The sequence below is a fragment of the Glycomyces paridis genome (genome assembly GCF_004912155.1).
GTDB lineage: Bacteria > Actinomycetota > Actinomycetes > Mycobacteriales > Micromonosporaceae > Glycomyces > Glycomyces paridis.
Genome location: NZ_STGX01000005.1, coordinates 90,009 through 145,134 on the forward strand (window position 1 = coordinate 90,009; position 55,126 = coordinate 145,134).

Here is a 55,126-nt window from a genome sequence, read left to right on the forward strand (position 1 = left end):
GGGGCGGGAGCTCGGGTGTGCGATCCTGGGTGACGGTGCGGACCTCGTTGCGGGGGAAGTGGACCGGATCGCCCTGTCGCACGGGTTCTTCCGCATCCACCAGGAGGAGCGGCCCGAGACGGGCTCGGACAACTCGGTGGCGATCGTCCCCGCCGACGTCCCGGCCGAGGACCGCGAACGCGTCCGGGAGGCCGCGAAGGCGGTGTACCGGGCACTGGGCTGCAAGGGACTGTCACGGGTGGACATGTTCTTGACGAACGACGGAGAGGTCGTCCTCAACGAGGTGAACACGCTGCCGGGCATGACCTCCTACAGCCGCTATCCGAGGATGATGGCGGCCACCGGGCTGCCGCTCGGCGAGGTGCTCGACCGGCTCATCGCGATGGCGCTCAGGGGGAACGGCCGTTGAGGGACGACTTCGTCTTCCTGGACGAGGCGCTGGAGGGCGTGCGCTGCGACGCGGTGTACGCCGGGCCGGAGAACTTCACCGGCGCGCCGGTGGACGGCTACCGCTCGGCCAGGATCGTGGGCTCGGCGGCGCTGTGCGCGGCGCTGGAACGCGTGCAGGGCAAGGCCGGGGCGCTCGGCCTCGGTCTGCTCCTGTGGGACGCCTACCGGCCGCAGCGCGCCGTCGACCGCTTCCTGCGCTGGGCCGCAGAGCCCGAGGACGGGCGCACGAAGGCGCGGCACTACCCGAACATCGAGCGGTCCGAGATGGTCGCGCTCGGCTACGTGGCGCCCCGCTCGGGCCACAGCCGCGGCGCCACCGTCGACCTCACGCTCGTCGCCCTCGACACGGGCGAGCCCTTGGCGATGGGCGGGCGCCACGACCTCATGGACCCGGTCTCGCACCACGGCGCGGCGGGCCTGGGCGAGGAGGCCGAGGCGAACCGGCTCGCGCTGCGTTCCATCATGGAGTCCTGCGGTTTCGCGGGCTACCCGTGGGAGTGGTGGCACTACACGCTCCGGGACGAGCCGCATCCGGACACGTACTTCGACTTCCCGATCGAGGACGGCTGATCGGCCTAAGGGCGTTCAGCCGGTAGGCGGACCGTCGCGTGCAGGCCGCCGCCCTCCAGCGGCGCGAGCGTGAGGGTGCCGTCGTGGGCGCGGGCGATGGAGTCGACGATCGCCAGGCCGAGGCCGACGCCCGCGTGGTCGCCGCGGGCCCGGCCGGTGCCGCGCTGGAACCGCTCGGTGAGCGTCGCGACCAGGTGCGGCGACAGCTGCGGGCCGGTGTTCTCGACGGTGAGGAACGCGCCGTCGGCGTCGAGGCCGGTGGCGACGCGAACCGTCCCGCCTTCCGGCAGGTTGTGCACGATCGCGTTGTGCAGCAGGTTGACCGCGAGCTGGAGCAGCAGCGGGTAGGAGCCGCTCACGGGCGCGGCGTCCCCGGCGGTCGCGACGGCCGCGCCGCGCCCCTCCGCGAGCGGCAGCAGCGACTCGGCGGCCTCCTCGGCGGCGAGCGAGAGGTCCACGCTCTCGCGAGTGAAGGAGCGCTGGTCGGAGCGGCTGAGCAGGAGCAGCGCCTCGGTGAGGTCGATCGCGCGGGCGTTCATGAGGTGCAGGCGCTCGATGAGCTCGCCGGGGTCGCGGGAGGGGTCGGCGCGGGCCACTTCGAGCATCGCCTGCGTGATCGCGAGCGGGGTCCGCAGCTCGTGGGAGGCGTTGGCCGCGAACCGCTGCTGTTCGGCGACATGGGCTTCGAGCCGCGACAGCATCGCGTCGAAGGAGTCGGCGAGCTCGCGGAACTCGTCGGCCCGACCGGGCAGGCGGATGCGGTGGCCCAGCGAGCCGTCGGCCGCCTCGCGGGTCGCGGCCGTGATCCGCGTGAGCGGGGCGAGCATCCGCCCGGCCAGGAACCAGCCGCCCGCGAGGCCGAGCAGCAGCAGGAACACCATGAGCGCGGCGGCCTTCGGCGCGAACGCCCGCCACAGGTCGTAGCGGCCGGGGATGAACAGGCCCGGTCCGATCCGTCCGTCCGGGCCCTCGTCGCCGCGCAGGGAGATCGAGTCGTACGGGACGTAGCGCAGCAGGAACATCCACACGATCGCCAGCAGCAGCGCGCCCGCGACCATGAGGAACGCCGCGTAGCTGAAGGTGAGCTTCAGGCGCGCGCTCGGCCCGGGCGGCCTAGTCACGGCCCGCCTCCTCGATCCGGTAGCCGACACCGGCCACGGTGGCGATGACCCACGGCTCGCCCAGGCGCTTGCGCAGCGCCGAGACGGTGATGCGCACGGCGTTCGTGAACGGGTCGGCGTGCTCGTCCCAGGCCCGCTCCAGCAGCTCCTCGGCGCTCACCACGCCGCCCTCGGCGGCGACGAGGACTTCGAGGACGGCGAACTGCTTGCGGGTCAAGGCGACGTAGCGTCCGTCGCGGAAGACCTCGCGGCGGAACGGGTCCACCCGCAGGCCCGCGAGTTCGCGCACCGGCGGGCGCCGGTGGTCGCGCCTGCGGTCGAGCGCCCGCAGCCGCAGCACCAGCTCCCGGAACTCGAACGGCTTCGTCAGGTAGTCGTCGGAGCCGAGCTCGAACCCGGACGCCTTGTCGTCCAAGCGGTCCGCGGCCGTGAGCATGAGGATGCCCATCCCGCTCCCGCCCGCCACGATCGCGCGGGCCACCTCGTCGCCGGAGGGCCCGGGGATGTCGCGGTCCAGGACCGCGATGTCGTAGGCGTTGACGCTCAACAGCTCCAGCGCCGCGTCGCCGTCCCCGGCGACGTCGGCAGCAATGGCCTCCAGGCGGAGGCCGTCGCGGAGGGCCTCGGCCAGCAGGGGTTCGTCCTCGACGATCAGTACGCGCATAACGAACAGGATGCTACGGGCCCGCGCCTATCGTCCGCGTATCGAAAACCGCATACGGGGCCACAACCGCCCCTCGCCTGCACTGGGGCCATGACCGAATCGAACGCGCACCTGCTGCTAGGCGCCCCGCACGGCGCCGTCCCCGCCGGGACCACCGTCTTCGACGCGCTCCCGGCCCTCGCCAACCTCGACCCGGCCCTCCTCGCCGCGCTCCGCCGCGCCGCCGCCGACGCCGCGCGGGACGGCGTCGCCATCCGCGTCAACGGCGCCTGGCGCTCCCCCGCGTACCAGGCCGAACTGCTTCGCGAGGCCGTCGCCGAGCACGGCTCCCCCGAGGCGGCGGCCCGCTGGGTCTCCACGCCCGAGACGTCGGCGCACGTCGCGGGCCGGGCCGTGGACCTCGGCCCCGCCGAGGCCCGGACCTGGCTCGCGGCCAACGGCGCGGCCTACGGCCTGTGCCAGGTCTACCGCAACGAGCCGTGGCACTACGAACTGCGGCCCGAGGCCGCGGTGCACGGGCCGCCGCCGATGTACGCCGACCCGTCCCTCGACCCGCGGACGCGGCTCACGCGCGCCGGTTGAGGAGCGCGAACCCGAAGGCGGCGAGCGCGGCCAGCGCCCCGCAGATCCACAGTGCGCCGTCGATCCCGGCGGCGTCGACCAGGGCGGCGACGATCGGGATGCCCGCGGCGGTCCCGATGTAGCGCATGGTGTTGTTCACGCCCGAGCCCATGCCGCCGCGGTCGGCCGGGACCGAGTCGATGCTCAGGCGTGTCAGCGCCGGGTTGGCCGCGCCGTAGCCGGCCCCGGCGACCAGGAGCGCGGGGACGGCGTGCCACCACGACCAGTCGTCGGCCATGCCGGTCAGGAGGGCGGACCCGGCTCCGGCGACGAGGAGGGCGAGGACCAGGAGCCCGCCCGGCGTCAGGTTGAAGCGCTTGACCTGCAAGGAGACCGCGAACGCGGCGGTGGACCAGACGGCGACCACGGCGGCCGTCTCGGCGGGGCCGAGGATCGCGTCCGACTGGTACACGGTCGGCAGGTAGCTCATCATGCTGATGACCGAGACGCCGGTGACCAGGGCGCCGAGGGTGGCGACGAGGAAGGCGGGGCGGGTGAACAGGGCCGGGTCGAGCATCGGTTCGCGCCCGCGCAGTTGGACGGCGACGAAGAGGGCGAAGCAGAGCGCGGCGGCGGCGAGGAGCGCGAGGACGGCCGGGTCCGACCAGCCCTGGCGGCCGAGGGTCAGGCCCGACATGAGCGCGGCGACGCCGAGGCCGAGGGTGAGCGTCCCGGCGAGGGCGGCGCGGCGGGGGCGCTCGGTGCGGGACTCGGGCAGGACGGCGGGGGCGGCGAGGGCGAGCGCCGCCGCGGCGGCGGCGTAGAGCCAGTAGGGGCCGTTCCAGCCCAGGGCCGCGTCGAGGAGGGCGGCGATGACGGCTCCGGCGCCCACGCCGAGGCCCATCATGGCGCCGTAGGCGGCGGTGGCGCGGCGGCGGTCCTCGGGTGCGGTGAAGACGGCGCCGATGATGCCGAGGCTGGAGGTCAGGAGGGCGGCGCTGGCGGCGCCTTGGACGACGCGGGCGGCGGCGAAGACGGCGGTGTTGGGGGCGAGCGCGGCGAGGAGGACGGCGGCGGCGAAGGTCCACGCCCCGGCGGTGAGGACCTTGCGTCGGCCGTGGTTGTCGGCGAGGTTGCCGGAGGTGAGGAGCGGGACGGCGAGGCCGAGGGAGATCGCGTTGATGATCCAGGTCTGGCCGGTGGGGCCCGCGTGGAGGTGCGCGGTGGTCTGCGGGGCGAGGATGAGCGGTGTGGAGTAGTTGAGGATGACCAGCAGCGGGGCCGCGCAGAGGAGGGCGAGGACCGCGCCCGTCCTGACGGGCGCCTTGGCAGCGGCGAGTGTCGCCATGGGGAGTGCTCCTTGGTTCGGTCAATGAACTCACTGGAGCGTAGCAGTGTCGGTTCGTTCATTGAACCCGGGTAGGATGCCCTCATGGCACTCGGCAAGGACTACAACGGGCAGGACTGCACGCTCTCGCGCGCGCTCGAACTGCTCGGCGAGCGCTGGACCCTCCTGGTGGTGCAGAACGCGATCTACGGCGTCCGCCGCTTCAGCGACTTCCAGAAGCGCCTCGACATCCCCAAGGCCGTGCTCGCCGACCGGCTGGCGAACCTGACCGAGGGCGGGGTCCTGGAGCGGCGGCCCTACCAGGCCTCGCCGCCGCGCTACGAGTACGTGCCCACCGAGGCGGGCGTGGAGCTGTGGCCGGTGATCTACCAGCTCGGCGTGTGGGGCAAGCGCCACATCGGCGGCGAGCCGCCCCGCCTGTTCCGCCACGCCGAGTGCGGCGGCGACCTGCTGCCGTCCACCGACTGCGTGCGGTGCGGCCCGCTCCACCCGGGCGACATCGAGATGTACCCCGGCCCCGGGCCCAAGCGCGACGACCCGGTCAGCCGGGCCATGAACCGTCCGCGCCGCCTCCTCGAACCGCTCGTGCCCGAGGCCTCCTGAGGCGGGGAAAGACCGGGCGGGGACGGCGCGGGTCGCGGATACTGGACGCGGCCAAGGCAACCGAGGGAGAGGAACGCGGCATGGGCGTCATCGCCGTCACCGGGGCGACCGGGCAGTTGGGGTCGCGCGTGGCCCGGATGCTCGCCGAGCAGGGCGCGGCGCAGCGGCTGGTCGTGCGCGACCGCTCGCGGGCGCCCGAGCTGGAGGGCGCGGAGGTCGCCGTCGCCTCGTTCCAGGACGAGGACGCGCTGCGGGAGGCGCTGTCGGGAGTGGACACGCTGTTCCTGGTCTCGGCGCACGAGAGCGCCGACCGGATGCCCGAGCACCGGAGCGCGGTGCGCGCCGCCGCGGCGGCCGGGGTCGACCGGGTCGTCTACACCTCGTTCATGGGCGCCTCGCCGCAGGCCACGTTCACCTTCGCGCGGGAGCACTCGCTCACCGAACGGCTCATCGTCGAGTCCGGTCTGCGGCTCACCGCACTGCGCAACTCGCTGTACGCCGACATGCTGCCGCTCTTCGCGCAGGACGGCGTGATCCGCGGCCCGGCCGGGCGCGGCAGGGTCGCCTGGGTGGCCCGGCACGACGTGGCCAGGCTCGCCGCGGCGACCCTGCTCGACCCGGCCCACGCCGACCGCGTCTACGACGTGTCCGGCCCCGAGCCGCTCGACCTGCACGAGTCGGCCCGCGTCCTCGCCGGGGTCACCGGGCGCGACTTCGTCTACGTCCCCGAGACCGACGAGCAGGCCGCGGCCTCCCGCGCCGGCGCCGAGGACTGGCAGATCGCCGGATGGGCCGGGTCCTACAAGGCCGTCGCCACCGGCGAGACCTCGGTGACCAGCCACACCGTCGAGTTCGTCACCGGGCGCAGGCCCTGGACGCTCGAAGAGTTCCTGCGGGCCGAACCCGCGTCATGGCGGCACCTCGTCGACTGAGACTTCACGCGCGGGCGATGGCGATGTTCGTGTTCGAACGCGCCCCCGCCTCGTAGAACATGTACATGCGGCCGTCCTCCTCGGCGAAGCTCGGCGCGGCCGCACGGGTCGCGACCGGGTCGGTGTACAGGACGCCGAGGTGCTCTTCGCGGTCGAAGCCCGTGCCCACGTGCGCGACGCGGATGCGGCCGTCGCCGGCGTGGTAGACGACGTGGCCGCCGCCGTTCTGGGACCAGTAGTGCGCGCCCGAGAGCTGGCCGCCCTCGCCCGCGGCGGGCGAGATGAGCGGCTGGGGCTTGAACCGCCAGCCCGAGGCGAGCGCGTGCGACCAGCCGATGAAGATCTTCCGCGTCCCGGCCTGGTTGCCCATGAACAGCATGATGTTGACGCCGGACTGGACCGGGTGCGGGAAGACCCTCGCGTAGGACGCCTCGGTCACGTTCGAGGGGAGCATCGAGGTGTGGAGCACCGTGGCGCCGTAGGTGAACGAGCGCCCGTCGGTCGAGGTGGCGACGCGCGTGGTGCGGTTGTCGCCGTGGAAGTACAGGTAGATCTTCGCGTCCGCCGCGTTCCACACCGCGTGCGGACTGGAGACGTGCGGCACCGAGTAGTGCGGCGACCAGGTGTTGGCGATGATCGGGTTGGCCGGGTACTCCTTCCAGGGCCCGGCGAGGGAGTCGGCGTAGGCGAGGCAGATCCCGCCCTGGCCGTCGTGCGGCGCGTAGTACATGTACCAGGCGCCCAAGGGGTTGCGGACCCTCCCGGCCACGTAGCGGACCGAGGGGAAGATGAACTCGTTGGTCGGGTTGTAGGCGAGGGCCGACTTGTCCAGGGCCGCACCGAGACGCGTGAAGACCGGGAAGCCCGGAGGGGCGGCGGACGCGGGGGCGGCCCCGAGGGCCGCGGTCGCGCCGAGGGCGGCGGCCCCCAGCAGCAGGCCGCGGCGGCCGAAGGCGGATGCGGAATCCATGACTCGCTCCTGTCCGGCCCGGCGGTCGCCGCGCTCCGATGCGCGGCGCCGCTGCGGGCCTTAGGAGGTCGAGTCTCGGGGCGGGCGCGGGCCGGGGTCAAGATGATAATACGAATTATCATCTTGACCGGCCGCGGAACGGGGTGCAACATGATCACACGCACCAGTGGTTATACGCATTATCCCGAGGAAGGCCCCTCCGTGACCGGACCCCGCCGCCGCGTGACGCAGCGCGACATCGCCCGCCTCTCCGGCGTCAGCCAGGCGACCGTCTCCCTGGTCCTCAACAACCGCCTCGACGCGGGCGTCAGGATCGCCCCCGAGACGCGCGACCGCGTCCTGGACGCGATCCGCGAGACCGGCTACGTCGCCGACCCCGTCGCCCGCAGACTCGCCGACAGGAACAACCGCATCATCGGCGTCTTCACGTACGAGCCGGTGTTCCCTTCGGGTGCAAGGGACTTCTTCCACCCGTTCCTCCTCGGCCTCGAAGAGCAGGCCGAACGGCTCGGCTGCGACCTCCTCCTGCTCACCAGCGCCCCCGTCGAAGGCGGCAGGCGCCGCATGTTCGCCGAGGGCAGCCGCATCCGCCTCGCCGACGGGTGCGTCCTCCTCGGACAGGAGGTCGACCGCGGCGACCTCGAACGCCTCGTCGGCGAAGGCATCCCGTTCGTCTCGGTCGGCCGGCGCGACGACGCGGGCGGGCCCGTGCCGTGCGTCGGCGCCGACTACCCCGCCGCCACGGCGGCGCTCGTCGCGCGGGCGGCCGAGTTGGGGCACCGGCGGATCGCGTACGTCGGCCGCGGCGAAGGGCCCGAATCCTACGCGGATCGCCTGCGCGGCTTCCGCGCCGCCGCGGCGAAGGCGGGCGTCGAGTACGGCCGCGTGCACGCCGCCGCGGCCGAACCGCTCGACGCGGCCGTCGCCGGGGGCGTGACCGCGCTGTTCCTCGAAGAGCCGGCCGACATCCCCGCCGTCACCGACTGGGCCGCCGCGCGCGGCCTCGGCGTCCCCGCCGACCTCTCCCTCGTCGCCCTCGGCGACCCGACCCGGCCGGTGTCGATCGACCTCGACGTCGCCGGCTTCACCATCCCCCGCCGCGAGATGGGCCGCCAGGCCCTCGACGTGTTCTTCGCGCTCATCGAGGGCGCCGAGACCGACGTGCAGCGGCTGCTCCCGTGCGAGCTGCACGACGGAGCGACCTTGGGCCCCACCGGAAGGAACCGATCTTGAAGCAGGAACTGCGAACCGACATCCTCGTCGTGGGCGGCGGGCTCGGCGGCGTCGCCGCCGCGCTGGCGGCCCTGCGCGCCGGGCGGCGCGTCGTCCTCACCGAGGAGCACGACTGGATCGGCGGCCAGCTCACCAGCCAGGCCGTCCCGCCCGACGAGTCCTCGTGGGTGGAGCAGTTCGGCGTCACCGCCTCCTACCGGGAACTGCGCGAAGGGATCAGGGCGTACTACCGGCGCCACTACCCGCTCACCGCCGCCGCCCGCGCCAGGCGCGACCTCAACCCCGGCGGCGGGCACGTCAGCCGCCTGTGCCACGAGCCGCGCGTGGCCGTCGCGGTCCTCGAAGCGATGCTCGCGCCCCACATCGGCTCCGGGAACCTGCGGCTCCTCCAGCCGTACCGGCCGGTGGAGGCCGACGTGGACGGCGACCGGGTCCGGGCGGTGACCTTGGCGCACCGCGGGAGCGGGGACCGGATCACCGTCGAGGCGCCCTACGTGCTCGACGCGACCGAGACCGGGGAGCTGCTGCCGCTCACCGGGACCGAGTACACCACCGGCTTCGAGTCCGGCAGGGACACCGGCGAGCCGAGCGCGCCCGACGAGGCGCAGCCGGACAACGTGCAGGCCGTCTCGGTGTGCTTCGCGATCGACCACGTCGACGGGGACCACACCATCGACAGGCCCGCCGACTACGACTTCTGGCGGGACTTCAGCACCGACTTCTGGGGCGGGAACCTGCTGGGCTTCCGGGCCCCGAACCCGCGCACGCTGGAGCCCGCCGAGCGGATGTTCGAGCCCAACCCCGAGGACGACCCGCTCGCCGTCGTCGGCGACCAGCGCCTCGGCGGCGGCGACATGAACCTGTGGACCTTCCGCCGCATCGCCGCCCGCCGCAACTTCACGCCGGGCGCGTACGCCAGCGACATCACCCTCGTCAACTGGCCGATGATCGACTACTTCCTGGCGCCGGTCATCGACAACCCCGACGCCGCAGCGCATCTGGAGAAGGCGCGGGGACTCTCCCGCAGCGTCATGTACTGGCTCCAGACCGAGGCGCCGCGCGCCGACGGCGGCACCGGCTGGCCGGGGCTCCGGCTGCGGGGGGACGTCACCGGATCGGCGGACGGCCTCGCCCAGGCGCCGTACCACCGCGAGTCGCGGCGCATCAAGGCCGAGTACACGATCGTCGAGCAGGACCTCTCGGCGGCCGTGCGCGGCGACAAGGGCGCGGTGTCCTATCACGACAGCGTCGGGATCGGCATGTACCGCATCGACCTCCACCCCTCCACCGGCGGGGACAACTACATCGACGTCCCCTCCTGCCCCTTCGAGATCCCGCTCGGCGCGCTCCTGCCCGTCCGGGTCGACAACCTGCTGCCCGCCGGGAAGAACCTCGGCACCACGCACATCACCAACGGCTGCTACCGGCTCCACCCCGTCGAATGGAACATCGGCGAGGCCGCCGGGGCCCTCGCGGCCTTCAGCTTCGAGCGCGGCGAGCCGCCGCGCGCCGTCGGCGCCGACCCCGCGCTCCTCGCCGAGTTCCAGGACCGGCTGGCCGCGCAGGGCGTCGAAATGCGCTGGCCAGACGTGACCTCTTACTGACAATGCCGTCAACCGAAAGGACGAACCCCTTATGAAGCACGCACGGATACTGCTGGCCGCCGCGGCGGCCGCGCCCCTCGCGCTCGCCGCCTGCGGCGGCGGCGGGGACGAAGGGCCGGTGACGCTGCGCATGACCACGTGGTCGGCCAGCGAGGACCACCTCGCGATGCTGAACGAGATCGCGGACGCCTACCTCGCCGAGCATGACGAGGTCGAGGCGATCGAGTTCGACCCGCTCCCGTTCGAGGGCTACACGAGCACGCTCACCACCCAGATCGCCGGGGACAACGCGCCGGACCTGGCGTGGATCCTGGAGAGCGCCGCGCCCGACTTCGTCACCAGCGGCGCCCTCGTGCCGCTGGGCGAGACGCTCGCCGGGACCGAGGGCTACGAGTACGACGACCTCGTCCCGGCCGCCACCGAGCTGTGGCGCGAGGGCGACGAGCTGTACGCGTACCCGTTCTCGACCTCGCCGTTCGGGGTGTTCGTCAACGAGGACCTGCTCGCCGAGGCCGGGCAGCCGACCTCGGCCGAGCTCATCGCCTCCGGCGAGTGGACCTGGGAGCGCGTGGTCGAGGCGGGTGCCGCCGTGCACGCGGCCACGGGCACCGACGGCATGGTCATCCGCGACTTCGACTACTCCGGCTGGGACAACCTCTCCACGCTGTGGACCGGCTGGGGCGCGCAGGCCTGGAGCGAGGACGGGAAGGAGTGCGGCTTCGACGACACCGAGATGGCCGAGGCGCTCGCGTTCATGCACGACGCCGTGTTCGAGCAGGAGGCCATGCCCGGACCGGGCACCACCGCGGACTTCTTCGCGGGCGAGGCGGCCTTCACGGTCACGCAGATCTCCCGCGCCGGGCTCCTCGCCGAAGCGGACTTCGGGTGGGACCTCGTGCCGCTCCCGGCCGGTCCGGCGGGCGAGTACTCCGTGATCGGCCAGGCCGGGCTCGGCGTCCTCACCGTCGCCCCGCACCCCGTGGAGGCCGCGGACTTCCTGGCGTACATGACGAACCCGGAGAACTCCGCGAAGCTCGCCCAGTACTTCCCGCCGCCGCGCGAGTCGCAGCTGACCGCCGAGGTGCTCGGCCAGGCCAACCCGCTCCTGACGCCCGAGCAGCTCCAGACCGTCGTCATCGACCGTATCGACGCGGGCGTCGTCAAGCCCGGCCACACCGGCCAGGCCCAGCTCGACCAGGCCGTGCGCGCCGCGCTCGACCCGCTGTGGACCCCGGACGCCGACGTCGCGGGCGTCCTCGCCGACCTGTGCACCGCCGTCGACCCGCTGCTGGCGCAATGACGCAGGTGCGGAGCACCCCGCCCGGCCGGGAGCAGTCCCGGCCGGGCGGGCCCCGGTGGTGGACGGCGCGGCGCCGCGACCACCTCGCCGGGTTCCTGTTCGCGGCCCCGCAGCTGGCGGGCACGGCCCTGTTCGTGCTGCTGCCGCTGGGCCTGATGTTCTGGTACAGCCTCCACGACTGGAACGTCCTCGCCGGGGGCTTCACGTGGACCGGCGGCGAGAACTACGAGCGCCTCGCCCAGGACCCGGCCCTGCCGGGGGTCCTGCGGGCGACCGCCGCGTTCTCGATCGGCCTCGTCGCGCTCAACCTGAGCCTCGCGCTCGTGCTCGCGATCCTGCTCGACCAGAAGCTGCGCGGCACCGTCGTGTTCCGCACGATCTTCTTCTCCCCCGTCGCGGTCACCCTGGTGGCCTGGACGATCGTGTGGCGCTTCCTGCTCCAGGACGACGGCGGCGTCAACGGCCTGCTCTCGGTCGTCGGCGCCGAGGGCCCCAACTGGCTGCGCGGCGAGGCCACCGCGATGGCGAGCGTGATCGTCGTCCAGGTGCTCAAGAACGTGGGGCTCAACATGGTCCTGTTCCTCGCCGCGCTCCAGGGCGTCCCGAGGGAGCTCTACGAGGCGTCCACCATCGACGGTGCGGGCGCGTGGACCCGGTTCCGGCGCATCACCATGCCGATGATCAGCCCCACGATCCTGTTGACCTCGATCATCACCGTGGTCGGCTCGCTCCAGGTCTTCGCCCAGATCGACGTCCTCACCAGCGGCGGCCCCGGCACCTCCACGACCGTGCTCGTCTACTACTTGTACCAGAACGCCTTCCAGTTCCACGACTTCGGCTACGGCGCGACCCTCTCGGTCCTGCTGTTCGCGATCGTCTTGGTGCTCACCGTGATCCAGTGGCAGATGCGCCGGAAGTGGGTCGTCCATGAAGACTGAACGCCGCACCACCGCGCGCTCGCGCCGCGCCCGGCTCGCCCTCTACGGGCTGCTGTGCGTCCTGGCCGTCCCGTTCGTGTTCCCCACCTGGTGGATGGTCACGTCGAGCCTCAAGCCCGCCAACGAGATCTTCGCGTTCCCGCCCTCGATCCTGCCGTCCGACCCGTCCTTCGCCGCCTACGGCAGGGTCTTCGAGTTCGCGCCGTTCGCGGCCCAGTACCTCAACAGCATGTACATCGCCGCGGCAGTCACCGTAGGGACGCTCGCGGTCTCCTCGCTCGCCGGATACGCGTTCGCGCGCATCCGCTTCCCCGGGCACAACCTGCTGTTCCTGGTGGTCCTCGTGGGCCTGCTCATCCCGAGCGAGGTCACCATCGTGCCGCTGTTCCAGCTGTTCAACGGGCTCGGCCTGGTCGACACGCACTGGCCGCTGCTGCTGATCCCGGTCTTCGGCGCCCCCAGCGTCCTGTCGACGCTCATCATGCGGCAGTTCTTCATCGCGCTCCCCGCCGAGGTCGAGGAGGCCGGGCGCATGGACGGCCTCGGGCGCTTCGGCCTCTACTGGCGCATCGCCCTGCCGCTGTCGCGCCCGGCGCTCGGCGCGGTCGCGATCTTCTCGTTCCTCCACAGCTGGAACCTCTACCTGGAGCCCGTCGTGTTCCTCTCCACGCCGGAGAAGTTCACGATCCCCCAGGCCCTCACCCAGTTCACCGACGCCTACGGCGGACCGATGTGGGACGTCCAGCTCTCGGCCGCGACCCTCTCGGCGCTCCCGGTGCTCATCGTCTTCGTCATCGCCCAGCGACAGTTCGTCGAAGGGCTCGCGCACACCGGCCTCAAAGGCTGAACCGGTGCCCCGGCGTTGCCGGGGCACCGGTTCGAGGCCGTTCGGTCAGGACGTGCGTTCGGTGGTGGTCTTCTCGGCGCCGGCGAACCCGGCGCGGATGCGGGCGGCGGCGAGCGCCAGGACGGCGGCGGTCAGGATGCGGCGGTGGTAGGGAGTGCGCACGGTGAGCGCGGTGCGATCGGACATGATGGTGGGTTCCCTCGACGATGGCGCGCCCGGTGCCAACGCGGGCGCTGCGTGATCGGTGCGGGCACTGCGCGGCCCGTGGAGCGATGGGGAATCGGCCGGACGACGCGGTGGGGGCGCCTCCGGCTAGCGCATCAGTGGTCGACAGAGGGCGCTCGCGGCGCGCATCTGATCGATCTCGCGCCGCCGGGTGAGTTTCGCGGCGGTTCGCATGGATTTGACCGTACCAGGACTCCCACCGCACCGGTAGGGTCTCCCGCATGGTGGGAAGTGAGGCGTCAGGAGGGGTCCAGCGGGGCCTTCTCGAACGCCGCGCAGTCGGGGTAGGAGACGACGCCGCGCGAGCGCAGGACCCTGAGAGTCTTGCGGCGCACGGCGAGGAGCACGTCGAGTTCGTCGGGCGTGAGCGCCGCGAGGTCGACCGGCGGCGGCTTCGCGTCGGTGCGGAGCCGGACGTCGCCGACGATCGCGCCGAGCGCCGCGAGGAGCAGTACGAGGCACGGGGCGGCCAGGAGCCACGGCGGGCCCGCTTCGAGGTCGCGCGCGAGGACCGAGACGATCGACGCGGCGGCGCTGACGGCGATCATCACCGAGAGGCCGCACAGCGTCCGGTCCCACTGCCGGTACGGCGTCAGCAGCCACGGGACGAAGAACCCGGCGACGGCCGCGCAGCCGAGGCCCGAGCAGGCGAACACCAGAACCGGCAGGGCCTCGCCGTCGACGCCGGCGAGCGTGGCGATGCCCATGAGCACCGCCGCCATGAGGCCGATCAGGCTGAGTGCGAACACGGCCCCGGCGCAGGCCCGGCCCAGGGCCGAGCGCCGCGACCAGCGCTTCGCGAGCGCGAGTTCGATCGGGGCGTAGTCGAGGACGACGCGGTCGAGCTCGCGAAGGTCGAAGCCGTCCCAACCGTAGCGGCCGGTGGCCCACTCCAGCGGCCGTTCCGCTGCGGCCTTGGGCATCAGGCGTTCCCCTTCCAGGCGTCCTCGGGGGTGAAGTCGCGCCATCCGACGTGGCGCATTTCGAGCACGCGGCGTCGCTCGCGTTCGTCGAGGCCGTCGAGTTCGGACCAGTATCCGAGGGGCATCTCGCCGACGCGGATGCGGTCGGCCTCGTCGAGGTCGACCAGGCCGCGGTGGACGAGGATCTCCAGCAGCCGCTTGCGCGCGCGCAGGGCCCGGGCGCGCTTGTCGCCGCGCGGTCCGCGCCGCGGCGGCTTCCGCTGCTTCGGGCGCCCTTCGGGTTTCGACGCGAGGGCGAGCACGAGCGACACGAGGCCGAGCACGCCGGTCGCGGCCATGAGCACGACGAGCCAGGAGGACACCGTCGCGTGGGTGGCGAAGAGGACGGCGAACGCGGCGCCCGAACCGAGCACGGCGCCGGCGTCGGAGGCCGCGAAGACGAGGCTGCGCCGCCGCGTCTGCCACCAGTACCCCAGCGAGGAGCACACGGCGACCACCGCGAGGAGGAACAGGAACGATGCAAGCGAGAGCCAGTTCTCAGCCGCGCCGGGCCGCGTGCCGACGGCGACCAGCGCGAACCCGACCAGGCCGGCCCCGAGCGCGGGCACCGCGATGATCGCGGTGCCGATCCAGCCGACGAGCCCGACGACGCGCACCACGGCCGAGCCCGGCAGCGGCGGGTACTCCCGTTCGAGCACGGCGGCCTCGGCCTCGCCCCACCGCAGCGGCTGCGCGAAGGCCGCCTGCCGCGCCCACACGTCGACCGACTGCCGCGCCCATTCGCGTTCGGCCTGATCGCCTTTTCGCGCCCAGTCCGCCAGCGCCTTCGGAGGTTCCATCCCTGCTCCTGTCCGGGTGCCCTTCGACGTCACCGCCCGGGAGTCTAGGCAGTGCCTGCAAACGGCCCACGTGCGCCCGTGGCGCCGAACGGGGCCGCTCCGGAGCGGTGTCATCGCGCCGGGAACGGGTACCCGGTGGCGAACGGGCCGCAGCGTTGGAGGGGAGCGCGCCATGAACTCGCGATCGATGTCCACCACGGGCCGCCACTGGTGGGCGGCCGAGCGGCGGCGCACCACGGCCGTCCAGCAGGGCTTGGACGCGGTGTCCTGGGTGTTCCTGGTGATGGGCGTGGCGGGGTTCATCCCCGCGTTCACGACCGGGTTCTCCGGGATGGCCTTCGCCGGGTCCTCGCGGGCCGAGCTGTTCGGGGTCTTCGCGATCTCGGTGCTCGTGAACCTGGTGTACCTGGCGCTCGGTGTCGTCGGCTTCATCATGTCGTGGGGCGCGCGGTACGCCCGGCGCTTCCTCGTCTTCGGCGGCGTCGGACTCGCGGTCCTGGGGCTGTACGGGTTCGTGGCCGCGACGGCGGCCTCCGGGGGCTTCCTGCCTTCGAACGTCGCCTCCGCGCTGCTGCAACTGGGCCTGGGCGTCCTCATGGTCGTCTTCGGCCTGGTCCTGCACCGCCGCCTGCCGCGCGTGAGCGAGGCTCGCGGCGAGGGCGACTTCGGCGAGACGAACCGGGGCGCCGCCCGTTGACCGCGTTTTCGGCGCCCGCCGGGGGTTCGTGCGGGCGCGGATGTTCTGGAGGTGAGAGACCATGCCGCAGCGGCAGTGGACCGACAAGGAAGAGCGCAGGTACCGCCACATTCGCGACAGCGTCGAGGAGCGGGGCGAGGACGAGGACACCGCCGAGGAGATCGCCGCGCGCACGGTGAACAAGCAGCGGGCGCGTGAGGGCAAGACGAAGACGGCGAGTCGCACTTCGGTCGAGGACATGTCCTCGTCCAAGCGGGGCGGGCAGCGTTCGCATTCGGGGCCCAAGGGTCGCACCAGGGATCAGCTGTACGAGGAGGCGCGGCGCAAGAACGTCAAGGGGCGCTCGAAGATGAACAAGGCGCAGCTGCGCCGGGCGGTGGATCGCGATTGACGCGTGAAGGCCCCCGCCTGGGCGGGGGCCTTCACGTCTAGGTGCGGGGGCGTTCGATGACCGCGGTGCCGAAGGGCGCGAGGTCGAGGACGCCGCCGGGGTGGTCGATGCGGGCGGCGGTCGGGTTGAAGTTGAGGGCGAACACGTAGTCGGTGGTGCCGTCGGTGCGGACCTGGGCGGTGACGCCGGGCGGGAGGTCGGCGTCGAGGGCCCGTTCGGCGCCGGTGTCGGCGACGAGGCGGGCGTAGAAGTCGGCGAGGAAGTCGGCGCCGGTGCGGGCGGCGATGAAGTAGGCGCTGCCGTCGCCGCGGCGGTTCACGGTGAGGGCGGGGCGGCCCGCGTAGAAGTCCGCGCCGTAGGTACCGAGGGTCTCGGCGGTCTCGGCGTGGATGAGTTCGCACAGTTCGCGGGCTTCGTAGGCGGTGCCGTCCCAGTCGATCGCGTTGCGGTCGTCGGGGTAGAGGGCGTCGATCTCCTCGGCCCATACGCCGAGCGTCGGGCGCAGCGGGCCGGGGAAGCCGCCGAGGAAGGTGCGGTCGTGCTCGTCCACGTAGCCGGTGGCGTAGGTGGCGACGAAGGTGCCGCCGCGCTGCACGAACGCGTCGATCGCCTCGGCGGCGCCGGGCCGGAGCATGTAGAGCATCGGCGCGACCAGGATCTTGTAGCGGTCGAGGCGGCCGGGCTCGGCAATGAGCGAGGAGTCGATGACGTCGGTGGCGACGCCCTGCTCCCAGAACGCCCGGTAGTGCTCGATGACGGTGGCCTCGTAGCCCGTCGCGCCCTGGAGCATCCCCTTGACGTCGTCCAGGGCCCAGCGCAGGTGCCAGTCGTAGACGACCGCGACGTCGGCGGGCGTGTCGGTGCCGACGACGCCGTCGAGGGCCGCGAGGCGCTCGCCGACCTCGGCCACGTCCTTGAAGACGCGGGTGTGCTCGGTGCCCTCGTGGTCGACGACGGCGCCGTGGAACTTCTCGGAGCCGCCTCGGCCCTTGCGGAACTGGAAGTACTGCACGGTGTCGGAGCCGTGGGCGACCGCTTGGAGGGACTGGAGGAGGTGCACGCTGGGGCGGTGCAGCTTGGCGACCGGCCGCCAGTTCGTGGCCGAGGGCGAGGACTCCATGAGCATGAACGGGCGGCTCTTGAGGCTGCGCGTGAGGTCGTGGAGGAAGGAGGCGCGGGCGCCGCGCTCGGCGTCCTTCTCGGTGCCGGTCCATTCGGGGTAGGAGTCCCAGGAGACGACGTCGAGGACCTGCGCGAGGCGGAAGTAGTCGATGCCGGGGTAGGTGCCCATGAGGTTGGTGGTGCGCGGGACGTCGGGGGTGAGGGCCTTGAGCGGGGCGCTCTCGTGGAGGTAGAAGTCCACGAACTGCTCGGTGGTGAAGCGCATCCACTCCAGGTTGAGTCCGTGGATGTCCTGCTCGCCGCGCCAGTGCTCGGACGGGGACTCGATGTGGGACCAGTCGGCGTACGTCTTGGCCCAGAACGCGGTCCACCAGGCCTCGTTGAGTTCGGCGAGCGAGGCGAAGCGGCCCTTGAGGTGCTCGCGGAAGCGCTCCTGGCACAGGTCGCAGTGGCATTCGCCGCCGTACTCGTTGGAGAGGTGCCACACGCCGAGCGCCGGGTGGTCGCCGTACCGCTCGGCGAGGGCGGTGTTGATCGCGGTGGTCTTCTCGCGGTAGACGGGCGAGGAGAGGCAGTGGTTGTGCCGCCCGCCGTGGAGGTTCCGGGTCCGGTCCCTGTTGACGCGCAGGACCTCGGGGTAGGCGCGGCTCATCCAGCCGGGGCGGGCGCCGGTGGGGGTGGCGAGGACGGCGGTGATGCCGTTCTCGGCCATGAGGTCGAGGACCTCGTCGAGCCAGCCGAACTCGTACCGGCCCTCCTCGGGTTCGAGTGCGGCCCAGGAGAAGATCCCGACCGAGAGGGTGTTGATCCCGGCCAGGCGCGCGAGGCGCATGTCCTCCTTCCAGGTGGCGTCCTTGGTGGCGCGCCACTGGTCGGGGTTGTAGTCGCCGCCGTGCAGCAGGTGCGGCACGCTCGCGACGATGGGCGCGTGACGGACGATCGGTCGGTTCACGGGTGGCGCTCCTCAGCCTCATTTATCGGTACAGTCCTGCCAGTACAAGCTAGGTCGCCGCGGGCCGACCGTCAACGCCGTCCCAAGGACCGGACCATTGAACCGCGATCGGGGCGTGTTCCGGTGAACGCGAAGGGGCCGGCGCCGCGGCGCCGGCCCCGGTTTCGCGGGTGGGCCGGGTCTAACCGGCGACCCAGAGGCTCAGCGGCTCGAAGCCGCCGAGGTCGGCGATGGACCCGGTGGGGACCTGGTAGGGGCCGCCGAGGCAGTCGTCGTTGGCGAACAGCGCGGCGGTCACGGTGTTGGTGTTGATGGCGGAATCGACCCGGCCGTCCCAGCCGTGGTCGACGAGGCTGACGCAGGTGCCGTCGTTGAGCGCCCGGACGTTGAAGCGCTCCCCCGTGAAGTTCTCCCCTTCGAAGAGGCACAGGGTGTCGGTGAAGGGACAGGGCTCGTCGGCCGCGGTGTCGGCGGGCGCGGCCGCGGCGGGGGTCGCGATCGCGAGCATCGCCGACGCCGCGAGTGCCGGGAGGATGAACTTGCGGCGGCGGGAGACGGATTCGGTGGTTCGAGGGTACGTGCGCATACGCGGGTCTCCTTCGGTCACGCGTTGCTTTGCGGGGTGAGCATATCTGTGTCGCGATCAGGCGCATTAGGACGGATGCGCCCATGTTGGAACCGTTTATCCTATCGATGATTCTCGATGGAATCCGGTTGCCTCCCGCGTGCGCGACCTCCTCAACGGCGCCGGTGGACGACCAGCGACCACGCGAGGGCGCCGAAGGCCGTCAGAGTCGCCAATGCCCGCACGGTGTTCCATGCGGTCCAGCGCGCCTCGTCCAGGAGGGCGCGGGCCGCGGCGAAGTCGGCGTCGCTCGCGGCATCGGTGACCGACCGCAGCTGCGTGTTGAGCGGTTCGTTGACGCCCATGGTGATCACCACGGACACGAGGTAGGCCGCCAGCGCCACCGACAGCCAGACCAGGACGGCGCGCTGTCCCGAACGCAGGTGCAGGAACAGGGCGAGCGCGATGAGCAGGAGCGAGCCGGTGAACTCCACGCCGAGGAACAGGGGATTCGAGATGGCGACGTCGAGCGATTGGAAGGCGGCCACGAAGGTTCGGTCGTCGACGTCGGCGAGGCCGGGCATGATCGTGTTCGACCAGTCGGTGTAGACGCCGGCGGTCAAACCGGTCGTGATCGTGGCGAGGAACAGGGCCGCGGTGCGCAGCGGGTGCCGGTTCGGGCGGGCGAGGGTGTTCGGTGCGGTCGTCATGTTCCCATCAAAGCCCGCCGGGGTGCGATCATCCATAGCCTGTGAGCGCGTTTCCATTCGAATTCGTCTACGCTTGGCGGATGGACCCCGTCACGGCGCTGCTCGACGCCCCTCGCGCGCAGGGCGCGTTCATGCTGCGGGTGACGATGACGCCGCCGTGGTCGGTGCGGATCGAGGACGAGGCGCCGCTGACGATCGTCGCCGTGACCTCCGGATCGGCCTGCTACGCACCCGAAGAGGGCGATCCGGTCGCGCTGGGCCCCGGCGACCTGCTGCTCATCGCCAGGCCCGACCCGTACCTGTTCGCCGACGCCCCCGACCGGCCGCCGCAGGCGGTCATCCACCCCGGCGGGAAGTGCGAGACGCCCGCGGGCGCGAGCCTGGAACTGCCGGTGCACCAAGGGGTCCGCACCTGGGGCAACGCCGCGGAGGGCCGCGACACGATGCTGGTGGGCACCTATGCGAACGTCGGCGAGGCCGGGTCGCGGCTGCTGGGCGTCCTGCCGCCCACGATCCTGGTTCGCGAGGCCGACCACCGCACGGGGCTCATCGCGGTGCTCGCCGCGGAGATCCAGTCCGACGGCGTCGGCCAGGCCAGCCTCCTCGACCGGCTCTTGGACGGCCTCACGGTCACCGCGATCCGCCACTGGGTCGAGTCCCCGGCGAAGCGGCCCCCGGGTTGGCTCGGCGCGGGCACCGACCCGGAGGTCGGGACGGCCCTGAACCTCATGCACGACGAGACCGCCCGGCCCTGGACCGTCGCCTCCCTGGCGCGGCGGGTCGGCCTGTCGCGGGCCGGTTTCGCCCGCCGCTTCACCGCCGTGGTCGGCGAACCGCCGATGACCTACCTGACCTCCTGGCGCCTGGCGCTGGCCGCCGACCGGCTCCGCCACGACGACGCGCCGGTCTTCCGCGTGGCCGCCGAGGTCGGCTACAGCAGCCAGTTCTCGTTCAGCACCGCCTTCAAGCGGCACTACGGCGAGAGCCCGCTCACCTATCGCCGGAGCGCCGAACCCGAGTGAGAGGGTGGGGCATGGACGACGACACGAACCTCGAGACGGCGCGGCTGCTGCTGCGGCCGTGGCGGGTGGACGCGGTGCACGGGACCATGCTGTACACCGCGATCCGTCTCTGACCCGATCAGTCGCCGCGGCCGGGCCGCCAGGTCGACGCCTCCTTCGTCATCGCGGCCGAAGCCCACTGCCACATGACCAGGCCGACCGCCGCGACCGCTGCGGCGCAGGCGATCAGGAGCCCGGGGGTGATCATCTCGATGCTGTCGACGGTCATCGGGCGGGTCACGAGGAAGCCCAGTCCCAGGCCGATCAGCGCGGCGGCCAGCAGCGGGAGCCACACGGTGAGGGCGGCCATGGTGCGGAATACCGCCACGCCGCCGGTGACGGCGACCAGCGGCGCCAGCGCGCGGCTGTGGCGGATGAACTCCCCGGCCGCGCCGATCCCGGCGACGGCGGCCAGGAGGATCAGGCCGAGGTTGCCGAAGAGGGCGATCCAGCGGGCCTGTTCGCGGTGCGGGACACCGGCGGAGACGTCCGAGGCCGCGACGGTCACGCCGAGCGTGAACGCGCTGCCCGCCGCCTTCACGTCGGCCACCGGGACGTCGCCGCCGTCCGTCGCGGCGGCGAGCAGCGTGATGTCGTCGGCTTCGACGGCCGCGCCCGGGTCGCCCTGCTCGAACGTGAGGGCCGCGTCGCCGGAGGGGTGGCGTTCGAGCCACCGCTGAAGGCGCGGGTCTTCGAGGGGCCCGTCCGGCGACACCACGGTTCCCGGTTCCGGGCAGGGCAGGGCGAAGGCCGCGAGCGCCTCGCAGCTGCCCGCGAGGTGGTAGACGGCCGAGGGGCCGACGTGCGCTTCGGTCGCGGCGAGGAGGTCGATGCGGCCGTGCAGCGCCGCGGTGAACTCGGCCGTCTGCGCCGCCGTGCCGTAGCCGTTGACCGAAACGAGCGCGGCCGGCATCCCGTACCGGTCGAGGTCCTGCTGCGCCCGGGCCGCCTGGGTCGTGAACGCGCCTTGGAAGGCGAGGAGGAGGCACACGAGGATCGCACCGGCCGCCACACCGGTGACCTGCCTGGCGGTGGAGCGGGGCCGTTCGGCGATGCGGCGACCGGCGACGAGCCAGGCGGGGCGGCGGGTGCGGCGCCCGAACCGTTCGGCGCGGCGCGCGATCAGGACCGTCGTGAACGCGACGGCCGCGGGCAGCGTCACCATCACGCCCGCGACGCCGAACAGGTTCAGCAGCGGGTACAGCGGCGTCCCGGCGAACAGCGGCGGCAGCAGCACCGCCGTCACGATGAACACGGGATTGAGTGCGGCCCAGGCGATCAGCAGTCGCGGGCGGCGCGCGGCGCGCGGCCGGGTCGAACGCCGGTCGCTCGCCCGCGACCCCAGGAGCGCCGAGGTCGCGAGCACGATCGCCGCGGCGGCGATCGGGCAGGCCGCCAGGAGCCACCAGGCGCGCAGCAGTTCACCGCCCGCCACGGCGAAATCGACGTACGGCACGGTGAAGCCGAGCGCCGCCGCCGCGACGACCGCGGCACCGGCCCCGAGCGCCCCGGCCGCGACCGGCACCGCCGACTCGCCGAGCGAGATGAGGAACCGCTCGCGCCGCCCGCCGCCGAGGACGGTGACCAGCTGCTCGCGGCGGTCGCGCAGCTCCGCGCCGGTGCGCACCGCGACCGCCGCGAGCAGCAGCGCGGGCAGCACCAGCATGACGGCGGCGATGGCGACCAGCCCCGGCACGGAGAAGTCCTGGTCCGCGACGAGCCAGAACACGCCCATCGCCTCGGGCGGGCCGCTCGGATCGAAGCCGACCACGTGCAGCGGGTACTCGCCCGCCACGGACAGGTCCCCGTCGGCGACCACATAGGCGATCTGCTGGCCCGGATCGGCGAGCGCGTCAGGGTCGATCAGGCCCGCGTACTCGCCGTACCGCTCCTCGATGCGCTCGTCGGCGCCCGCCTCGTGGAGGCGCGGGGACAGGAGCACCTGCCCGGGTTCGGGCCACGCGTCCATGCCGGGCGGCAGGGGCGCGTCGGGGCCGACCGGCTCGAAGTAGACGACGGTGAACTGGCGGCCGTCCGCGAGCTCGTCGAACACGTCCTCCATCAGCAGCAGCCGCGAGTCCACCGCGGCCGATTCGTCGACGACGGGCATGGCGGCGTCGATCCGGTCCATGCGGGCCTGGTACGCCACCCCGATCGCCGCGATCGACGCCAGCGCCACCGTGAGGGCCCCGGCGGCCGCGGCGAGCGACCCGAATCGGATGCGCCCGGCCTCCGCGCGGCGGCCCGCGGCGGCCCCGATCGCGAGCAGGCGCCGCGTGAGGACCCTGCGGTTGCCGCTCACCGCTGCGCCTCGGTTCCGGCCCGGAGGCCCCCGCCGGTGATCGTGTAGACGCGGTCGGCGCGGGCGGCCACGGCCCGGTCGTGCGTGACCACGAGCAGCGCGCAGTCCTGTTCGGCGGGAAGGGCGAACAGGAGGTCGGCGACGTTGTCGCGGTTGGTCTCGTCGAGCGCGCCGGTCGGCTCGTCGGCGAGGAGCAGGCGCGGGCCGTTGACGAGCGCTCGGGCGACCGCCACGCGCTGGCGTTCGCCGCCCGAGAGGGTCTCCACGCGCGGCGACTGCGGCACCCCGAGCCGGCGCAGCAGTTCGGCGACGCGGTCGGGCAGCCCGGGGTCGTCGTCCCCGGCGAGCATCGCCGCGAGCGCCACGTTGTCCTCGGGGCCGAGTTCGGGCAGGAGCTCGCCGAACTGGAACACCATCCCGACCGAACCGGCCCGAACCTTGGCGAGCGCGGCGGTGCCGAGACCGGCCAGGTCGGTGCCGTCGATGGCGATCGTGCCCTCGTCGGGGCGGGCCATGCCGAGGATGAGCGACAGCAACGTGGACTTGCCCGAGCCGCTCGGCCCGAGGATCGCGGCGGATTCGCCTACCGCGAGTTCGAGTTCGAGACCGTCGAAGAGCACGCGGTCGCCGATCGTGTACCGGAGCGCCGCTATCGCGAGCGCGGGACGGGAGGGTGCGGACATTTGGGGCTGCTTCCGTGTCAAGGGGTGTCGTTCCCGCACACTACCGACTTCACGCAACGAACGGTGCACGCGCGGGGCGGCCGTCGCGCGGGCTCGCCGGTGGGTCGCGTGAGAGGATTGGCGACCATGAGCGAACCCGCAGAAGACTCACTCGCCGCCGCCGAATCCGCACTGCAACGCGCCCAGTTGGCGGGCGACGTCGTTGCGCTGGAAGCGTTGCTGCATCCCGACGTCGTCTACGTCGGCCCCGACGGCGCCGAGTTCGGCAGGGCGCAGGACCTTGAGTCGCACGCCTCGGGGCAGCTTAAGCTGACGAGCTTGGAGCAGATCCAGGGCGCCGTGCGCCGGTTCGGTTCGGCCGGGGTCACCCGGACTCGCGTCAAGCTCGCCGGCCTCGCGGCGGGCGAGCCGTTCGCAGCGGCGTTCGTCTACACGCGCACCTGGCTGTTCCAGGACGGCAGATGGCAAGTGGTCCAAGCGCAGGGCGCGGTCCTCCCGCCGTCGGCGTAGCCGCCCGGTCAGGCCCCGGCGCGCACCGGCCGATGCTCGGCGGAGTGCAGGCGCAGCGACTCCTGTTCGGCGGGGTCGGTGCGCGCGACGAGCGCGGTGACGTCCTCGTCGCCGACGATCGGCTGGTGCAGCATCCCGGGCGGGATGTACACCATGTCGCCCGGTTCCAGGTCGGCCAGGTGCTGGAGTTCGTCGCCGTAGCGGATCTGGTGGCGCCCTGCGAGGACGTAGATGGCCGACTCGTGGCCGTCGTGCATGTGGGCGCGGGTCTCGGTGTGCGCCGCGATGAACACCCGGTGCAGGCACAGCCGCTCCGATCCCGCCGACTCGCGGGACACCCCCGCCGAGAACCGCCCGCCCTGCGCACCCGCGTAAGTGCCGTTCTCGCTCTTCATGATCACCACGTTCACGGCCACACCATATCGGTGTTCCCGCCGATCGGCGGCGCTCTCGGGAACTCTCGGTGTGTCCGATACGCCGACGGGCGGTCCCCTTCCGGAAGGAGGGGACCCCCCGATGGCGTCTACGCGGTCGGGAACAGGTCGAGGGACCGTTCGCGGGTGTAGTACTCGACCACGGCGGCCGTGGCCTCCTCAAGGGTGACGCGGCCGTCGCGGTCGCGGTCGATCGCCTTGAGGTCCTTCTCGATCCCCCGCACGTTCGCGCCCATGGCCTTGAGCGCCCGGCCCCATTCCTCGACCGAGACGTGGCCGTCGCCGTCCACGTCGGCGATCGCGATGACGCTCTGGGTCCAGGGGCGCGCGATCGCGTCGAACCCCTCCGGGTTGTCCAGCAGCCGCCGCTCGGCACCCTCGACGAACTCGCTCTCGCTGATCGAGCCGGACTCGTCGGTGTCGGTGGCCGCCGCGAGCCCGACGAAGAACCTGCGCGCCCCTTCGAAGAGCGCCGACGCCTCCGACGAGCCCTGCCGGACCCCGAACTCCTCGATCACGCGGTCGGCCATCGCCTCGAAGTCTTCGGCGGTCACCTCGCCGTCGCCGTCCACGTCGAAGGTGGCGAACCTGGTGCGCATCTTCTCGCGGTACTCGTTCTCACTCATGAAGGCTCCTTCTGCGCTGTGCTGTTCCTTGCCACGGAACAGTCTGGAGCCCGACACGGCGACTCCGCAGCAGTACGAGCCGGTAACCCCCGCGTGTCGCGAACCCGACCGTGGGCCGATCCGCACGGGGCCGCCGCTCAGCGCCAGACGGTCCCGCGCCGGTCGTGCTCCATGAACTGCTCGATCCGCGCGGCGAGTCGCGGCGACTTCAGTTCGCGTTCGAGGAGGTACAGCGCGAGGTCGAACGCGGCGATGGGGCCGCCGCCGGCGGTGATGACGTCGCCGTCGTCCACGATGCGGGCGTCCACGACCTCGGTGTACTCGGCGAGCTCGGCGAACGCCGGGTGGTGGGTCGTGGCGGGGCGGCCGGCGAGGAGCCCGGCGGCGCCGAGGAGCACGGCGCCGGCGCAGACCCCGCCGAGGACGAGTCCGGGCCCGGCCTCGCGGCGCGCCTCGGCGATCTGCCGCGGCACGGTCCCCTCGGCGACTGTCTCGGCGATCCAACCGCCGCAGACGAGCAGGACGTCCGTCCCGGTCGGCCGCCAGACCGGCAGGTCGGTGAAGCGGACCCCGTCGACCGCCTCGATCGTCTCGCCGGGCGTGGCGGTCACGAGCTCGGCCCGCACGTCGGCGCCGAGGCGGGCGGCGACCTTGAAGACGTGCAGGGCCATGACTGCGTCGATCTCTGCGACGCCCGCGTACATGAGGATTGCAACGCGCATGAGCAGTTCCCTTCAATAGGACTGGCCTTCAGTAGGACTGGTCTCATCGTGGGCCCGGAGCGGCCTCGGATCGAGTGGCACGCTTGACGACTTCCGTAGGATTCGTGCCATGCATGCCGTCGCGGTGCTCGCCATGGACGGGGTCGTCGGCTTCGAACTGGCGACGCCGGGCCAGGTCTTCGGATCGGCGGCGGACGCGACCGGCGCGCCGCTGTACACGGTCCGCGTGTGCGGGCCTACGCCCGAAGCGCGCGCCAGCGCCGCGGGGTCGGACCTGTTCACCATGTCGGTGCCCTTCGGCCTCGACGAACTGCGCGCCGCCGACACGATCGTGGTCCCCGCGCACGAGACGACCGCGCCGGTCCCGGCCGACGTCGCCGAGGCGATCCGCGACGCCCACCGCGAGGGCCGGCGCATCGCCTCGATCTGCACGGGCGCGGGCCTGCTCGCCGACATCGGCCTGCTCGACGGCCGCACCGCGACCACCCACTGGCGCCACGTCGCCGAGCTGACCGGCCGGTTCCCCGACGTCCGCTTCGACGCGGACAAGCTCTACGTGGACGACCGCGGGGTCCTCACCAGCGCGGGCGTCGCCGCCGGGATCGACCTGTGCCTGCACATGGTCCGCACCGACCACGGCGCGGCGGTCGCGGCGACGGCCGCCAGGCGCATGGTCATGTCCCCGCATCGCGGCGGCGGCCAGACGCAGTTCATCGCCCACGACGACGCGGTCCTCGGCGACGGCCCGACCGCCGCCCTCATGCTCTGGATGAGCGAGCGGCTCGACCGGCCGCTGACCCTCGCGTCGATCGCCGCCGAAGCCCGCCTCAGCGTCCGCACCCTCCACCGGCGCTTCCTCGCCTCCACCGGGGTCCCGCCGATGCAATGGCTCCTGACCCGCCGGATCGCCAGGGCCCAAGAGCTCCTGGAGTCGACCTCACTCTCGATCGAGGAAGTCGCCCGGCACAGCGGCTTCGGCACCGCCGCAGTCCTGCGCGAGCACTTCCGCCGCCGCTTCGCGACCACCCCAACGGCCTACCGCCGACGCTTCACCGTGAACGGCACCGACGAGACCCGCGGCGTGTTCCACCGCAACGGGACGCGTGGTCGGCGGTCCTAAGCGGTGCGGAAGGGGTCGGCGGTGGGGATGAAGGCGACGGGGAGGGCGGGCAGGAGGTCGGCGAGGCGGTCGGCCGTGTCGGACATGCCCTGCTGTTCGGAGGGCACGTGCCCGATGACGATGAGGCCCTTGGCGAGTCCGGCGCTGACGGCGTCGGCGGCGTAGGCGGCGGTCTCCCATTCGTTCGACTCGCCGATGAGGAGCACGTCGACGTCGGGGTCGGCGAGCACGGTGCGGTTCTTCTCGAAGCCCCAGAAGCCGGGCTGGATGCCGGCGACGGAGACGGGCAGGTCGGGGTCGCCGATGTAGCGGAGGGCGCCGGCGCCGAGCGCCTTGGACGCGTGGTCGGCGAGCGCGCCGAGGGTCGTGGCGGGGAGGTCGAAGGTCGTCGGCCGGTCGGCGCGCTCGAAACCGTGCCAGCCCAGGGCGTGTGCGGCTCCGGCGACGATGCGGTCGGGGCGCGTGTCGTGCACCGCGTCGTGGAGGCGTCGCACGACCAGGCGGTGCTCGGCGATGAAGGCCGCCTTCGCGGCATGGACCGGGTCGGCCTCGGCCGCGAGCATCGCGGTCCATTCCTCACGGTGGTTGAAGAACAGCGGTTCATGCGTCACGACGAGGTCGAGTCCTTGCGCGACGGCGCGTTGCAGCACCTCGAGCGTCGCCATCATGGTGAACGCGACGCCGTGGACCTCCTGTTCCGGGTCACCGGCGAGGAACTCGTCCACCGTCGTCTCCCGCCGCGGCACGCCGAGGTGCGCGTCGATCAGTTCCACCACGTCCTGCGCCGTCGTAACCACGTGAGCACCCTTCTGTTCATCAGCGTCGCGGATCGCCCGCTTCGGCCAAGACTAGCCAAGGCGAGGGATCGGTCGCTCGATCCGCGAAGCGCCCCGGGCCCGGCAGGGTCCGGGGCGCCCTCGGTTCAGGTCAGCAGCACGCTGGGCGTGGTGCGGCGCAGGTGGACGATCGCGTCGAAGGTCGCCGCGAGGGAACCGGTCGTCATGACGTAGTCGTCGGCGCTCTCGCCGTCCTGGTAGACGGGGTGGACCATGCGCACCGAGGTCGGGGCCGCCAACCAGTCGCGGACCGGTCGGGGCGCGCGGAGGCGCAGGTCGATGAGGTAGTCGTCCTCGCACGCCTCGCCGAGTTCGGCGTCCAGCAGGCCGGGGCCGGGCGGGGCGACGGCGACCGGGACGACCGGGTACCAGCGGCTGTTGACCTCGCCCTCGTGGAAGACGGTGCCGACCGAGACGTACTCGCGGCCGATGCGCTCGCGCAGGTGCCCGCCCGCGTAGGTGAACTCGGTGGTCTCGCCGGGAAGCGAGTAGACGGTGGACGGTGCGGCGGCGGTGTGGGCGTTGGCGGCCCAGTACGCGATGCGGCCGCCGACCTGGCGCCGCCACCACTCGATCGTGTCCGCGATGAAGACTTCGCGGCCCGGCCGCGGCGCGGGGCCGAGGATCGCGTAGTACTCGTGCCAGGCGGCGACGGTGCGGGCGTGCTGGGCGGCGAGCTCGCGGTCCTTCGAATCGGGCAGGTCCGCGACGAGGTCGAGGACGGCCTGGGCGTGTCCGATGAGGTCGACGCGCTCGGCCTCGCCGAGCTGCTGGTACCAGTAGATGTGCCCGGGACCGGTGGGGCGGATCGGGTCGAGGTGTCCCGCCAGTTCCGCGGCGCGGTCGGGGGAGACGGCGGCGACGTGGTCGGTGATCGCGGTGAAGCTCGCCTCGCGCAGCGTCAGCAGGTCCGCGCCGAGGAACCGCACCTCGTCCCCGGGGTGGTCCGCGTTGAACCCGCGCACCCATTCGATGACGTCGAGGATCTCCTGGGTCTGCCACAGCTGGGAGGACAGGTCGGTCGCCAGTTCGCGGGCGTCGCCCTCGCCGGTGACGGCGTAGCGGTCGACGGCGAGGCCGTGCGCGAAGTCCAACTCGAAGGCGAGCGTGCGGAATCCCATGCGCTCCACGAGGTACCGCACGATCTTGTGCTTGACGCGGAACTGCTCGTGCGAGCCGTGGGTCCACTCGCCGATCCCGACGACCTCGGCGTCCCGTGCGATGCGGCGCAACGCGTCGAGGTCGTCGAGCGGCGAGGCCGGGTCGGTCGAGTCGATGCGCGCGGCGTGGCGGTCGATCCAGTCGGTGATCGGTGCGCTCGCCCCGGCGGGCGAGGCGACGGCGGTGGAGGCGAGGGCGGCGACCGCGGCGAGTCCGAGGAGGCTCCTGCGGTTGAAGACGTTGTCGATCATCGGTCCGGCTCCGAATCGGTTCGGTGAAGTGTGATGCCTCCGATCCTGTCGGGCCTCGGCGCCGAGGCCCATACGCCGCAGCTCGCGATCGGGCTACGCGAAGCGGCGTAGGCGCGGGAGGGCGTCAACGCTCCCATTTCAAGCGCTGGAGGCGTTTACATTTCGGGCATATCCCGTTATATTCGTATTTATCAATGCCTATATCTATGGGAGCGATACTATGCTCGGACCGAGAAGACACCGCTCAAGAAGAGTCCTCCTCGCCCTCGCGGCGGTGGTCATGGCCGCCGCGTCGGCGCTGTTCTTCACCGCCTCCAGCGCCTCGGCGCACGGCACCGCCACCTCCCCTGCCGCGCGGCAGTACAGCTGCTGGGAACGCTGGGGCGGCGACCACGTGAATCCGGACATGGCCACCGAAGACCCCATGTGCTACCAGGCCTTCCAGACCAACCCCAACACCATGTGGAGCTGGATGAGCCTGCTGCGCGAGGGCATGGCCGGCCAGCACGAGGAGCTCATCCCCGACAACCAGCTCTGCTCCGGCGGCAACCCCGAGTACACCTCGCTCGACGTACCCGGCAACTGGCACACCACCCCGCTCGCCAACAACTTCAACCTCCACTACGAGGACCAGGCGAGGCACGGCGCCGACTACTACTGGGTCTACGTCACCAAGCAGGGCTACGACGCCACCACCGACGCCCTCGACTGGGCCGACCTCGAACGCGTCGTCGAGACCGGCGTGTACCAGCCTGGCGAGTCGGTCGACATCCCCGTCAGCGCACCCGGCCGCACCGGGCACCACGTCGTCTACGTCGTCTGGCAGGCCAGCCACTTCGACCAGACGTTCTACTCCTGCTCCGACGTGACCTTCGGCGGTTAGCCGAGGGCACCAGCGGGTCCGGCCGGGGCGGCGCGAGGTCGCCGTCCCGGTCGGCTCGGACCGGCCGGATTCGATCGGGGACTACTCGGGCGGTCGCCGGTACTGCCGGCGATAGGCGGCGGGCGGGACGCCGCATTCGGTCGTGAACGCGGAGTAGAAGCGGCTCACCGAGGCGAAGCCCGATGCCGACGCGACCGCGCCTATCGGCAGGTCGGTGGTGACGAGCAGGCGGCGGCCCTCGGCGAGTCGGCAGCGGGTCAGGTAGTCGATGATCGTGGTGCGCACGATCTTGCGGAAGTGGGTCATCGCGTAGTTGGGGTGGAGGCGGGCGGCGGCGGCGACGTCGGCCACGGTCAGCGGCTCGCGGAAGTGCGCGGCGAGGTGCCGCACCATCGCGACGACGTGGCGGAGGGCCGGATCGCCCCCTTCGTACTCCGGTGCGGGCTCCTGCGGCGCGTCGAGCGCGAGCCGGCGCACGCGGGCCTCGACCTCGAGCAGCAGGATGCGGCGGCGCTCGGGGTGCGCGCTGTCCAGGTCGGCGGCCCACTGCGTGAAAGCGGCGGGGTCGGACTCCCTTGCGGCCGAAGGCGGAGCGATGAGCGGTCTCCCGGAGAGGAGCCGTCCGACGAGCGCGGTCGGCAGCCCCCAGCCGAGGAACGTCACGAACGGCACGTGGACCCAGTGCGTCCGCGTCGCGGAGTTCGCGACGAGCTGGTGCGGGACGGCGGCCCAGAACGCCGCCACCGAGCCGGGCCCGATCTCGACGGTCTCACCGCCGAACAGGTAGAGCATGGTGCCGCCTTCGGCGACGAAGTTGATCTCCAGGTCGTCGTGCTGGTGGGCGGTGTCCATGAGGACCGGGCGCCCGGCCCAGCCCACCAGCGCGGGCGGCGCGATCTCGATCTGAGGATGCAAGAAACAGTCGCTCTTTTCAGTGAAGACTTCTCTGATCGGAATCTATACCGTGGTGCCGCAGCGGCCGGCACCGGCCGCGATCCACCGCATGGCACAAGGAGCCGTCTTGTTCTCTCTCGGTATCGTCGGCGCCGGGCAGTTCTCCGGCGCGTTCGCGAAACTGTTCAACGCCCACCCCGGAGTCTCCCGGGTCACCGTCACCGACCTCCTCCCCGACCGCTCCGCGGCCCTCGTCCGCGAGCTCGGCCTGGCGGGCGTGGAGGCGGACTTCGACGCGATGCTCGCCTCCGACGTCGACGCCGTCGCGATCTTCACGCAGCGATGGACGCACGGGCCGCTCGTGGTGCGGGCCCTGCGCGCGGGAAAGCACGTCTATTCGTCGGTGCCGATGGCCTTCACGGCCGAGGAGATCGCCGCGATCGTCGACGCGGTCGAGGAGACCGGCCTGACCTACATGATGGGCGAGACCAGCCACTACCATCCGGTGACCGTGCTCGCGCGGCAGAAGGCCGCCGAGGACGCGTTCGGGCGGCTGTTCTACGCCGAGGGCGACTACGTGCACGACATGGACCACGGGTTCTACGCCGCGTACCAGTACAGCGGCGGGGCCGACTGGAAGCGCACCGCCAGCTTCCCGCCGATGAAGTACCCGACCCACGCGATCGGCGGCGTGCTCGGGGCGTGGAGGACGCACGCGGTGAGCGTGAGCGCCATCGGCGTGCCGGACCTTCGCGGCGACGGCGTGTTCGACAGGTCGGTGAGCATGTTCGGCAACGACTTCTCCAACGCCACCGCGCTGTTCGAGACCGCTGACGGCGGCAGTATGCGCACCAACGAGTTCCGGCGGGTGGGCCTCGGTCAATGGATCCCCGAATCGCGGTTCACCTTCTACGGGACCGAGGGCATTCTGGAGCAGGGCTCCCACGCCACCCTCTGGCACAAGCGATCGGAGCCGCTGGTCGACTGCACCGAGCTGGTGCGGCCCGGCTCGGCGACCGGCGCGGACGACCCAGTGCTGGCCAATGTGGACCCGGCGCTGCACGACTCGTTCATCTCCGGCCACGCCCCGGTGCACGACACCTCGGGCCTCCCGGTCGAGTTCAAGGGACTCGGCAACGGGCACATGGGGAGCCATCAGCTCCTCGCGCACGACTTCGTGACCGCCGTCGAGCAGGGCACGCTGCCGCCGGTCAACGCCTGGGTCGCCGCCCGGTACACCCTTCCGGGCCTGGTGGCGCACGAGTCCGCGCTCAGCGGCGGCGAACGGCTGACGATCGACGACTTCGGCGACGCCCCCGGGTCGGAGTGACCTCCGAGGTCGCCGCCAGGCCGCATCGCGACGATGACGGCGCGGGGCTGCGTCTCAGTCGACGGTGACGGTGACGCTGTGGAGGCCGGTGGCGCCGTCGGGGATGACGCCCTGCACGTCGCTGGTCTGCACGTCTCCCTCACCGTCGGTGGCGCGCACGGTGAGGGTGTGCTCGCCGGAGGGAGCGTCCCATTCGTAGCGCCATTGCCGCCAGGTGTCGCCGGTGGCGACATCGGACAGTTCGCACGGGAGCCATTCATTATTGTCGATGCGGAGGTCGACGGCGGCGATGCCGCGGTGCTGCGCCCAGGCGACCCCGGCGACCGTGACGGTCCCGCTGTTCGCTTTGGAGCGGGGCGTGTCGATGCGCGACTGCGTCTTGATGGGGCGCGGGGTGGACCAGCCGCGGGTGATCCAGTAGGCGTCGTAGGCGTCGAAGGTGGTCAGTTCGAGTTCGGTGAGCCACTTGGTGGCCGAGACGTACCCGTACAGGCCGGGTATGACGAGCCGGGCGGGCCAGCCGTGGTCGATCGGGAGCCCTTCGCCGTTCATGCCGATGGCGATGAGCGCGTCGCGTCCGTCGAAGACCAGTTCGGTCGGGGTGCCCGCGGTCCACCCGTCCGCCGAGCGGGAGACGAGCTGGTCGGCGCCGGGGTTCGGGCCGGCTTCGGCGAGGAGGTCGGCGAGGGGGACGCCGAGCCAGCGGGCGTTGCCGACCAGGTCGCCGCCGACCGGGTTGGACACGCACGCCAGCGTGATGTCCCGTTCGACGAGTTCGCGTCCGAGGAGGTCCTCGAACGTGTAGGTGCGTGGGGTGTCGACCATGCCGTGGACGCGTAGCGACCAGGTGTCGACGTCGACGCGGGGGACGGTGATGGCGGTGTCGATGCGGTAGAACTCGCCGTTGGGCACCCGGTACGGGGACAGGCCCTCGACGTCGAAGTCGGCTCCGGGCCCCGGGTCGGGGGCCGGGACGTCGGGTGTGGGCAGGTCGAAGGCGTCGCGGTCGGCCTCGATCCCGGCCGGGCCCGAGCGTCCGGCCCACCACGAGGCGCCGAGCGCGGCCGCGCCGACGCCGCCGAGAACCATCAAGAACGCCCGCCGCGCACCGGACTCGGCGTTCTCGCTCTTGCGGTCCCACCATTCCAGTCCTGCGAGCGCGAGCGCTCCGGCGAGGACCGAGGGCACCGCCGCGGCGAGGCCCAGACCCGGTCGCGTGGCGGCGGCCGCGGCGCCGAGTGCCGCGAGCACGACCACGGCCGCGCGGGCAGGCCACGGGCGGCGGCGCCACAGGACGCCGACGGCGGCTCCGGCCGCCGCGACCCCGATGCCCAGACCGGTGATGAGCAGTGGCTTGTCGGCGGTGCCGACCAGGTCGATGAACCAGTGCGACACTTCGAGCGGCACGACGGCGATGACGGCGTCGCTCAGCGCCGACAAGGGCGCGGCGCGGGGTTCGGTCAAGGCGGCGGCGAAGTGGCCGACCGCGAGTCCGGCGAGGGTCGCGAGGAGCCCGGCCGCGGCCCATGCGCGCGGTGAGGCTGAGTCCGTTGCGTTCACCTCTTGATCATCGTCCTTCGGAGGGCCGCATGTCCTCCGGTGGCGCTTACGATCTGCTAAACAAGCGAGCCGGTCCCCGGCGACCGCGCGGGTGCGGGTTGCCAGGTTGGGATTCGAACCCACACGCCTTCGGCCGCCCGCGCGTCGAACGCCGAGGCTCTTGGGGCCGCCGCCGTTCGCGCCGCGGTGCTGAGCCTCGCGGGTCGGCGCCGGGGTGCGCGGGGTGCGCATCGAGCGCTGCCCGGTCCCCGCCGGACAGGGCGTCGGGGTCGCCGTATCAGCCTGGAGTGCTCAGGTCGCGAGCGCCCGGGCGAGGTCGGCGATGAGGTCGTCGGCGGCCTCGATGCCCGCCGAGAAGCGGACGAGGTCGTCCGGGAGGCCCGGGAAGGCGTCCGGAGCGGAGTGCCCTCCCGCGGCCGGGCGGGTCACGAGCGATTCCACCCCGCCGAGGCTCGACGCCGCGTACGGCACCCGCAGCGAGCCGATGAGGGCGTCCGCTGCCTCGGCCCCGCCGAGCGGCTGGAAGGCGAGCCCGAGCCGTAGCCGTCGAAGAGCGCGGAGGCCCGCTCGTGGTCGGGATGCGTCCGCAGGCCCGGGTAGCGCACCTGCGCGATCCGCTCGTGACCGGCGAGGTATTCGGCGACGGCCATCGCGTTGGCGTTCTGCCGCTGGACGCGCAGCGCGAGCGTCTTGAGCCCGCGGGCGAGCAGGAACGCCGCGTGCGGGTCGAGGCTGGAGCCGTGGGCCCGCAGTACCGACGCGACCTGCTCGATCCGCTCGCCCGATCCGGTCACGACCCCGGCGGCTATGTCCGAGTGTCCGTTGAGCGCCTTGGTCGCCGAATGGCACACCAGGTCGAAGCCCACGGTGTGCGGCCGGAAGACCACCGGTGTCGCGAGCGTGTTGTCCACGATGGAGGTCAGCCCGTGCTCGCGGGCGAAGCGGGCCATGCCGGCCAGGTCGCCGACCCGGATGAGCGGGTTGGTGATCGTCTCGGTCAGGAACGCCTTGGTGCCGGGCCGCAGCGCCCGCCGCCAGGTCTCCTCGTCGTCGGGGTCGACCAGGTCGAAGGTCCAGCCGAGGCGCTCGGCGTGCTCGGCGAGCAGTTGGTGCGTCCCGCCGTAGAAGGAGCCCGCCGCGATGAGGTGGTCGCCCGAGCCGAGCACGCTGTGGAGCGCGGTGGCGATGGCGGCCATACCGGAGGCGGTGGCGACGGCGGCCTCCGCGCCCTCCAGGACCGCGAGCCGGTGGTGGAGGTGGCGCTGGGTCGGGTTGGTGCCCAGCCTGATGTACGGGACGTCGTCGCCGTCGTCGCCGCTCTCGAACACCGTGCCCTGGTAGATCGGGAAGACCACCGAGCCGCCGGCGGCGGGCCTCGGCTCGCCGCCGTGCACGGCCAGGGTGTCGAACCGCGTTGGCATGTCGCTCATCTGGCCGAGGCTACGGTGTGGGGAAGCCGCCGCTCAACGAATTGTCCTTAACTTTCGCTTACGTCGGCGAGCGCGCGGTCCACTTCGGGGATCGCGGCCTCCAGCAGCCGCCTGAGCTTGTGCAGGTTCGACTCGAAGACCGCGAGCACGGCCGCGTCGGTCACGGGGGCGATGCCGGGGTCCTCGTCGAGCCCGGCGTCGTAGTCGGTGACCAGCGCGATGCCGACGAACGGGATACCCGCCTCCATGGCGAGCGGCGCCTCGGGCGACTGGGTCATGTTCACCACGTGCCAGCCCGCGTCGCGGTGCCAGCGCGACTCGGCGCGGGTGGAGAAGCGGGGGCCGTTGACGACCACGACGGTGCCGCCGTCGTGCGCGGTCACGCCGGTCGCCGATGCCGTGTCGAGCAGCGCGCGGCGCAGCCGCGGGTCGTACGGTTCGGCGAACGGGAGGTGGACCGGGCCGTCGGTGAACTCGTCGTGGAAGGTGGACTCCCGGCCCCAGGTGCGGTCGACGAGCTGGTCGCAGACGACGAACTCGCCGGGCCTGATCTCCGGTCGCAGCGAACCGGCGGCGAACGGCGAGATCAGGGCGCGCACGCCGAGCCGTCGCATGGCGTCCACATTGGCGCGGTAGTTCACGCGGTGGGGCGGGAACCGGTGGTCGACGCCGTGCCGGGGCAGGAACGCGACCCGTACGGTTCCGAAGCGGGCGACGGTGACCGGTGCGGAGGGCGGGCCCCACTCGGTCTCGACCTCCCAGGTCTCGGCGTCCTCCCCGAGGGAGTAGAAGCCGGAGCCGCCGAAGACGCCGATGTCGGCCCGGGGGGCGGTCTCGTTCAAGGTGTGCTCCTCATCGTTCGTCGAATCGCGCCAGTTGGGCGCGCATGTCCTTGACGGCGCGGAGGGTGCCGCCGAGGGTGCCGGTGACCTTGCTCCTGCCGACGCGGGGGCGGTACGGGACGGGCAGTTCGGCGATCCGCCAGCCGTCCCGTCCGGCCCGCAGCACCATTTCGAGCGGCCAGCCCGAGCGGCGGTCGGCGATGCCGAGGCCCAGCAGGGCCTCGCGGCGGGCCGCCCGCATCGGGCCGAGGTCGGTGACGTGCGCGCCGGTGCGGCGGCGGATCTGCCCGGCGAGGTAGCGGTTGGCGAGGCGGTTGCGCTTCGACATCGCCCCGGCCTCGGCGTCTCTGGCGCCCAGGACGAGGTCGGCCTCGCCGGCCAGGACCGGTGCGCACACCCGCGGCAGGTCGGCGGGGTCGAGCGAGGTGTCGCAGTCCATGAAGGCCACCACGGGTGCGGTGGCGGCGGCGAGTCCCGCGTGGCAGGCCGATCCGAAGCCGCGGCGCGTCTCGGTCACCACCGTCGCCCCGAGACCGGCGGCGACTTCGGCGGAGCCGTCGTCGGAGCCGTTGTCGACGACGATCGGGCGGTACCCGGGCGGCATGTGCCCGAGCACCCAGGGGATCGCCTCGCGTTCGTTGAGCACCGGCAGGACCACGTCGACGCCGACGGGATCGAGGAGCTCGCGGATGCGCCGGGCCGTGCGGGTGCGGGGGGCGAGCGCGGCGATGGCACGGGCGTCCGCGGCGTCGTCCAGGTCGCGGAGCACCGGCAGGTCGGCAACGGAGAGGCCGAGCGCCTCCAACTGCTTGCGCTGCATGAGACCGGTGTCGTTCCGGCTCATGTGGACACCGGCGAACGCCTCCGGGTGCGGCCGGACCATGCCCAGCGCCCACCAGCCGCCGTCCTCGGCCGGGCCCAGCGCCGCGTCGAATCCGTCGTCCGCCAGTGCGGCCAGCGCGGCGTCGAGCAGTCCCGGTGTCACCTGCGGGGTGTCCATGCCGATCTGGAGTCCCGGCCCGCCCGCGTGCGCCCAGGCCGCGGCGAGCCGTTCGTTGAAGGAGCCCTCGACCTGGGGAACGACCTCGAATCCGGCGGGCAGCCACGGTCCCGGTTCGCCGTCGAGCGCGAGCACGAGCCGGTCGGCGCCGCATCCGGCGACCGCTTCCAACGTGTCGGCGAGCGCGGCCTCGGCCACGGACGCGGCCTCCACAGTGGTCAACGGCGGGGTGAGCCTGGTCTTCGACCGGCCCGGAACCGGGGCCTTCGCCAGGACGAGGAGATGGGTCCGCTGCATGGGTCCGATGCTACGGATCGGACGGCGCCCCGAGGCACGGACGATTCTTACGGTATGCGAAAGTCTCGGCCCATCGGATGACGAAGGCGCGCGCGATCGGGCATCGTATTCGTATGAGCTCTGAAGCCGACCCGCGTGTGCTGGTCGTGGACGACGACCACGCGCTGGCGGAGGTCGTCGCCCGCTACCTGCGCCGAGACGGCTTCGAGGTCGACTACGCCGCCGACGGCGCCACCGGACTCGAACGCGCCCTGGCGACCCTGCCCGACCTCGTCGTCCTCGACCTCATGATGCCCGGCATGGACGGCTTCGAGGTCTGCCGCCGCCTGCGCCGGACCACCGACATCCCCGTGGTCATGCTGACCGCCCGCGGCGAGGAGAACGACCGCATCGCCGGACTCGACCTCGGCGCCGACGACTACGTCACCAAGCCCTTCTCCCCGCGCGAGCTCGCCGCCCGCGTCCGCGCGGTCCTGCGCCGCTCCGCCCCCGACACCGCCCCGGTCCTCACCGGCGGCGACGTCGAGATCGACACCGTCGCCCACGTCGTGCGCCGCAAGGGCGAACCGGTCACGCTCACCACGAAGGAGTACGACCTCCTCGTGTGCTTTCTCGGCAATCCCGGACGGGCCTTCCGCCGCGAGGAGCTGCTGGAGACGGTGTGGGGCTGGAGCATCGGCGACACCTCCACCGTCACCGTCCACGTCCGCCGCCTGCGCGAGAAGATCGAGCAGGAGGCCTCGGCGCCCCGCCACCTGACGACCGTGCGCGGCGTCGGATACCGATGGGAGCCCTGATGCCGCACCGCGGACGCCGCCGAGCGGGCTCGCTGCTCATCCTCGCCGGGGCCCTGGCCTCGGCCACCGCCCTCGCCGTCGCCTTCGACTTCCCGCCCGCCGACATCGCCGTCCTCGTCGCCACCGCCGCGGTCGCCTCCTCCGTGGCCGGCATCGCAGGCGGCGTCGTCCTGCGGCGGCTGCGCAACCGTCCCGCCCGCGTCCAGACGATGACCGTCGCCCTCTCCTCGGTCCTGGTCGCCGCCACCGGTGTCGTCACCGCGGCACTCGCCATGTTCATCTCCTTCCACGACCTCGTGCTGCTGTTCGTGGTCCTCATCGTGGCCTCCGGTGTCGCCTTCGGCGCGGCCTGGCAGCTCGGCGACGACATCGGCGCCGGCGCCGAACAGGTCGGCGCCTACGCCCGCACCATCGTCGGCCGCGACGGCAGCGTCAGCGCCGAACGCGCCCCCTCGGTCACCGGCCCCGGCGAACTCGCCGCGCTCGCCCGCGACCTCGCCGACGTCTCCAGCCGCCTCGAACTGTCCCAGCGGCGCGAACGCGCCCTCGAAACCTCGCGGCGCGAACTCATCGCCTGGGTCTCCCACGACCTGCGCGCGCCCCTCGCCACCATCCGCGCGATGGCCGAAGCGCTCGACGACGGCGTGGTCGACGACGACTCGACCGTCAAGCGCTACCACTCCCAGGTCCGCTCCGACGCCGAACGGCTCTCCGCACTCGTCGGCGACCTGTTCGAGCTGTCGCGCATCAACAGCGGGTCGCTGCGCCTCGGACGCGAGAAGGTCGACCTGTGCGACGCCGTCGCGGACGCCCTCGCCGGATCGGCGGCCGCCGCCGACCTCAAGGGCGTCACCGTGATCGAACGCCTCGCCGCGCTCCCCTCAGTCGACGTCTCCGCCCGCGAGTGCTGCCGGGCGCTGGACAACCTGCTCGACAACGCCATCAGGCACACCCCGGCCGGGGGCACCGTCCTCGTCCGGGCCGCCGCCGAGGGCGGCGACGCGATCGTCCACATCGAGGACGAGTGCGGCGGCATCCCCGAAGCCGACCTGCCGCGCGTGTTCGACGTCGCCTTCCGCGGCGACCAGGCGCGAGGACGCGACGACCGCGGCGGCGGCCTCGGCCTGGCGATCAGCCGCGGCCTCATCGAGGCCCACGGCGGATCGGTGACGGTCGTCAACGCCGGGACCGGCTGCCGCTTCACCGTCCGGCTGCCCGCCGGAGGGGGCCGGTGACCCGCCGCCGGACCGCCCTCGCCCTCCTCGCCTGGACCGCCCTCCTCGCCCTCGTGTGGCTGCTCGGCCAGGTCAAACTCGCCTCCACTGAGGGCGACCTCCACTTGGGCGCGATGCCGCTGTACGGCGCGTGGCAGTGGCGGCTCGACCCCGTGCTGCTCGTCCCGATCGCCACGGGCGCGATCGTCATCGCGGTTCTGCCCGCCGCGGCAAGAGTCCTGCGCTGGCGCTTCGCCGTCCTCGCGACCGCGGTCGCCGGTTCGGCCCTGAGCCTCGCGCTCGCGCTCGCCCACTCCCACCCGCGGATCTGGGGGGACACCGAGTACCACTACGCGGCCCACCGCCACCTCGTCGACGACGCGGGCGGGTTCGGGCCGTTCCTGCGGGACTACACCGCCGTCCAGCTCGCGGGCGACGTCCCGGTACACCTCCAGTCCCACCCGCCGGGCCTGGTCCTGTTCTTCTGGGCCGCCGAGCGCATCGGCCTCGAAGGACTCGTGTTCCAGAACATCGTCATCCAACTCGCCGTCGCCGCCGCGATCGTCGCCGCGCTGACGATCGGCCGCGACGTCGCCGGGGAGCGGGCGGCCCGCAAGGCCGCGCCCTTCCTCGTCGTGGCGCCGGCCGCGTTCTGGCACACCAACGCCGACATCGTCTTCGGCGGCGTGACCCTCGCGGCCGTCGCCTGCCTCGTCCTCGCCACCGGCCGCTCCGGTGGACGGGCGGCGGCCCTGACGGTCGCGGGCGGCCTGCTCGCGGGCGCCGCGCTCCTGCTCTCCTTCTCGGCCGCCCTGCTCGCCGTTCCCGTTCTCGCCGTGGCGATCCTGCGGCGGCGCTGGGGCGTGCTCCTGTTCGGCGGCGCCGTCGCGGGCGCGGTCGTGCTCGCGCCGCTCGCATGGGGCTACTGGTGGTTCGAGGGCCTGCAGACGACACGTGTGCGCTACTACGCCGGGGTGGCCTCGGTCCGCGGCTACTGGTACTTCCTCATCGCCAACCTCGCGGTGTTCGCGCTCGCGCTCGGCCCCGCGACAGCGGTGGCCCTGGCCCGCCTCCGCGACCGCCGCATGTGGATCGTCGTCGGCTCGTGCCTCGCGGCCGTCGCCGTCGCCGACCTGTCGGGCATGTCCTCCTCCGAGACCGAGCGGATCTGGCAGCCCTTCATGCCCCTGGTGCTCCTCGCCGGATGCGCCCTGCCACGGCCCCGGCCGTGGCTGGCCCTCCAGCTGGCGGTCGCCGTCGTCCTCGCCGCCGCACTGTGGGTGCCGTGGTGACCCGGAGAAAGGCAGACCCATGCGAGTACTGGTGACCGGCGGGGCCGGCTTCATCGGCGGCCACGTCGTGGACCGGCTCACCGCACGCGGCGACGACGTGGTGGTCCTCGACTCCCTCGCCGCGCACGAGAAGAAGCCCGCCCTTCCGGACTCGGTCGAGCTCATCGTCGGCGACCTCCGCGACGAGCAGGCCGTCCGCCGAGCGGTCGAAGGGGTCGACGCCGTCTGCCACCAGGCCGCGCGGGTCGGGCTCGGCGTCGACTTCGACGACGTGGCGGCCTACGTCGCCGACAACGACGGCGGGACCGCGAACCTCCTTCGGGCGCTGTGGCGCCGCTCGTTCAGCGGCCGCCTCGTCGTCGCCTCCTCCATGGTCGTCTACGGCGAGGGCCGATACCGCTGCCGCGAGCACGGCGACGTCCGCGCCGAACCGCGCCGGGCCCCCGACCTCGACGCCGGGCGATTCGAACCGCGCTGCCCCCGCTGCGGCGCCGACCTCGCCTGGGCGAGCGTGCCGGAGGACGCCCCACTCGACCCCCGAAACGTCTACGCCGCCACCAAGGTCCACACCGAACACCTGTCGTTCCTGTACGGCCGTGAATCCGGTGCCGCCGTGTGCGCCCTGCGCTACCACAACGTCTACGGACCCCGAATGCCGCGCGACACCCCCTATGCGGGCGTCGCGAGCATCTTCCGCAGCGCCCTGGAGGCGGGCGCGGCGCCGCGCGTCTTCGAGGACGGCGGCCAGACCCGCGACTTCGTCCACGTCGGCGACGTCGCCCGCGCCAACCTCCTCGCCCTCGACCGCGAATGGACCGGCGCCTGCAACATCGCCAGCGGTGAACCGCATACCGTCGGCGACATGGCCCGCACCCTTGCCGCGGCCTTCTCGGAGCAGCACGGCCCCGTCGTAACCGGCGAGTACCGGCTCGGCGACGTCCGCCACGTGGTCGCCTCGCCCGACCTCGCCGCCGAGAAGCTGGACTTCCGGGCCGAGACCGGCTTCGCCGAAGGCATGACCGCCTTCGCCCGCGACCCCCTCCGTTGATGCTCGTGGTCGAGGTGCGGCCCGCACTCGCGGAGGAGACCGGATCACCTCGAAAGCGTAAGGGACTTCGGATCATCCGCTCGACGCGTCGGCGGGCACCGGTCGCCGACGCGTCGAACGCGCACGGGCGACGACGCCGTGCCGGGGCGCGAACAGCCAGGCGACCAGGAACACGCCCGTGATCACCAGGACGATGAGGCCCCCGGCGGCCAGGTTGTAGTGAAAGGACAGGTACAGGCCGGCGACCGCGCCGAACGCCGCGATCGCGCAGCCGGCCAGGACCATCGGGCCGAGCCGGTCGGTGAGCAGCCGCGCCGTGGCAGCCGGGGTCACCAGCAGCGCGAGGACCAGGATGTTCCCGACCGCCTGAAGCGAGATCACGATCGCCACCGTGACCATGACGTACAGGGCCACGTCGAGCGCGAGCACCGGCAGGCCCGACGCGCGGGCGGTCTCCCGGTCCAGGCTCACGGCGACGAGCTGGCGGCGCAGCAGGAACGTCGCCGCCACCAGCGCCAGGCCCGCGACGCCGACCAGGAGCACGTCGCCGTCGCCTAGAGCCAGGATCTGTCCGAACAGGAACGACGTCAGATCGCCCGTGTAGGACTGCTGCGTCGAGACCACCACGATGCCCAGGCCGAACGAGGCCGCCCAGAAGATCCCGATCACCGTGTCCTCCTTCAACCGCCGCGTCTGGCCGATGAGGACGATCGCCAGCGCGGTCGCGACGCCAGCGACCGCGCCGGACAGCGTCAGGTTGAGATGCAGGACGAATCCGATCGCGACGCCGGGGAAGACGGCGTGCGCGACCGCGTCGCCGATGAACGCCATGCCGCGCAGGACCACGAAGGCGCCCACGGCGACGCACACGACCGCGGACATCACGGCAACCGCGAAGGCGCGCTGCATGAACACGTGGGACCACGGCTCGGCCAGCCATTCGATCACTGCGGTCGCTCCGTTCCGGAGAGGAGGGCTTTGAGCTCCCCGGACGCCGCGACGCCGAAGGCGCGCAGCCACAGGTCCGGGTCGGTGAGCTCGGCGGGCGGGCCGTCGGCGACGACGGCCCTGTTGAGCAGGCAGATCCGCGTGCAGGTGGCGCGGGCCTGGGCGAGGTCGTGGGTGGTCATGAGGATCGCGGTCCCGTCCGCGGCGAGGCGGGCGAGGAGGCCGGTGAGGAGTTCCTGCGTCGGGACGTCGACACCGGTGAAGGGCTCGTCGAGCAGCAGGAGCGCGGGTCGGCGCGCGAGGGCGCGGGCGACGAGGACGCGCTGGCGCTGGCCACCGGACAGCTCCCCCACGGGCCGTCTCGCGAGGTCGGTGAGACCGACGCGGTCGAGTGCGTCGGCGGCGGCCGCGCGGTCGTCGCGGTTCGGTCCGCGGAGCCACCTGGCGCGGGCGTTGAGGACCGCGCCGTGGACGGTGATCGGGAAGTCCCAGGTGAACTCGTGCTTCTGCGGGACGTAGCCGGGCCGGCCGGTGCTTGTTGCAATGGTGCTGACCTCGACCGTGCCGGTCTCGGGCTTGAGGAGGCCGAGGACGGCGCGCAGGAGCGTGGTCTTGCCCGCACCGTTGGGCCCGATGAGGCCGACGGTCTCGCCGGGACCGACGGCGAGGTCGACCTTGTCGAGCACGGGGCGGCCGCCGAGGCTGACGGTGAGGTCGCGGACGCACAGGGCCTCAGACATCGGCGTCCCCGGTGGCGTTGCGGCACTTACGGGTGGCGGCCATGATGACGGCGCCGAGGACGACCGCGGCCGTCGCGGCGCCGAGGCCCCACAGGAGCCAGCCGGTGCCGGTGGTGGGGAGGAAGCCGCCGTCGCCGTCGTCCTCGGTGCCGTCCGAGTCGCCTCCGCCGCCGGAGCAGGCCGCGTTCGGGTCGCTCGCATCGCCTACGGCCACTTGGACGTCGGCGGTGTCGGTGACCGTGGCTCCGTCGCCGGTGGTGCCGGTGAAGGCGATCGTGAGGCGGTAGACGCCGGGCTCGGAGAACGTCCAGTTGCCGTGGGCGTGGGTGTTCTGCGGGACCGAGATCGTCTGCGGCAGCGCCTCGGAGGAGTCGAACAGCACGTCGGCGCCGCCGAAGGTGCCGGTGAGGAAGAGCGTGAACTCGCCGGGGCCGTCCACGGCCTCCAGGCTCCAGTCGACGGCTCCGGGGACGCCTTCGATCACGCCGGGGTCCTGGGTGTTCCAGCCGGGCCAGACGATGCCGGAGGCCTGGACCTGCGGGAGCATGTAGATGTCGTCGCCGGTCTCGCCGAGGAAGCCGTAGTCGCCTTCGGGGATCGGGAAGAGCGCGGCGTCGGGAACCCGGAGCACGGTGTCGTCCAGGTCGCGCCACTCCGATTCGGCGGCGCGGTCGTCGCGGAGCTGGACGGTCCACTCGCCGTCCACGAAGCGCGGGCCGATGTCGACGTGGCCGTCGGCGATGACCTCGCAGGACGCGGCGGCCTGGGCGTTCCCCGGCTCGGTCTCGGCGGCGATGACCGCCGCCTCCTCGGCGGTGACCTTTTCAGCGGTAAGCGAGTAGACGGCCGTGGCGGTCGCCGTGGCGGCCTGGGAGCGCGGCGCGATGCTCCCGTGGTCCGAGACCGCTTCGCGGGCACCGAGTTCGAGCCGGTACTCCCCCGGTTCGTCCACGGCGAGGACGACCGCGGCGGTGGTCCCGCCGGGGAGGGTGAACGAGCCGCCGTCCGCTGTGGAGGCGAGCGGTTCGGCGAGGCCGGGGCCGGTGAAGGTGTAGAGCCAGGCGTCGCCGGGGCCTTCGAGCTTGTCGAGGCCGAGCGTGAGATCGCCGTCGACGGCCGAGGCGTCGAGTGTGGAGTGGGTGATGCCGTCCGCGGTCCCGGCGATCCATACGAGGTCGCCGGGCGCGCCGAGGAACGCGAAGTCCTCGCGCTCGGGGACGAGGGAGGGCACGGTCGCGAGTTCGGCGGGGGCCGTGACCGCGAGCCCGGTGCCGTCCGGTTCGAACGCGGCGATCCCTTCGGGCGCTTGCGCTTTCGCGGGACTCGCCCAGACGGTGGCGGCGATGGCGGCCGCGGCCAGGACCGTCGGCGTCGTTCGGGGTCTCATGAGTCTCCTCCCAGGCAGCGGCTCAGCTCGGAGGCGTTCTGCCGCATCATGTCGATATAGGTCGGTGCGTCTTCGGGCAGGGCGTCGCCGTGCAGCGTGCACACTTCGACGCCTTGGTCCTCGGCGACCTGGCGCAGGACGCTCGCTCGGGCGTGGAGGTTGGGTTCCACGAACACGGCGGGCACGTCCAGGTCGGCGATGGTCTCGGTCAGCTGCTCGACCTGCCGGGCGCTGGGCTCGGCGGCGGGGTTCGGGACGACGAACCCGGCGACCTGCATCCCGTAGCGGTCGGCGAGGTAGCCGAAGGCGTCGTGCGTGGTGATGAGCTGCCGGTCCGACTCGGGGACGGTGTCGATCGCGGCGGCGACCTCGGCGTCGAGCGCGTCGAGCTCGGCGAGGTAGGTGTCGCGGCGGGCCTCGAACTCCTCGCGGCCGTCCGGGTCGATCTCGATGAGCGCGTTGGTGATGACCTCGACGTACGCCTTGGCGTTGGCGACGTTCTGCCACAGGTGCGGGTCGATCTCGCCGTGGACGTGCTTGCCGAGCACCGCCTGCGGGAGCTGGTAGACCTCCCGGCCGGCGTCGCCGAGGAACGCGAACGCCTCGGCGTCGGGGATCGGTTCGGCGGAGCGGGTGGGCACGTCGATCACGACGTCGGCGGGGTCGAGGTCGCCGCGCTCGTCGTCGCGGACGACGAAGGTCCCGGTGTCGAGGTCGGCGGTGAGGTCGGTGTGGCCGTCGTCCAGGACCGTGGCGCCCTCGCGGACCTCGCGCGGGTTGACGCCGACGGCGAAGGTGAAGGTGGCCTCGCCGATCTCGGCGGTCGTGCCGTCGTCGGCGACGGTGGCGGCGGTCGTCAGCTCGTACACGCCGGGTTCGGTGAAGGTCCAGTTGACGTGGGTGTGGGCCGCGGGCGGGAGGGTGATCGACTCGTCGGCGCCGATCCCGTCGGCGGTGTTCCAGTAGATCTCCGGGGTGCCGAAGGCGTCGGTGAGGAACATCGCGACGGTGCCGGGGCCGGTGGCGGCGGTGAGGCGGATGTCGATTTCGGCCGTGCGGGTCTCGGTCTCGCCGCGCACGCCGAAGCCGAGCCAGATCACGTCGAGCCCGACGTCCTCCACGAGCGGGATGAGCTTGGCGCCGTAGGGTTCGGCGTTCTCGGCGAGGGCGATGTTGGGGACGCCTTCGGGGACGTTCGCGTCGAACAGCTTGATGAGCGGGTGGTCCTCCAGGAGGAGGTGGTTGGTGAAGGCGAGGTCGGCGCTCGCGACCGTCGCCGCGTCCCTCGGGCTCGGCTCGTAGGAGTGCGGGTCGCCGCCGGGCGGGACGATGGTCGCGACGTCGACGCGGTCGCCGCCGACGATCTCGGTCCAGTTCTTGATGAGCTCGGTGGTGACGACGACCTGGGTGTCGTCGGTCCCGGCGCCGCCGGTGCAACCGGCGAGGACGAGCGGCAGGGCGGCGGCGATGAGCACGGCTCGATGTGGCTTCACGGCTCGGTTCCCTTCTCGGTGTCGCGGACCGGGTCCGCATCGGAGGTGTCGTCGTTGCGGTGCTCGTCTTGTGTCGCCTTGCGGCGCTTCCGTTTTCGGAGGATCACAATCACTCGGAGCACCAGCAGCAGCGCCACTGCCACGGCCGCCTGCGACCACGGCGGCGCCCACAGGCCCGCCTCGGTGTTGCGGGAGGGCAGGCGGGATTCGAGGTCGGCCTCGTCCACCGCCTCGGGCCGGACGATGAGGGCCGCGTCCAGGCGGACGAGCGGCCAGACGCCTTCGATCTCGGCGGTACCGGTGAAGCGGTCGCCGGGGAGGATCTGCGGCAGTTCCGCGATCACGACCTCCCGGGCGAGCAGGTCCCAAGGCCCGGCGACGCGGGCGACCAGCGTCCCTTGCAGACGGACGTTCCCGGTGTTCTCCACCTCGTAGTCGAACGTGATCGAGCCGGGCTCGACCGGATTCCACCCGTAGTGGTAGGTCGCCTGTCCGACTTCGGGACTGAGGAGCGGATCGAGCTCCCCGGCGACGCGCAGGTGGACCCTGGCGCCGACGCGGCGCTCCACCAGCACCTCGGCGCCGCTCGCGTCGGTCGCCGCCTCGGTGACGGCGGCGACGATCCCGCCTACGTGGTCGCCGGGCGTGGCGTCGGCGGGCACGGTGAGCGCGAACGGCACGTCGAGGCGGGTCTCGGGGGCGACGGTGAGGGTCTGCTCGTTGAAGCCGATCCAGGAGCCCACGTCGACCGGTTCCGTTCCGGAGGGAAGGAGGTCGAAGGCGCCGGACTCGCCGGTGTAGGCGTCGGAGGCGTAGAGCCGCAGCGTGATCGGCTCGGTCGAGAAGTTGGAGACGCCCACGAAGTCGATGACCGTCTCGCCCGGGTCGAGCGCGTAGTCGAAGGCGGCGCGGCCGTCGGGTCCGTCCTGAGAGGACGGGTTCACACCCCAGGTGGCGGGGGCTTCGGCCGCATCCTCCTGGGCGGCAACGGGGCTCGCGACCAGTAGCAAGCCGGCCAGCGCCGTGCATGAGGCGAGCCGGGCTCTACGGAGGCGACCGGCGAACGGCGTGGTCGTTCGTGGTGCGCGGGCGGTGGTCGGGACGGGTCTGCTCACGGAGGTCTCTCGGGTGGCGTGGAGGGAGGGCGGGGCGGCCCCGAGGTGGGTGGGGCCGCCCCTCCTGGGGGGAGCGGTCTAGCCGACGTCGAAGGTGTAGGTGATCTCTGGTGAAGTCACGGCGCCGTCGACGGCGTGGGTGCCGGTGACCTGGAACGTGAGTCGGTAGGTCCCGGGTTCGGTGAACACCCAGGTCGGGTGGTGGTGGCTCTCGGTGATCGCGGTCCCGGACGCGTCGCACGCCGGGTCGGTGTGGAGGCGGACGGCGCCGGTGGTGGCGTCGTACACGGAGACGTTCCCGCCGGTCGGGGTGACCGCGTCGACGAGTTCGAGCTGGAGGGCGCCGCCGAAGTCGGCGAGCGCCAGGTCCTCGGTGCTCCAGCCGGCCCAGATGAGGCCGCCGGTCTCGGTGCGGGACAGGACCCAGTTCTGGCCGACGTCGAGCTTGCAGCCCACGGCGGTGGTGCGGTCCACCTGGTGTCCGGAGTGGACGTCGAAGACGACGTCGGCGGGGTCCAGGACCGCGCTGGTGGCGTGGTCGTGGACGTCGATGTCGAGCGTGTTCGCCGTGTCGTCGTAGGAGAAGTCGAGGACGTCGACGTGGCCGGAGGCGATCGTGGCCGCGTGGGCCTGGCCGGCGAAGGCCAGCGCGGCGACCGCGCCGAGGACGGCGCCGAGTTTGATCATGGTGCTGCGCATGGTGACTCCTACTTCTTGACCCAGAACCAGTAGTCGACCTCGCCGGTCGACACGGTCTCGCCGGTGGCGGCGAGGACGCCTTCGGCCTCGACGGTGAGCTTGTAGACGCCGGCCTCGCCGAAGGCCCAGTTCAGGTGGCCGTGGCCGGCGGCGCCGATCTCCCAGGAGCCGGGGCCCTGACTGGAATCGAAAAGGACTGTGGGTTCGCCGAGGTCGTCCACGGTGTAGAGGTCGACGTCGCCCCAGGCGTCGTGGACGGTGAGGGTGAGGGTGTCGCCGGCGAAGTCGCCGGGGGCGATCTCCTCGGTGGCCCAGCCGGCGAAGAGGAGTCCGGCGACCTCGGTGTCGGGGAGGATCCACACGTCGGCGTCGCCGTCGTCGAGGAAGTCGTATCCGGCGGGCGCGGTGGTCTCGGCGGCCGGGTTGACGGCGAGGACCACTTCGGAGGGGGCGTACTCGGCGTCGTTCTCCTCGTCGTGGACGTGGAGGTCGAGTGCGCCGTCCTCGTAGGCGACGCCGAAGACGTCGGTGTGGCCTTCGGAGAGGACGGTGAGCGGCGAGCGGGCGTCCTGTGCGGCGGCCGGGGCTGCCGTGGCGAGGACCGCTGCCGCGGCGGCTGCTGCGGCGGCGATTTTGGGGAGGGTGCGCAAGGCGGGGTTCCTTTCGGGTTGTCAGATCGCGGTGAAGGTGACGAGTGCGGTGTAGGTGCCGGACTCGACATCGGTGGGCAGGTCCAGGTGGAGGTCGGCCTGGAGCACTGCGGTGCCGTTGCCCGCGCCCGGGGCGGCGGAGGCGAGCAGCTGGGAGGCGGCGAGGCCGGGCCCGCCGTCGAGGAGGCCCTGGACCGGAGGGCCGGGCGTCACGTTCTGTTCGGCGCCTTTGGAAGTGAGGCTCGGGGTCCAGCCGAGACAACTGCCCGGCACCTGGTCCTCGCCGTCAGCGCCCTGCCCCTGCCCGGCGAGGCTGAAGTCCGAGACCTGGGCGGTGGCGTTCCAGCCCGGATCGGCGCTGCGGGTGTCGGTGACGGTGACCGGGCGCAGTTCGCCTTCGGTGGTCCAGCGTGTGGCGTCGGCGGCGAGGGTCATCGCCGGGAGCGCGACGGTGCGGTCCTCGGGGTCGACGCTGAGGACGAGGCCGCCGGTGTCGGCGTCGAGCTCGGCGGTGATGGCCTGGGTGTTCTCGAGGTTTGGATCGGGATCGGGGTCGGGGTCGTCGTCTTCGGGCCATTCTCCGACGACGAAGAGGTAGTCCTGCGGCGCGGAGACGAGCGGGGCGCCGTCGGCCGCTTCGGCTTCGGCCTGCCAGGTGAGCCGGTAGATGCCGGGTTCGCTGAAGAACCAGTTGACATGGGCATGGGTCCGCGCGGTCGTGGTGATCGCCTGGGGCAGTGCATCGGCCGTGTCGATCTGCACGATCGCGTCACCGAAGTCGTCCACGGTGAGCATCACGAGTTCGCCGGGACCGCTGAAGCCGGTCAGCGCGAGGTCGACGGCATCGCCCGCGAGGACGCCCTTCGGTATCGCATCGGTGTCCCAGCCCGCGAAGAGCACGCCGGGCCGCTGCGTGTCGGGGAGGAGCCAGCGCACATCGCCTGGGGCGCCGACCTGGTCGTACCCCGGACCGGCGAACTGCTCCCCCAACACGGTCTCGGATGCGGTCGTCGCGTGGAAGACGACTTCGTCAGGGTCGCGGTAGACATCACCCGAATCATGGAGACGGGTGCCGTCCTTGGCCCGCAGGTCAAGGCCCGCAGCGGTGTCGTCCACCGACAGCACGTCGACATGCCCCTCGTCCAGGACGAGGCGGCCTTCGAGGTCGGACGCGTCGGGCAGTTCAGGCTCAGGCTCCTCGGCTGCTTCACCGACCTGCCAGCGGTACTCGATCTCCTCGCTCGCCACGGGCGTGCCGTCCGCGAGGTCGCCCGAGGCGCGCCAAGTGAGCGTGTAGGCGCCTTCCGCGGTGAAAGCCCAGAACGAGTGCACATGCGCGGGAACGCCGACGGGAATCGCATCTGGCAGACCGTCGCGGGAGGAGGCGAAGACGACGGGCTCGCCGAAGCTCTTCACCGTCCACAGGACGACCTCACCGGGCCCGTCGACGTCGACGAGTTCCAGCGCGACCTCGTCGCCCTCGAACTGCCCCTTGGCGAGCGGCTCGGTGCTCCACCCCGGCCACAACAGCGCGGGGTCCTGGGTGAGCGGCAGCATCCACATGGATTCGCCGGCGTCCCCGATGAAATTCCAGGTCTCGCCTTCGGGTATCGGCATCTCAGCCTCGGGAAGCACCTGAAAGAGCACGTCCTCAGGATCGTGATACCGGGTCGCATCCCCGGTGTCGTCCTTGACCCGCAGGTCAAGTTGATCGCCGTCCATGTAGACCTGCATCGCGTCGACATGGCCGACAGAAAGAACGGTCCGCCCGCCCACGATCTCAGCAGCCGCCGGCGCACACCACACCAACGGCAGCACCACCGCCGCCGAGGCAATCGCCGGCACCCGGCTCCAACGAGGGGTCATAAGACTTCCTTCTCAGCTCAGTTCAGAAGACCCCCTCATGCTAACGAAAACCATTCCCATTACCAACCCCCGCCCACCGCCGATCCCACACTCGAACACCCTCAAAGACCCACCCCCGCAGGTGAACAACCACATCGAGCAATCAGTGACCTTAAATACCCTCAAAAATGCGCATATGGAAACCCGAACACGAATCGAGAACTCGACGGCCCCTGGGGACGGTCTGTGTTGCCTTGGGCCGTTATGATGAGAATCGTTCAGTGACCTTGGGCGAGTGGAGGCGTGATGTTCGGCGAGGAAGCGATCGCGCAGCAGTTGGCGGACGCGCGTGCGCAGTTGGCCAGTGTCGCCAGGACTCCCGAGGCGAACCAGGTGGAGCCCGTCACCGTCGAGGGCGCCGAGGGCTTCTTGAAGGTGACCATCGGAGTGGACGGCCGCGTCGCCGGGTTCGAGGTCGATCCGCGGGCGATGCGGGTCGGTTCGGAGGTGCTGTTCGCCGAGATCAAGCGGATGGTCAACGCCGGGTTGGACGAGCGGGCCGCGGCGATGGGCGCCGATGAGGTGCCGCCGGACGTGGACGCGATCAACGAGTCGGTCGCCGCGATCCAGGACCGGTCGCTGCGGCAGTTCCAGGCCATGAGCGCCTCGGTCAGCGAGGTCCTGGCGAAGCTCCACGGAGGACGGTGACATGGCCGATCTCGACCTCGACCCCGAGACGTTCCGCCAGGCCGCCGACCAGCTCGACGCCGCCAAAGACGAGGTGCAGGGCCTGCTCGACCAGTTCACCGGCGCGTTGGAGGAGTTCGCCGACGCGTTCGGCGGCGACACCATCGGCACGCTCGCGGGCCTGGCCCACCAGGCCTGCACCGACGGGCTGACCGAGTGCTTCACGACCAACATCGAGGAACTGGCCGACTACGCCCAGAACCTGCGGGAGATGGCCGACGTCCACGAGACCGGGGACGCCGACATCGCCGCGATGTTCGACCAGATCGGCGGCGAGATCGGCACCTGACCGCCCACCCCGACCCCTCTCCCCCGCAACCCCTGAGGAGATGATCCGCCATCGGCCTGCAACTGCCTTCCGAACTCGTGTCGCTGCTGGGCATGCTCGGCTACGACTGGCCGGAGTCCGACGAGGAGAAGCTGTTCAACCTCGCCGGCGAGTGGACCGGCATGGCCGACCAGATATCGGGGCGGATCGAGTCGCTCAACGCGGCGGCTCGGACGCTGCTGGACAACAACACCGGCGCCGAGATCGACGCGTTCGGCAGCGAGTGGGACGACGAGGAGTCCGCGCCGCGCAACATCGCCGACGCCGCCGACCCGGCCAACATCATCAACATCGGGCTGACGATCGTCGCCGGGGTCGTCCTGGCGTTGAAAGTCCAGGTGATCGTGCAGCTGGTGATCCTGGCCTTCCAGATCGCCCAGGCGATCGCGACCGCCGCGGTAACCTTCGGCGCCTCGCTCGCGCAGATCCCGATCTTCAAGACCATCACCGGCCTCATCGTCGACCAGCTCATCGGCATGGCGATCGAGATGGTGCTCAATGGGTAGAGTCCGCAAGAACCCGCCGCGCAAGGCCAAAGCCGCAGGCAGCAAGGCGATCTCCAGAATCCTCGGTAACAACAAGGTGTTCCGCACCGGCAAGGGCGGCGGCCGCGGAGGCAGGCCGGGCGGGAACCCGCCGGGCCCCTCGGGGCCGCGACGCAAGACCGACGACGAGCTGCGCGAGGACGCCAAGGCGATCCACGAGACGTTCCGCAAGGGCAAGACCCAGGAAGCGGCCGACAAGTCCTACAACCGCAAGACCGTGGCGACCGCGCAGGACGCCGACGGGAACCTCTACTACTCCGTCTCCTCCCGCGGCACCTCGCCAGAATCGCGCGCCCTCGCCGAAAGGCTCGGCTACAAGCGCGTCGACGGTCCCGGCTTCGTGAAGACCGACCCGAAGCAGACGCACGCCGAGCACATTCTCGCGAACGCGACCGAGCAGGGGCATTTGAAACCGCCCATTCGCATGTCGCCCTCCCGCAAGCCCTGCGACAGCTACAACAACCCTTCCAACCAGGGCTGCGGCGATCGCGCCGCGAATAACCCGCAAACCGACCTGGTAGGCTGGCCGTGACCGTGAAGAGGAGGACGGGCATTGTACCTTTGGGACTATGAAATGGCTCCGCTGAAAGACGATATCGACGGGTACAGTGCAATGCCGCGATTGAAGATCGCGGTCCGGGCGCTGGCGTGGACGATGCGGACCATGACCCCGCCGGTCGCCGACCAGTCGGTCGTCGAATTCGTCGCCGACGCCCTCGCCTACCTCGAACAGCAAGTCCAGCAGGGCAACGCGAACCCGGACTTCCCCTCCGACCTCGACGCCCGCCACGACGCGCTCCTGGACGAGGAGATCGCCGAAGCCGGCGTCGACCCGATCCTCAACGCGGTCACCGGTTGCTTCGCCTACGGCGAGAGCGAACTGCGCACCCAAGCGGTCTACGACACGCTCTCCTCCTGCTACGAAGCGCAGTTCCAGCGCATCGCCCCCGACATGGCCGGACTCGAATTCGAACGCGACAGCGCCCGCTGCCTCGAAGTCATCGACTTCCAGAAGACCCTCATCGACCACGGCGGCGACACCGAGTAAACGCGCGGCGGGGTGCGCGGGGCGCTCGGCGCTAGACTGCCGCGATGAGCCCCTCCCCCGCAGGCGTCGGCGACGCAGTACCGGACGGCCCCTTGACGATCGCGCAGCTCGCGGCGCTGGCGGGCGTCTCCACCGCGACGGTCTCGAAGGTCGTCAACGGCCGCTCCGACGTGGCCGCGGCGACCCGCGAGCTGATCGAGGAGCTCATCAGGAGCCGCGGCTACCGCAGGCAGCGGCGGCCCGCGAAGTCCGCGGCGCTCATCGACGTGCTCTTCCACGAGCTGCGGGGCCTGTACGCGATCGAGATCCTCAACGGCGTCCAGGAGGTGGCCCGCGAGCACCGGCTCGGCGTCGTGGTCTCGGAACTGGGAGGGCGCCACGTCCCCGGCCGCGACTGGGTCGAGGAGGTCCTGGCGCGCCGCCCCGTCGGCGTCGTGTCCGTCTACTCGGGACTGGAACCGGACCAGACCGAACGGCTCTACAGCCGGGACATACCGCTGGTGCAGCTCGACCCGACCGGCGACCCCGACCACGGCGCGCCGTCGGTCGGGTCCGGGAACTGGAACGGCGGCCTCAGCGCGACCCGCCACCTCATCGGGCTCGGGCACCGGCGCATCGGCGTGGTCGCCGGGCCCGGCGACATGGAGGCCGCGCGGGCCAGGCTCGACGGCCACCGCGCCGCCCTCGACCTCGCGGGCATCCGTCCCGATCCGGCCCTGGAGCGCCACGGGGACTTCAATATCGCGACCGGACGCGACCTCGCGCTGGAGCTGCTGCGGCTCGACGACCCGCCGACGGCGGTCATCGCCGGGAACGACGGGACGGCCCTGGGGGTCTACCACGCGGCGGCGGCCCTGGGAGTGCGCGTGCCCGCGGACCTGAGCGTGGTCGGCTTCGACGACCTGCCGAAGGCGAAGTGGATGATCCCGCCGCTGACCACGGTCCGCCAGCCGCTCAAGGACATGGGGGCCGCCGCGGCCCGCATGGTCGTGGGCCTGGCCGCGGGCGAGGCGCTCCCGCAGCAGCGGGTGGAGCTCGCCACCGAGCTGGTGGTCCGCGGGAGCACCGCGCCGCCGCGGGAGCGCTGACACCACGGGGCGCCCAGTAGGAGCGGGGACGCGCACCCACGGCCCCTCGAGCCTCAGACATACTTGCCCCATGTCCCGCACCGACGACGTCGTCAACCGCGTCAAGCACATGATCCTCACCGGCGAACTGCACCCCGGGGAGCGGCTGCCGGTCGAGAAGGAGTTGGCCGAGACGCTCGGCATCTCGCGCGGCTCGCTCCGCGAGGGCGTCAGGGCCCTGTCGATCCTCGGCGTGCTCGACACCCGGCAGGGGGACGGCACCTACGTCACCAACCTCGACGCCTCGCGCCTGCTGGCGCCCATGGGCTTCATGGTCGAGCTCCAGGGCGAGGGGCAGGCTCGGCACGTCCACGCGATCAGGCGCCTGCTGGAGGCCGAGGCGGTCCGACTCGCCGCGTACAGCATCCCCGACGAGGCGCTCGCCGAGGCCGAGTCACTGCTGGACGAGGCCGCGCGGCTGCTCGACATCGCGCCGGAGGAGCACGAGCGGATCATCGAGATCGACATCGCCTTCCACCGGATCATCGCCTCCCACACGGGGAACCCGGTGCTGGCCGGGATGATCGAGGCCCTCGCCGGGCGGACCGTCCGCGAGCGGCTGTGGCGGAGTCTGCGCGAGGCCGGGGCGGACCGGC

59 protein-coding genes (1 of these 59 running past the window's edge) are annotated in these 55,126 nt (G+C 72.1%); 28 read left to right on the top strand and 31 right to left on the bottom strand.

What is annotated here, in order from left to right; genetic code table 11:
- Both E9998_RS08365 and vanX read left to right on the top strand, forming a co-directional pair.
- Positions 1–409 (top strand): ATP-grasp domain-containing protein (locus E9998_RS08365; protein ID WP_136529411.1); only part of this gene is annotated, 409 nt, incomplete at its 5' end.
- A complete protein-coding gene (vanX, locus tag E9998_RS08370) occupies positions 406–1,020 on the top strand; it encodes a D-Ala-D-Ala dipeptidase VanX (RefSeq protein ID WP_136529255.1) in 615 nt (204 codons plus the stop codon). The genes E9998_RS08365 and vanX, both read left to right, overlap by 4 nt.
- Before the next feature lie 5 nt (positions 1,021–1,025).
- On the opposite strand, the gene E9998_RS08375 is transcribed toward vanX, so the two are convergent.
- Both E9998_RS08375 and E9998_RS08380 read right to left on the bottom strand, forming a co-directional pair.
- Positions 1,026–2,141, bottom strand: coding sequence for a sensor histidine kinase (locus E9998_RS08375; RefSeq protein WP_136529256.1), 1,116 nt, complete (start codon positions 2,139–2,141; stop codon positions 1,026–1,028).
- Positions 2,134–2,805 carry a response regulator transcription factor gene (locus tag E9998_RS08380; RefSeq protein WP_136529257.1) on the bottom strand — a complete coding sequence of 224 codons (672 nt, stop codon included), beginning with the start codon at positions 2,803–2,805 and terminating at the stop codon, positions 2,134–2,136. Before E9998_RS08380 ends, E9998_RS08375 begins: the two co-directional genes overlap by 8 nt.
- Before the next feature lie 90 nt (positions 2,806–2,895).
- Here E9998_RS08380 and E9998_RS08385 point away from each other — a divergent pair, with 90 nt between their 5' ends.
- On the top strand, positions 2,896–3,387 hold the full coding sequence (locus tag E9998_RS08385) for a D-alanyl-D-alanine carboxypeptidase family protein (RefSeq protein ID WP_136529258.1): 492 nt from the start codon (positions 2,896–2,898) through the stop codon (positions 3,385–3,387).
- Here the strand turns inward: E9998_RS08385 and E9998_RS08390 are convergent.
- On the bottom strand, positions 3,371–4,714 hold the full coding sequence (locus E9998_RS08390) for an MFS transporter (RefSeq protein WP_136529259.1): 1,344 nt from the start codon (positions 4,712–4,714) through the stop codon (positions 3,371–3,373). The genes E9998_RS08385 and E9998_RS08390 overlap by 17 nt on opposite strands.
- Before the next feature lie 84 nt (positions 4,715–4,798).
- On the opposite strand from E9998_RS08390, the gene E9998_RS08395 reads away from it, so the two are divergent.
- Positions 4,799–5,317: a winged helix-turn-helix transcriptional regulator gene (locus E9998_RS08395; protein ID WP_136529260.1), complete on the top strand. Its 519-nt coding sequence runs from the start codon at positions 4,799–4,801 to the stop codon at positions 5,315–5,317.
- A gap of 80 nt (positions 5,318–5,397) precedes the next feature.
- On the top strand, positions 5,398–6,249 hold the full coding sequence (locus E9998_RS08400) for an SDR family oxidoreductase (protein ID WP_136529261.1): 852 nt from the start codon (positions 5,398–5,400) through the stop codon (positions 6,247–6,249).
- Positions 6,250–6,253: 4 nt separating this feature from the next.
- Here E9998_RS08400 and E9998_RS08405 read toward each other — a convergent pair whose 3' ends face one another.
- The gene (locus tag E9998_RS08405; RefSeq protein WP_136529262.1) at positions 6,254–7,219 is read right to left on the bottom strand and encodes a glycoside hydrolase family protein; all 966 of its coding nucleotides are present in this window, start codon (positions 7,217–7,219) and stop codon (positions 6,254–6,256) included.
- A gap of 201 nt (positions 7,220–7,420) precedes the next feature.
- Between E9998_RS08405 and E9998_RS08410 the strand changes: the two genes are divergently transcribed.
- Genes E9998_RS08410 through E9998_RS08430 form a run of 5 tightly spaced genes read left to right on the top strand, consistent with a single transcriptional unit; the run spans position 7,421 to position 13,141 of the window.
- Positions 7,421–8,452, top strand: a complete 1,032-nt coding sequence (locus E9998_RS08410) for a LacI family DNA-binding transcriptional regulator (protein ID WP_136529263.1) — start codon at positions 7,421–7,423, stop codon at positions 8,450–8,452.
- A gap of 8 nt (positions 8,453–8,460) precedes the next feature.
- The gene (locus E9998_RS08415) at positions 8,461–10,056 is read left to right on the top strand and encodes an FAD-dependent oxidoreductase (RefSeq protein WP_136529412.1); all 1,596 of its coding nucleotides are present in this window, start codon (positions 8,461–8,463) and stop codon (positions 10,054–10,056) included.
- Between the two features lie 31 nt (positions 10,057–10,087).
- A complete protein-coding gene (locus E9998_RS08420; protein ID WP_136529264.1) occupies positions 10,088–11,356 on the top strand; it encodes an ABC transporter substrate-binding protein in 1,269 nt (422 codons plus the stop codon).
- On the top strand, positions 11,353–12,294 hold the full coding sequence (locus tag E9998_RS08425) for a carbohydrate ABC transporter permease (protein WP_136529265.1): 942 nt from the start codon (positions 11,353–11,355) through the stop codon (positions 12,292–12,294). Before E9998_RS08420 ends, E9998_RS08425 begins: the two co-directional genes overlap by 4 nt.
- Positions 12,284–13,141: a carbohydrate ABC transporter permease gene (locus E9998_RS08430; RefSeq protein ID WP_136529266.1), complete on the top strand. Its 858-nt coding sequence runs from the start codon at positions 12,284–12,286 to the stop codon at positions 13,139–13,141. Before E9998_RS08425 ends, E9998_RS08430 begins: the two co-directional genes overlap by 11 nt.
- A 45-nt stretch (positions 13,142–13,186) precedes the next feature.
- On the opposite strand, the gene E9998_RS25225 is transcribed toward E9998_RS08430, so the two are convergent.
- The 3 genes from E9998_RS25225 to E9998_RS08440 all read right to left on the bottom strand — a co-directional run bounded on the left by E9998_RS25225 (position 13,187) and on the right by E9998_RS08440 (position 15,128).
- A complete protein-coding gene (locus tag E9998_RS25225; RefSeq protein WP_158299738.1) occupies positions 13,187–13,327 on the bottom strand; it encodes a hypothetical protein in 141 nt (46 codons plus the stop codon).
- A 278-nt stretch (positions 13,328–13,605) separates the two neighbouring features.
- Positions 13,606–14,289 carry a hypothetical protein gene (locus E9998_RS08435; protein WP_136529267.1) on the bottom strand — a complete coding sequence of 228 codons (684 nt, stop codon included), beginning with the start codon at positions 14,287–14,289 and terminating at the stop codon, positions 13,606–13,608.
- Positions 14,289–15,128, bottom strand: a complete 840-nt coding sequence (locus tag E9998_RS08440; RefSeq protein ID WP_136529268.1) for a hypothetical protein — start codon at positions 15,126–15,128, stop codon at positions 14,289–14,291. Before E9998_RS08440 ends, E9998_RS08435 begins: the two co-directional genes overlap by 1 nt.
- A gap of 172 nt (positions 15,129–15,300) precedes the next feature.
- Between E9998_RS08440 and E9998_RS08445 the strand changes: the two genes are divergently transcribed.
- Both E9998_RS08445 and E9998_RS08450 read left to right on the top strand, forming a co-directional pair.
- A complete protein-coding gene (locus E9998_RS08445; protein WP_204745326.1) occupies positions 15,301–15,825 on the top strand; it encodes a DUF4383 domain-containing protein in 525 nt (174 codons plus the stop codon).
- Between the two features lie 61 nt (positions 15,826–15,886).
- Positions 15,887–16,216, top strand: coding sequence for a plasmid stabilization protein (locus E9998_RS08450; RefSeq protein ID WP_136529269.1), 330 nt, complete (start codon positions 15,887–15,889; stop codon positions 16,214–16,216).
- Positions 16,217–16,253: 37 nt separating this feature from the next.
- Here E9998_RS08450 and E9998_RS08455 read toward each other — a convergent pair whose 3' ends face one another.
- From E9998_RS08455 to E9998_RS08465, 3 genes are all read right to left on the bottom strand, one after another.
- On the bottom strand, positions 16,254–18,290 hold the full coding sequence (locus E9998_RS08455) for a beta-galactosidase (protein ID WP_204745327.1): 2,037 nt from the start codon (positions 18,288–18,290) through the stop codon (positions 16,254–16,256).
- A 181-nt stretch (positions 18,291–18,471) separates the two neighbouring features.
- Complete coding sequence (locus E9998_RS08460; RefSeq protein WP_136529270.1) at positions 18,472–18,876, bottom strand: peptidase inhibitor family I36 protein; 405 nt, start codon at positions 18,874–18,876, stop codon at positions 18,472–18,474.
- A gap of 152 nt (positions 18,877–19,028) precedes the next feature.
- On the bottom strand, positions 19,029–19,565 hold the full coding sequence (locus E9998_RS08465; RefSeq protein WP_204745328.1) for an anthrone oxygenase family protein: 537 nt from the start codon (positions 19,563–19,565) through the stop codon (positions 19,029–19,031).
- A gap of 80 nt (positions 19,566–19,645) precedes the next feature.
- On the opposite strand from E9998_RS08465, the gene E9998_RS08470 reads away from it, so the two are divergent.
- On the top strand, positions 19,646–20,587 hold the full coding sequence (locus E9998_RS08470; RefSeq protein WP_136529271.1) for an AraC family transcriptional regulator: 942 nt from the start codon (positions 19,646–19,648) through the stop codon (positions 20,585–20,587).
- A 118-nt stretch (positions 20,588–20,705) separates the two neighbouring features.
- Here E9998_RS08470 and E9998_RS08475 read toward each other — a convergent pair whose 3' ends face one another.
- Entirely contained in the window at positions 20,706–22,928 is a 2,223-nt protein-coding gene (locus E9998_RS08475; RefSeq protein ID WP_136529272.1) for a hypothetical protein, read from the bottom strand.
- Positions 22,925–23,611: an ABC transporter ATP-binding protein gene (locus E9998_RS08480; RefSeq protein ID WP_136529273.1), complete on the bottom strand. Its 687-nt coding sequence runs from the start codon at positions 23,609–23,611 to the stop codon at positions 22,925–22,927. The genes E9998_RS08475 and E9998_RS08480 overlap by 4 nt, the downstream gene beginning before the upstream one ends.
- Positions 23,612–23,737: 126 nt before the next feature.
- Here E9998_RS08480 and E9998_RS08485 point away from each other — a divergent pair, with 126 nt between their 5' ends.
- The gene (locus E9998_RS08485; protein ID WP_136529274.1) at positions 23,738–24,121 is read left to right on the top strand and encodes a nuclear transport factor 2 family protein; all 384 of its coding nucleotides are present in this window, start codon (positions 23,738–23,740) and stop codon (positions 24,119–24,121) included.
- Between the two features lie 8 nt (positions 24,122–24,129).
- On the opposite strand, the gene E9998_RS08490 is transcribed toward E9998_RS08485, so the two are convergent.
- The 3 genes from E9998_RS08490 to E9998_RS08500 form a co-directional block, all read right to left on the bottom strand.
- Complete coding sequence (locus tag E9998_RS08490; RefSeq protein ID WP_204745329.1) at positions 24,130–24,531, bottom strand: cupin domain-containing protein; 402 nt, start codon at positions 24,529–24,531, stop codon at positions 24,130–24,132.
- 113 nt (positions 24,532–24,644) lie between these two features.
- Entirely contained in the window at positions 24,645–25,181 is a 537-nt protein-coding gene (locus tag E9998_RS08495) for an EF-hand domain-containing protein (protein WP_136529275.1), read from the bottom strand.
- A gap of 137 nt (positions 25,182–25,318) precedes the next feature.
- Positions 25,319–25,903 carry a DJ-1/PfpI family protein gene (locus E9998_RS08500; RefSeq protein ID WP_136529276.1) on the bottom strand — a complete coding sequence of 195 codons (585 nt, stop codon included), beginning with the start codon at positions 25,901–25,903 and terminating at the stop codon, positions 25,319–25,321.
- 109 nt (positions 25,904–26,012) lie between these two features.
- Between E9998_RS08500 and E9998_RS08505 the strand changes: the two genes are divergently transcribed.
- Complete coding sequence (locus tag E9998_RS08505; RefSeq protein WP_136529277.1) at positions 26,013–27,023, top strand: GlxA family transcriptional regulator; 1,011 nt, start codon at positions 26,013–26,015, stop codon at positions 27,021–27,023.
- Here the strand turns inward: E9998_RS08505 and E9998_RS08510 are convergent.
- Together E9998_RS08510 and E9998_RS08515 are read right to left on the bottom strand one after the other, a co-directional pair.
- Positions 27,020–27,820, bottom strand: coding sequence for a Nif3-like dinuclear metal center hexameric protein (locus E9998_RS08510; protein ID WP_136529278.1), 801 nt, complete (start codon positions 27,818–27,820; stop codon positions 27,020–27,022). The two genes, E9998_RS08505 and E9998_RS08510, sit on opposite strands and share 4 nt — an antisense overlap.
- A gap of 125 nt (positions 27,821–27,945) precedes the next feature.
- Positions 27,946–29,271, bottom strand: a complete 1,326-nt coding sequence (locus E9998_RS08515) for an erythromycin esterase family protein (protein ID WP_158299739.1) — start codon at positions 29,269–29,271, stop codon at positions 27,946–27,948.
- 220 nt (positions 29,272–29,491) lie between these two features.
- Here E9998_RS08515 and E9998_RS08520 point away from each other — a divergent pair, with 220 nt between their 5' ends.
- Complete coding sequence (locus E9998_RS08520; RefSeq protein ID WP_192907060.1) at positions 29,492–30,154, top strand: lytic polysaccharide monooxygenase auxiliary activity family 9 protein; 663 nt, start codon at positions 29,492–29,494, stop codon at positions 30,152–30,154.
- Between the two features lie 81 nt (positions 30,155–30,235).
- Here the strand turns inward: E9998_RS08520 and E9998_RS08525 are convergent, their stop codons facing one another.
- Positions 30,236–31,069: a helix-turn-helix domain-containing protein gene (locus E9998_RS08525; protein WP_136529280.1), complete on the bottom strand. Its 834-nt coding sequence runs from the start codon at positions 31,067–31,069 to the stop codon at positions 30,236–30,238.
- Positions 31,070–31,157: 88 nt separating this feature from the next.
- Between E9998_RS08525 and E9998_RS08530 the strand changes: the two genes are divergently transcribed.
- On the top strand, positions 31,158–32,378 hold the full coding sequence (locus tag E9998_RS08530; protein ID WP_136529281.1) for a Gfo/Idh/MocA family protein: 1,221 nt from the start codon (positions 31,158–31,160) through the stop codon (positions 32,376–32,378).
- Between the two features lie 54 nt (positions 32,379–32,432).
- Here E9998_RS08530 and E9998_RS08535 read toward each other — a convergent pair whose 3' ends face one another.
- From E9998_RS08535 to E9998_RS26175, 5 genes are all read right to left on the bottom strand, one after another.
- Complete coding sequence (locus E9998_RS08535) at positions 32,433–33,938, bottom strand: molybdopterin-dependent oxidoreductase (protein ID WP_204745331.1); 1,506 nt, start codon at positions 33,936–33,938, stop codon at positions 32,433–32,435.
- A gap of 291 nt (positions 33,939–34,229) precedes the next feature.
- Positions 34,230–34,409 (bottom strand): PLP-dependent transferase, encoded by a 180-nt coding sequence (locus tag E9998_RS26705; RefSeq protein ID WP_275669497.1) that lies wholly within the window; start codon positions 34,407–34,409, stop codon positions 34,230–34,232.
- Positions 34,364–35,368: a trans-sulfuration enzyme family protein gene (locus tag E9998_RS08545; protein WP_136529283.1), complete on the bottom strand. Its 1,005-nt coding sequence runs from the start codon at positions 35,366–35,368 to the stop codon at positions 34,364–34,366. The genes E9998_RS26705 and E9998_RS08545 overlap by 46 nt, the downstream gene beginning before the upstream one ends.
- 47 nt (positions 35,369–35,415) lie before the next feature.
- Positions 35,416–36,210, bottom strand: a complete 795-nt coding sequence (locus tag E9998_RS08550; RefSeq protein WP_136529284.1) for an S-methyl-5'-thioadenosine phosphorylase — start codon at positions 36,208–36,210, stop codon at positions 35,416–35,418.
- A gap of 10 nt (positions 36,211–36,220) precedes the next feature.
- Complete coding sequence (locus E9998_RS26175) at positions 36,221–37,507, bottom strand: glycosyltransferase family 2 protein (RefSeq protein WP_136529285.1); 1,287 nt, start codon at positions 37,505–37,507, stop codon at positions 36,221–36,223.
- Between the two features lie 113 nt (positions 37,508–37,620).
- Between E9998_RS26175 and E9998_RS08560 the strand changes: the two genes are divergently transcribed.
- From E9998_RS08560 to E9998_RS08575, 4 genes are read left to right on the top strand one after another with little or no spacing between them, the layout of a single operon-like run.
- Positions 37,621–38,304 carry a response regulator transcription factor gene (locus tag E9998_RS08560; protein WP_192907061.1) on the top strand — a complete coding sequence of 228 codons (684 nt, stop codon included), beginning with the start codon at positions 37,621–37,623 and terminating at the stop codon, positions 38,302–38,304.
- Complete coding sequence (locus E9998_RS08565; protein ID WP_204745332.1) at positions 38,304–39,539, top strand: sensor histidine kinase; 1,236 nt, start codon at positions 38,304–38,306, stop codon at positions 39,537–39,539. The genes E9998_RS08560 and E9998_RS08565 overlap by 1 nt, the downstream gene beginning before the upstream one ends.
- A complete protein-coding gene (locus tag E9998_RS08570; RefSeq protein ID WP_136529287.1) occupies positions 39,536–40,810 on the top strand; it encodes a hypothetical protein in 1,275 nt (424 codons plus the stop codon). The genes E9998_RS08565 and E9998_RS08570 overlap by 4 nt, the downstream gene beginning before the upstream one ends.
- 19 nt (positions 40,811–40,829) lie before the next feature.
- A complete protein-coding gene (locus tag E9998_RS08575; protein ID WP_136529288.1) occupies positions 40,830–41,858 on the top strand; it encodes an NAD-dependent epimerase/dehydratase family protein in 1,029 nt (342 codons plus the stop codon).
- A 72-nt stretch (positions 41,859–41,930) separates the two neighbouring features.
- Here E9998_RS08575 and E9998_RS08580 read toward each other — a convergent pair whose 3' ends face one another.
- The 8 genes from E9998_RS08580 to E9998_RS08615 form a co-directional block, all read right to left on the bottom strand.
- A complete protein-coding gene (locus E9998_RS08580) occupies positions 41,931–42,806 on the bottom strand; it encodes an anchored repeat-type ABC transporter permease subunit (protein WP_240037534.1) in 876 nt (291 codons plus the stop codon).
- Positions 42,803–43,546, bottom strand: coding sequence for an anchored repeat-type ABC transporter ATP-binding subunit (locus E9998_RS08585; RefSeq protein WP_136529289.1), 744 nt, complete (start codon positions 43,544–43,546; stop codon positions 42,803–42,805). Before E9998_RS08585 ends, E9998_RS08580 begins: the two co-directional genes overlap by 4 nt.
- A complete protein-coding gene (locus E9998_RS08590; RefSeq protein WP_136529290.1) occupies positions 43,539–44,933 on the bottom strand; it encodes a TIGR03773 family transporter-associated surface protein in 1,395 nt (464 codons plus the stop codon). The genes E9998_RS08585 and E9998_RS08590 overlap by 8 nt, the downstream gene beginning before the upstream one ends.
- The gene (locus tag E9998_RS08595) at positions 44,930–46,426 is read right to left on the bottom strand and encodes an anchored repeat ABC transporter, substrate-binding protein (RefSeq protein ID WP_204745333.1); all 1,497 of its coding nucleotides are present in this window, start codon (positions 46,424–46,426) and stop codon (positions 44,930–44,932) included. Before E9998_RS08595 ends, E9998_RS08590 begins: the two co-directional genes overlap by 4 nt.
- Entirely contained in the window at positions 46,423–47,541 is a 1,119-nt protein-coding gene (locus tag E9998_RS08600; RefSeq protein WP_136529291.1) for a WxL protein peptidoglycan domain-containing protein, read from the bottom strand. The genes E9998_RS08595 and E9998_RS08600 overlap by 4 nt, the downstream gene beginning before the upstream one ends.
- Before the next feature lie 78 nt (positions 47,542–47,619).
- Positions 47,620–48,240 carry a choice-of-anchor M domain-containing protein gene (locus E9998_RS08605; RefSeq protein WP_136529292.1) on the bottom strand — a complete coding sequence of 207 codons (621 nt, stop codon included), beginning with the start codon at positions 48,238–48,240 and terminating at the stop codon, positions 47,620–47,622.
- A gap of 8 nt (positions 48,241–48,248) precedes the next feature.
- Complete coding sequence (locus tag E9998_RS08610; protein ID WP_136529293.1) at positions 48,249–48,890, bottom strand: choice-of-anchor M domain-containing protein; 642 nt, start codon at positions 48,888–48,890, stop codon at positions 48,249–48,251.
- 21 nt (positions 48,891–48,911) lie between these two features.
- Positions 48,912–50,756 carry a choice-of-anchor M domain-containing protein gene (locus tag E9998_RS08615; protein WP_275669498.1) on the bottom strand — a complete coding sequence of 615 codons (1,845 nt, stop codon included), beginning with the start codon at positions 50,754–50,756 and terminating at the stop codon, positions 48,912–48,914.
- 285 nt (positions 50,757–51,041) lie between these two features.
- Here E9998_RS08615 and E9998_RS08620 point away from each other — a divergent pair, with 285 nt between their 5' ends.
- From E9998_RS08620 to E9998_RS08650, 7 genes are all read left to right on the top strand, one after another.
- Entirely contained in the window at positions 51,042–51,443 is a 402-nt protein-coding gene (locus E9998_RS08620) for a YbaB/EbfC family DNA-binding protein (RefSeq protein ID WP_136529295.1), read from the top strand.
- A gap of 1 nt (position 51,444) precedes the next feature.
- Positions 51,445–51,771, top strand: a complete 327-nt coding sequence (locus E9998_RS08625) for a WXG100 family type VII secretion target (protein ID WP_136529296.1) — start codon at positions 51,445–51,447, stop codon at positions 51,769–51,771.
- A gap of 50 nt (positions 51,772–51,821) precedes the next feature.
- Positions 51,822–52,316 carry a WXG100-like domain-containing protein gene (locus E9998_RS08630; RefSeq protein ID WP_136529297.1) on the top strand — a complete coding sequence of 165 codons (495 nt, stop codon included), beginning with the start codon at positions 51,822–51,824 and terminating at the stop codon, positions 52,314–52,316.
- Positions 52,309–52,887: a hypothetical protein gene (locus tag E9998_RS08635; protein ID WP_136529298.1), complete on the top strand. Its 579-nt coding sequence runs from the start codon at positions 52,309–52,311 to the stop codon at positions 52,885–52,887. Before E9998_RS08630 ends, E9998_RS08635 begins: the two co-directional genes overlap by 8 nt.
- Before the next feature lie 81 nt (positions 52,888–52,968).
- Positions 52,969–53,403, top strand: a complete 435-nt coding sequence (locus E9998_RS08640) for a hypothetical protein (RefSeq protein ID WP_136529299.1) — start codon at positions 52,969–52,971, stop codon at positions 53,401–53,403.
- A 44-nt stretch (positions 53,404–53,447) separates the two neighbouring features.
- Positions 53,448–54,491 carry a LacI family DNA-binding transcriptional regulator gene (locus E9998_RS08645; RefSeq protein ID WP_136529300.1) on the top strand — a complete coding sequence of 348 codons (1,044 nt, stop codon included), beginning with the start codon at positions 53,448–53,450 and terminating at the stop codon, positions 54,489–54,491.
- A gap of 70 nt (positions 54,492–54,561) precedes the next feature.
- Positions 54,562–55,126: the 5' portion of a FadR/GntR family transcriptional regulator gene (locus E9998_RS08650; protein ID WP_136529301.1), read on the top strand. The gene runs 155 nt beyond the window's last position; 565 of the gene's 720 nt are visible here — the first part of the coding sequence; the start codon lies at positions 54,562–54,564; its stop codon lies off the right edge, out of view.

Coding starts and splice junctions, on each gene's coding strand:
- E9998_RS08380 (WP_136529257.1), bottom strand. CDS start 2,805: ATGCGCGTACTGATCGTCGAGGACGAACCCCTGCTGGCCGAGGCCCTC.
- E9998_RS08385 (WP_136529258.1), top strand. CDS start 2,896: ATGACCGAATCGAACGCGCACCTGCTGCTAGGCGCCCCGCACGGCGCC.
- E9998_RS08390 (WP_136529259.1), bottom strand. CDS start 4,714: ATGGCGACACTCGCCGCTGCCAAGGCGCCCGTCAGGACGGGCGCGGTC.
- E9998_RS08395 (WP_136529260.1), top strand. CDS start 4,799: ATGGCACTCGGCAAGGACTACAACGGGCAGGACTGCACGCTCTCGCGC.
- E9998_RS08400 (WP_136529261.1), top strand. CDS start 5,398: ATGGGCGTCATCGCCGTCACCGGGGCGACCGGGCAGTTGGGGTCGCGC.
- E9998_RS08405 (WP_136529262.1), bottom strand. CDS start 7,219: ATGGATTCCGCATCCGCCTTCGGCCGCCGCGGCCTGCTGCTGGGGGCC.
- E9998_RS08420 (WP_136529264.1), top strand. CDS start 10,088: ATGAAGCACGCACGGATACTGCTGGCCGCCGCGGCGGCCGCGCCCCTC.
- E9998_RS08425 (WP_136529265.1), top strand. CDS start 11,353: ATGACGCAGGTGCGGAGCACCCCGCCCGGCCGGGAGCAGTCCCGGCCG.
- E9998_RS08430 (WP_136529266.1), top strand. CDS start 12,284: ATGAAGACTGAACGCCGCACCACCGCGCGCTCGCGCCGCGCCCGGCTC.
- E9998_RS25225 (WP_158299738.1), bottom strand. CDS start 13,327: ATGTCCGATCGCACCGCGCTCACCGTGCGCACTCCCTACCACCGCCGC.
- E9998_RS08435 (WP_136529267.1), bottom strand. CDS start 14,289: ATGCCCAAGGCCGCAGCGGAACGGCCGCTGGAGTGGGCCACCGGCCGC.
- E9998_RS08440 (WP_136529268.1), bottom strand. CDS start 15,128: ATGGAACCTCCGAAGGCGCTGGCGGACTGGGCGCGAAAAGGCGATCAG.
- E9998_RS08445 (WP_204745326.1), top strand. CDS start 15,301: ATGAACTCGCGATCGATGTCCACCACGGGCCGCCACTGGTGGGCGGCC.
- E9998_RS08450 (WP_136529269.1), top strand. CDS start 15,887: ATGCCGCAGCGGCAGTGGACCGACAAGGAAGAGCGCAGGTACCGCCAC.
- E9998_RS08460 (WP_136529270.1), bottom strand. CDS start 18,876: ATGCGCACGTACCCTCGAACCACCGAATCCGTCTCCCGCCGCCGCAAG.
- E9998_RS08465 (WP_204745328.1), bottom strand. CDS start 19,565: ATGACGACCGCACCGAACACCCTCGCCCGCCCGAACCGGCACCCGCTG.
- E9998_RS08470 (WP_136529271.1), top strand. CDS start 19,646: ATGGACCCCGTCACGGCGCTGCTCGACGCCCCTCGCGCGCAGGGCGCG.
- E9998_RS08480 (WP_136529273.1), bottom strand. CDS start 23,611: ATGTCCGCACCCTCCCGTCCCGCGCTCGCGATAGCGGCGCTCCGGTAC.
- E9998_RS08485 (WP_136529274.1), top strand. CDS start 23,738: ATGAGCGAACCCGCAGAAGACTCACTCGCCGCCGCCGAATCCGCACTG.
- E9998_RS08495 (WP_136529275.1), bottom strand. CDS start 25,181: ATGAGTGAGAACGAGTACCGCGAGAAGATGCGCACCAGGTTCGCCACC.
- E9998_RS08500 (WP_136529276.1), bottom strand. CDS start 25,903: ATGCGCGTTGCAATCCTCATGTACGCGGGCGTCGCAGAGATCGACGCA.
- E9998_RS08505 (WP_136529277.1), top strand. CDS start 26,013: ATGCATGCCGTCGCGGTGCTCGCCATGGACGGGGTCGTCGGCTTCGAA.
- E9998_RS08515 (WP_158299739.1), bottom strand. CDS start 29,271: ATGATCGACAACGTCTTCAACCGCAGGAGCCTCCTCGGACTCGCCGCG.
- E9998_RS08520 (WP_192907060.1), top strand. CDS start 29,492: ATGCTCGGACCGAGAAGACACCGCTCAAGAAGAGTCCTCCTCGCCCTC.
- E9998_RS08530 (WP_136529281.1), top strand. CDS start 31,158: ATGGCACAAGGAGCCGTCTTGTTCTCTCTCGGTATCGTCGGCGCCGGG.
- E9998_RS08545 (WP_136529283.1), bottom strand. CDS start 35,368: ATGAGCGACATGCCAACGCGGTTCGACACCCTGGCCGTGCACGGCGGC.
- E9998_RS26175 (WP_136529285.1), bottom strand. CDS start 37,507: ATGCAGCGGACCCATCTCCTCGTCCTGGCGAAGGCCCCGGTTCCGGGC.
- E9998_RS08560 (WP_192907061.1), top strand. CDS start 37,621: ATGAGCTCTGAAGCCGACCCGCGTGTGCTGGTCGTGGACGACGACCAC.
- E9998_RS08565 (WP_204745332.1), top strand. CDS start 38,304: ATGCCGCACCGCGGACGCCGCCGAGCGGGCTCGCTGCTCATCCTCGCC.
- E9998_RS08575 (WP_136529288.1), top strand. CDS start 40,830: ATGCGAGTACTGGTGACCGGCGGGGCCGGCTTCATCGGCGGCCACGTC.
- E9998_RS08585 (WP_136529289.1), bottom strand. CDS start 43,546: ATGTCTGAGGCCCTGTGCGTCCGCGACCTCACCGTCAGCCTCGGCGGC.
- E9998_RS08590 (WP_136529290.1), bottom strand. CDS start 44,933: ATGAGACCCCGAACGACGCCGACGGTCCTGGCCGCGGCCGCCATCGCC.
- E9998_RS08605 (WP_136529292.1), bottom strand. CDS start 48,240: ATGCGCAGCACCATGATCAAACTCGGCGCCGTCCTCGGCGCGGTCGCC.
- E9998_RS08615 (WP_275669498.1), bottom strand. CDS start 50,756: ATGACCCCTCGTTGGAGCCGGGTGCCGGCGATTGCCTCGGCGGCGGTG.
- E9998_RS08620 (WP_136529295.1), top strand. CDS start 51,042: ATGTTCGGCGAGGAAGCGATCGCGCAGCAGTTGGCGGACGCGCGTGCG.
- E9998_RS08625 (WP_136529296.1), top strand. CDS start 51,445: ATGGCCGATCTCGACCTCGACCCCGAGACGTTCCGCCAGGCCGCCGAC.
- E9998_RS08635 (WP_136529298.1), top strand. CDS start 52,309: ATGGGTAGAGTCCGCAAGAACCCGCCGCGCAAGGCCAAAGCCGCAGGC.
- E9998_RS08640 (WP_136529299.1), top strand. CDS start 52,969: ATGCCGCGATTGAAGATCGCGGTCCGGGCGCTGGCGTGGACGATGCGG.
- E9998_RS08645 (WP_136529300.1), top strand. CDS start 53,448: ATGAGCCCCTCCCCCGCAGGCGTCGGCGACGCAGTACCGGACGGCCCC.